Annotated in this window: 58 protein-coding genes, 7 tRNA genes and 1 pseudogene (2 of these 66 running past the window's edge); 38 read left to right on the top strand and 28 right to left on the bottom strand. The window is 50.6% G+C overall.

All coding sequences use genetic code 11. The features are described from left to right. The 4 genes and pseudogenes from G535_RS0109825 to hemA all read right to left on the bottom strand — a co-directional run. Nucleotides 1-132 (bottom strand): annotated as a pseudogene (locus G535_RS0109825) (response regulator); its annotated part reaches 375 nt to the left of the window's first position; the annotation flags it as partial. Beyond that, nucleotides 122-976, bottom strand: coding sequence for a peptide chain release factor N(5)-glutamine methyltransferase (gene prmC / locus G535_RS13415; protein WP_034728005.1), 855 nt, complete (start codon nt 974-976; stop codon nt 122-124). The pseudogene G535_RS0109825 and the gene prmC, both read right to left, overlap by 11 nt. Nucleotides 977-979: 3 nt before the next feature. Next, nucleotides 980-2,068, bottom strand: coding sequence for a peptide chain release factor 1 (gene prfA / locus G535_RS0109815; RefSeq protein WP_026861900.1), 1,089 nt, complete (start codon nt 2,066-2,068; stop codon nt 980-982). A gap of 15 nt (nt 2,069-2,083) precedes the next feature. Further along, on the bottom strand, nt 2,084-3,346 hold the full coding sequence (hemA, locus tag G535_RS0109810) for a glutamyl-tRNA reductase (RefSeq protein WP_026861899.1): 1,263 nt from the start codon (nt 3,344-3,346) through the stop codon (nt 2,084-2,086). Nucleotides 3,347-3,441: 95 nt separating this feature from the next. On the opposite strand from hemA, the gene lolB reads away from it, so the two are divergent. The 6 genes from lolB to ychF all read left to right on the top strand — a co-directional run bounded on the left by lolB (nt 3,442) and on the right by ychF (nt 8,372). Then, nucleotides 3,442-4,074: a lipoprotein insertase outer membrane protein LolB gene (lolB, locus tag G535_RS0109805; RefSeq protein ID WP_026861898.1), complete on the top strand. Its 633-nt coding sequence runs from the start codon at nt 3,442-3,444 to the stop codon at nt 4,072-4,074. Beyond that, nucleotides 4,062-4,931, top strand: coding sequence for a 4-(cytidine 5'-diphospho)-2-C-methyl-D-erythritol kinase (ispE, locus tag G535_RS0109800; protein WP_026861897.1), 870 nt, complete (start codon nt 4,062-4,064; stop codon nt 4,929-4,931). Before lolB ends, ispE begins: the two co-directional genes overlap by 13 nt. Nucleotides 4,932-4,939: 8 nt before the next feature. Beyond that, nucleotides 4,940-5,887 carry a ribose-phosphate pyrophosphokinase gene (locus G535_RS0109795; RefSeq protein WP_026861896.1) on the top strand — a complete coding sequence of 316 codons (948 nt, stop codon included), beginning with the start codon at nt 4,940-4,942 and terminating at the stop codon, nt 5,885-5,887. A gap of 128 nt (nt 5,888-6,015) precedes the next feature. After that, on the top strand, nt 6,016-6,678 hold the full coding sequence (locus G535_RS0109790) for a 50S ribosomal protein L25/general stress protein Ctc (protein ID WP_026861895.1): 663 nt from the start codon (nt 6,016-6,018) through the stop codon (nt 6,676-6,678). Nucleotides 6,679-6,684: 6 nt separating this feature from the next. Further along, nucleotides 6,685-7,278, top strand: a complete 594-nt coding sequence (gene pth / locus G535_RS0109785) for an aminoacyl-tRNA hydrolase (protein WP_026861894.1) — start codon at nt 6,685-6,687, stop codon at nt 7,276-7,278. Between the two features lie 2 nt (nt 7,279-7,280). Beyond that, entirely contained in the window at nt 7,281-8,372 is a 1,092-nt protein-coding gene (ychF, locus tag G535_RS0109780) for a redox-regulated ATPase YchF (protein ID WP_026861893.1), read from the top strand. A 57-nt stretch (nt 8,373-8,429) separates the two neighbouring features. On the opposite strand, the gene G535_RS0109775 is transcribed toward ychF, so the two are convergent. After that, a complete protein-coding gene (locus G535_RS0109775; protein WP_026861892.1) occupies nt 8,430-9,281 on the bottom strand; it encodes a sulfurtransferase in 852 nt (283 codons plus the stop codon). Nucleotides 9,282-9,398: 117 nt separating this feature from the next. Between G535_RS0109775 and G535_RS0109770 the strand changes: the two genes are divergently transcribed. The 7 genes from G535_RS0109770 (at nt 9,399) to G535_RS0109740 (ending at nt 12,194) form a co-directional block, all read left to right on the top strand. Next, nucleotides 9,399-10,847, top strand: a complete 1,449-nt coding sequence (locus G535_RS0109770) for a class II fumarate hydratase (protein WP_338053359.1) — start codon at nt 9,399-9,401, stop codon at nt 10,845-10,847. Nucleotides 10,848-10,856: 9 nt separating this feature from the next. After that, nucleotides 10,857-11,525: an SDR family oxidoreductase gene (locus G535_RS0109765; RefSeq protein WP_026861890.1), complete on the top strand. Its 669-nt coding sequence runs from the start codon at nt 10,857-10,859 to the stop codon at nt 11,523-11,525. 183 nt (nt 11,526-11,708) lie between these two features. After that, nucleotides 11,709-11,785, top strand: a tRNA-Met gene (locus tag G535_RS0109760). A 12-nt stretch (nt 11,786-11,797) separates the two neighbouring features. Further along, nucleotides 11,798-11,882: transfer RNA gene (locus tag G535_RS0109755), tRNA-Leu, on the top strand. A gap of 38 nt (nt 11,883-11,920) precedes the next feature. Next, nucleotides 11,921-11,995: transfer RNA gene (locus G535_RS0109750), tRNA-Gln, on the top strand. A gap of 22 nt (nt 11,996-12,017) precedes the next feature. Then, nucleotides 12,018-12,092 (top strand) — tRNA-Gln (locus G535_RS0109745). Nucleotides 12,093-12,107: 15 nt separating this feature from the next. Then, nucleotides 12,108-12,194, top strand: a tRNA-Leu gene (locus G535_RS0109740). A 59-nt stretch (nt 12,195-12,253) separates the two neighbouring features. Here G535_RS0109740 and G535_RS0109735 read toward each other — a convergent pair. Both G535_RS0109735 and G535_RS13410 read right to left on the bottom strand, forming a co-directional pair. After that, complete coding sequence (locus tag G535_RS0109735) at nt 12,254-12,475, bottom strand: hypothetical protein (RefSeq protein ID WP_126775140.1); 222 nt, start codon at nt 12,473-12,475, stop codon at nt 12,254-12,256. A gap of 10 nt (nt 12,476-12,485) precedes the next feature. Further along, the gene (locus G535_RS13410; protein WP_034728003.1) at nt 12,486-13,619 is read right to left on the bottom strand and encodes an FAD-dependent oxidoreductase; all 1,134 of its coding nucleotides are present in this window, start codon (nt 13,617-13,619) and stop codon (nt 12,486-12,488) included. Nucleotides 13,620-13,764: 145 nt separating this feature from the next. On the opposite strand from G535_RS13410, the gene G535_RS0109725 reads away from it, so the two are divergent. From G535_RS0109725 to G535_RS0109615, 23 genes are all read left to right on the top strand, one after another. Beyond that, entirely contained in the window at nt 13,765-14,649 is an 885-nt protein-coding gene (locus G535_RS0109725) for a DMT family transporter (protein ID WP_026861888.1), read from the top strand. Nucleotides 14,650-14,716: 67 nt separating this feature from the next. Further along, on the top strand, nt 14,717-16,159 hold the full coding sequence (gene miaB / locus G535_RS0109720; protein WP_026861887.1) for a tRNA (N6-isopentenyl adenosine(37)-C2)-methylthiotransferase MiaB: 1,443 nt from the start codon (nt 14,717-14,719) through the stop codon (nt 16,157-16,159). 15 nt (nt 16,160-16,174) lie between these two features. Then, complete coding sequence (locus tag G535_RS0109715; protein WP_026861886.1) at nt 16,175-17,173, top strand: PhoH family protein; 999 nt, start codon at nt 16,175-16,177, stop codon at nt 17,171-17,173. Further along, a complete protein-coding gene (gene ybeY / locus G535_RS0109710; protein ID WP_026861885.1) occupies nt 17,157-17,627 on the top strand; it encodes an rRNA maturation RNase YbeY in 471 nt (156 codons plus the stop codon). The genes G535_RS0109715 and ybeY overlap by 17 nt, the downstream gene beginning before the upstream one ends. An 18-nt stretch (nt 17,628-17,645) precedes the next feature. Beyond that, complete coding sequence (corC, locus tag G535_RS0109705) at nt 17,646-18,527, top strand: CNNM family magnesium/cobalt transport protein CorC (RefSeq protein WP_026861884.1); 882 nt, start codon at nt 17,646-17,648, stop codon at nt 18,525-18,527. A 1-nt stretch (nt 18,528) separates the two neighbouring features. After that, complete coding sequence (lnt, locus tag G535_RS13405; protein WP_034727999.1) at nt 18,529-20,067, top strand: apolipoprotein N-acyltransferase; 1,539 nt, start codon at nt 18,529-18,531, stop codon at nt 20,065-20,067. A gap of 47 nt (nt 20,068-20,114) precedes the next feature. Then, the gene (locus tag G535_RS0109695) at nt 20,115-20,309 is read left to right on the top strand and encodes a hypothetical protein (RefSeq protein WP_026861883.1); all 195 of its coding nucleotides are present in this window, start codon (nt 20,115-20,117) and stop codon (nt 20,307-20,309) included. Between the two features lie 54 nt (nt 20,310-20,363). Next, on the top strand, nt 20,364-22,952 hold the full coding sequence (gene leuS / locus G535_RS0109690) for a leucine--tRNA ligase (protein WP_026861882.1): 2,589 nt from the start codon (nt 20,364-20,366) through the stop codon (nt 22,950-22,952). Between the two features lie 27 nt (nt 22,953-22,979). Beyond that, nucleotides 22,980-23,456 (top strand): LPS-assembly lipoprotein LptE, encoded by a 477-nt coding sequence (locus G535_RS0109685; RefSeq protein ID WP_026861881.1) that lies wholly within the window; start codon nt 22,980-22,982, stop codon nt 23,454-23,456. A gap of 5 nt (nt 23,457-23,461) precedes the next feature. Further along, on the top strand, nt 23,462-24,487 hold the full coding sequence (gene holA / locus G535_RS13400) for a DNA polymerase III subunit delta (protein WP_241970463.1): 1,026 nt from the start codon (nt 23,462-23,464) through the stop codon (nt 24,485-24,487). Then, on the top strand, nt 24,475-25,110 hold the full coding sequence (nadD, locus tag G535_RS0109675; RefSeq protein ID WP_026861880.1) for a nicotinate-nucleotide adenylyltransferase: 636 nt from the start codon (nt 24,475-24,477) through the stop codon (nt 25,108-25,110). Before holA ends, nadD begins: the two co-directional genes overlap by 13 nt. A gap of 93 nt (nt 25,111-25,203) precedes the next feature. Continuing rightward, entirely contained in the window at nt 25,204-25,527 is a 324-nt protein-coding gene (rsfS, locus tag G535_RS0109670; protein WP_026861879.1) for a ribosome silencing factor, read from the top strand. After that, nucleotides 25,527-25,997: a 23S rRNA (pseudouridine(1915)-N(3))-methyltransferase RlmH gene (gene rlmH / locus G535_RS0109665; protein ID WP_026861878.1), complete on the top strand. Its 471-nt coding sequence runs from the start codon at nt 25,527-25,529 to the stop codon at nt 25,995-25,997. The genes rsfS and rlmH overlap by 1 nt, the downstream gene beginning before the upstream one ends. A 2-nt stretch (nt 25,998-25,999) precedes the next feature. Then, the gene (mrdA, locus tag G535_RS0109660; RefSeq protein ID WP_026861877.1) at nt 26,000-27,877 is read left to right on the top strand and encodes a penicillin-binding protein 2; all 1,878 of its coding nucleotides are present in this window, start codon (nt 26,000-26,002) and stop codon (nt 27,875-27,877) included. Further along, nucleotides 27,867-28,973 (top strand): rod shape-determining protein RodA, encoded by a 1,107-nt coding sequence (gene rodA, locus G535_RS0109655; RefSeq protein WP_026861876.1) that lies wholly within the window; start codon nt 27,867-27,869, stop codon nt 28,971-28,973. Before mrdA ends, rodA begins: the two co-directional genes overlap by 11 nt. A gap of 29 nt (nt 28,974-29,002) precedes the next feature. Then, entirely contained in the window at nt 29,003-30,010 is a 1,008-nt protein-coding gene (mltB, locus tag G535_RS0109650; RefSeq protein ID WP_026861875.1) for a lytic murein transglycosylase B, read from the top strand. After that, on the top strand, nt 30,007-30,810 hold the full coding sequence (locus tag G535_RS0109645) for a septal ring lytic transglycosylase RlpA family protein (protein ID WP_026861874.1): 804 nt from the start codon (nt 30,007-30,009) through the stop codon (nt 30,808-30,810). Before mltB ends, G535_RS0109645 begins: the two co-directional genes overlap by 4 nt. Nucleotides 30,811-30,889: 79 nt before the next feature. Next, a complete protein-coding gene (locus G535_RS0109640) occupies nt 30,890-32,056 on the top strand; it encodes a serine hydrolase (protein WP_026861873.1) in 1,167 nt (388 codons plus the stop codon). 13 nt (nt 32,057-32,069) lie between these two features. Further along, nucleotides 32,070-32,918 carry an aminotransferase class IV gene (locus G535_RS0109635; RefSeq protein WP_026861872.1) on the top strand — a complete coding sequence of 283 codons (849 nt, stop codon included), beginning with the start codon at nt 32,070-32,072 and terminating at the stop codon, nt 32,916-32,918. Nucleotides 32,919-32,927: 9 nt separating this feature from the next. Continuing rightward, a complete protein-coding gene (gene ybeD / locus G535_RS0109630; RefSeq protein ID WP_026861871.1) occupies nt 32,928-33,194 on the top strand; it encodes a DUF493 family protein YbeD in 267 nt (88 codons plus the stop codon). Then, on the top strand, nt 33,184-33,849 hold the full coding sequence (lipB, locus tag G535_RS0109625) for a lipoyl(octanoyl) transferase LipB (protein WP_026861870.1): 666 nt from the start codon (nt 33,184-33,186) through the stop codon (nt 33,847-33,849). The genes ybeD and lipB overlap by 11 nt, the downstream gene beginning before the upstream one ends. Then, entirely contained in the window at nt 33,833-34,798 is a 966-nt protein-coding gene (gene lipA / locus G535_RS0109620) for a lipoyl synthase (protein WP_026861869.1), read from the top strand. The genes lipB and lipA overlap by 17 nt, the downstream gene beginning before the upstream one ends. 17 nt (nt 34,799-34,815) lie before the next feature. Further along, entirely contained in the window at nt 34,816-35,208 is a 393-nt protein-coding gene (locus G535_RS0109615; protein ID WP_026861868.1) for an MAPEG family protein, read from the top strand. On the opposite strand, the gene G535_RS13920 is transcribed toward G535_RS0109615, so the two are convergent. From G535_RS13920 to rlmE, 17 genes are all read right to left on the bottom strand, one after another. Continuing rightward, a complete protein-coding gene (locus G535_RS13920; RefSeq protein ID WP_051207122.1) occupies nt 35,161-36,045 on the bottom strand; it encodes a hypothetical protein in 885 nt (294 codons plus the stop codon). The two genes, G535_RS0109615 and G535_RS13920, sit on opposite strands and share 48 nt — an antisense overlap. Further along, nucleotides 35,993-36,886, bottom strand: coding sequence for a lipoprotein NlpI (gene nlpI, locus G535_RS0109605; RefSeq protein ID WP_026861867.1), 894 nt, complete (start codon nt 36,884-36,886; stop codon nt 35,993-35,995). Before nlpI ends, G535_RS13920 begins: the two co-directional genes overlap by 53 nt. A 111-nt stretch (nt 36,887-36,997) precedes the next feature. Continuing rightward, nucleotides 36,998-39,139 (bottom strand): polyribonucleotide nucleotidyltransferase, encoded by a 2,142-nt coding sequence (pnp, locus tag G535_RS0109600; protein ID WP_026861866.1) that lies wholly within the window; start codon nt 39,137-39,139, stop codon nt 36,998-37,000. 150 nt (nt 39,140-39,289) lie between these two features. After that, on the bottom strand, nt 39,290-39,559 hold the full coding sequence (gene rpsO, locus G535_RS0109595; protein ID WP_026861865.1) for a 30S ribosomal protein S15: 270 nt from the start codon (nt 39,557-39,559) through the stop codon (nt 39,290-39,292). Nucleotides 39,560-39,641: 82 nt separating this feature from the next. Next, entirely contained in the window at nt 39,642-40,583 is a 942-nt protein-coding gene (truB, locus tag G535_RS0109590) for a tRNA pseudouridine(55) synthase TruB (protein ID WP_026861864.1), read from the bottom strand. Continuing rightward, a complete protein-coding gene (gene rbfA, locus G535_RS0109585; protein ID WP_026861863.1) occupies nt 40,583-40,984 on the bottom strand; it encodes a 30S ribosome-binding factor RbfA in 402 nt (133 codons plus the stop codon). The genes truB and rbfA overlap by 1 nt, the downstream gene beginning before the upstream one ends. Nucleotides 40,985-40,989: 5 nt before the next feature. After that, nucleotides 40,990-43,662, bottom strand: coding sequence for a translation initiation factor IF-2 (infB, locus tag G535_RS0109580; RefSeq protein ID WP_026861862.1), 2,673 nt, complete (start codon nt 43,660-43,662; stop codon nt 40,990-40,992). Between the two features lie 23 nt (nt 43,663-43,685). Beyond that, the gene (gene nusA, locus G535_RS0109575) at nt 43,686-45,185 is read right to left on the bottom strand and encodes a transcription termination factor NusA (RefSeq protein ID WP_026861861.1); all 1,500 of its coding nucleotides are present in this window, start codon (nt 45,183-45,185) and stop codon (nt 43,686-43,688) included. A gap of 24 nt (nt 45,186-45,209) precedes the next feature. Beyond that, nucleotides 45,210-45,668, bottom strand: coding sequence for a ribosome maturation factor RimP (gene rimP / locus G535_RS0109570; protein ID WP_026861860.1), 459 nt, complete (start codon nt 45,666-45,668; stop codon nt 45,210-45,212). Between the two features lie 156 nt (nt 45,669-45,824). Then, a tRNA-Met gene (locus G535_RS0109565) sits at nt 45,825-45,901 on the bottom strand. 66 nt (nt 45,902-45,967) lie between these two features. Beyond that, nucleotides 45,968-46,052 (bottom strand) — tRNA-Leu (locus G535_RS0109560). Nucleotides 46,053-46,065: 13 nt separating this feature from the next. Further along, nucleotides 46,066-46,392, bottom strand: coding sequence for a preprotein translocase subunit SecG (gene secG, locus G535_RS0109555; protein WP_026861859.1), 327 nt, complete (start codon nt 46,390-46,392; stop codon nt 46,066-46,068). A 2-nt stretch (nt 46,393-46,394) separates the two neighbouring features. Further along, a complete protein-coding gene (gene tpiA, locus G535_RS0109550) occupies nt 46,395-47,171 on the bottom strand; it encodes a triose-phosphate isomerase (protein WP_026861858.1) in 777 nt (258 codons plus the stop codon). A 106-nt stretch (nt 47,172-47,277) separates the two neighbouring features. Beyond that, the gene (gene glmM / locus G535_RS0109545) at nt 47,278-48,618 is read right to left on the bottom strand and encodes a phosphoglucosamine mutase (protein ID WP_026861857.1); all 1,341 of its coding nucleotides are present in this window, start codon (nt 48,616-48,618) and stop codon (nt 47,278-47,280) included. Beyond that, nucleotides 48,615-49,427 (bottom strand): dihydropteroate synthase, encoded by an 813-nt coding sequence (gene folP / locus G535_RS0109540; RefSeq protein WP_026861856.1) that lies wholly within the window; start codon nt 49,425-49,427, stop codon nt 48,615-48,617. Before folP ends, glmM begins: the two co-directional genes overlap by 4 nt. A gap of 42 nt (nt 49,428-49,469) precedes the next feature. Further along, a complete protein-coding gene (gene ftsH / locus G535_RS0109535) occupies nt 49,470-51,389 on the bottom strand; it encodes an ATP-dependent zinc metalloprotease FtsH (protein WP_026861855.1) in 1,920 nt (639 codons plus the stop codon). A 43-nt stretch (nt 51,390-51,432) separates the two neighbouring features. Then, entirely contained in the window at nt 51,433-52,059 is a 627-nt protein-coding gene (gene rlmE / locus G535_RS0109530; RefSeq protein ID WP_026861854.1) for a 23S rRNA (uridine(2552)-2'-O)-methyltransferase RlmE, read from the bottom strand. 80 nt (nt 52,060-52,139) lie between these two features. Between rlmE and yhbY the strand changes: the two genes are divergently transcribed. Continuing rightward, a complete protein-coding gene (gene yhbY / locus G535_RS0109525; protein WP_034727992.1) occupies nt 52,140-52,448 on the top strand; it encodes a ribosome assembly RNA-binding protein YhbY in 309 nt (102 codons plus the stop codon). On the opposite strand, the gene G535_RS0109520 is transcribed toward yhbY, so the two are convergent. Next, nucleotides 52,445-52,981: a helix-turn-helix domain-containing protein gene (locus G535_RS0109520; protein WP_026861852.1), complete on the bottom strand. Its 537-nt coding sequence runs from the start codon at nt 52,979-52,981 to the stop codon at nt 52,445-52,447. The genes yhbY and G535_RS0109520 overlap by 4 nt on opposite strands. Nucleotides 52,982-53,089: 108 nt before the next feature. Between G535_RS0109520 and G535_RS0109515 the strand changes: the two genes are divergently transcribed. Then, nucleotides 53,090-53,359: a helix-turn-helix domain-containing protein gene (locus G535_RS0109515; RefSeq protein ID WP_026861851.1), complete on the top strand. Its 270-nt coding sequence runs from the start codon at nt 53,090-53,092 to the stop codon at nt 53,357-53,359. A 21-nt stretch (nt 53,360-53,380) separates the two neighbouring features. On the opposite strand, the gene greA is transcribed toward G535_RS0109515, so the two are convergent. The 3 genes in view from greA to carA are tightly spaced (at most 28 nt apart) and all read right to left on the bottom strand, a layout consistent with a single transcriptional unit that may run on beyond the window. After that, entirely contained in the window at nt 53,381-53,857 is a 477-nt protein-coding gene (greA, locus tag G535_RS0109510) for a transcription elongation factor GreA (protein ID WP_026861850.1), read from the bottom strand. Continuing rightward, the gene (gene carB / locus G535_RS0109505) at nt 53,854-57,078 is read right to left on the bottom strand and encodes a carbamoyl-phosphate synthase large subunit (RefSeq protein ID WP_026861849.1); all 3,225 of its coding nucleotides are present in this window, start codon (nt 57,076-57,078) and stop codon (nt 53,854-53,856) included. Before carB ends, greA begins: the two co-directional genes overlap by 4 nt. Nucleotides 57,079-57,106: 28 nt before the next feature. Next, nucleotides 57,107-57,234 carry the end of a glutamine-hydrolyzing carbamoyl-phosphate synthase small subunit gene (carA, locus tag G535_RS0109500; RefSeq protein ID WP_084616837.1) on the bottom strand. It continues 1,063 nt past the right edge of the window, so the window shows 128 of its 1,191 coding nt (coding positions 1,064-1,191); its start codon lies off the right edge, out of view; the stop codon is at nt 57,107-57,109.

Here is a 57,234-nt window from a genome sequence, read left to right as displayed (position 1 = left end):
TGCCAAGCGGGTGACGGCGTGCACTTCTTTCTCGTCATCAACAATCAGCACTTTCCACTTTTCTTGGCTACTGTTGTCATCGTCTTTCACTGGTTCAGGTTGTTCATTCGCAAATAAAAAGTCATTCGACATCTGTCCGTTCCTTTTCTGCGGTTAACCAACGTCCGTAGGTGATGCGCTCGACACCGCCCAAGTCTGCCTTGCTGGCAACATCGTGATAACCAGCCTCACGTAAACGTGCACGACACCCCTGCGCTTGCTGCCAGCCGTGTTCGAGCACTAACCAGCCACCCGCATTTAGGTAGGCCGGCGCTTGCTTGATAATCTGTTCTAAATCGGCGAACCCCTCGGCCGCCGCAACCAGTGCCGAATGCGGCTCAAACCGCACATCACCTTGCAGCAGATGCGGATCATCCGCCGCGATATACGGCGGGTTACTGACAATCATGGAAAACGCTTGTCCCGCCAACGCACTGAACCAGTCACTTTGCCTTACATCGACCTGCAACCGCAAGTGTTTTGCATTTTCTGTGGCAAGTGCCACCGCAGCCGCTGATTTGTCCACCGCGGTGAGCTGCCACTGCGGTCGCTCACTTTTGAGCGCCAACGCAATGGCGCCCGTGCCAGTGCCTAAATCTAAAACCTGTTCATCCAGTTGCCCTAACTCAAGCGCAGTTTCGACCAAAGTTTCTGTATCTGGACGCGGAATCAAGGTGCTGTTATTGACCTTCAACGGCAGTGACCAAAATTCACGTTCGGCCAATAGGTGAGCGACGGGAACGCCTTGTTGGCGTTGCGCCAGCAAGGCTTGAAATTGGGCATAGCAACGCGCGTCAAGCTCTCGCTCAGGCCAGGTCAAAAGGTAGGTACGGGGCTTTTGCAGTACGTGCGCCAGCAGTACTTCAGCATCAAGCCGCGGTGTTTCACTCGCGGCTAAGGTTTGCTGTGCGTGTTGGAGCGCCAGCCCGATTTGCATCACTTAATCCTGCTCAGCGAGCGTCGCTAATTGGTCCGCTTGATACTCTTGCAACATGACATCGAGAATGAGATCCAAGTCGCCATTGAGAACTTCATCAAGCCGGTACAAGGTCAAGTTGATCCGATGATCACTCACTCGGCCTTGCGGATAGTTGTAGGTGCGGATACGTTCCGAACGGTCACCACTACCGACCAAACTGCGGCGGGTTGACTGCTCTTCTTGACGTCGCTTGTCATCGGCTTGCTGCTGCAAGCGCGCTTGCAACACCGACATCGCTTTGGCACGGTTCTTGTGTTGCGAGCGCTCGTCCTGACACTCCACCACAATACCTGACGGGAGGTGAACGATACGAATCGCTGAATCGGTTCGGTTCACGTGCTGACCACCGGCACCAGAGGCACGGAAGGTATCGACGCGTAAGTCGGCAGGATTAATCTCGATAGCTTCGGCTTCAGGCACTTCCGGAAGTACGGCAACCGTACAGGCTGAGGTATGCACACGGCCTTGCGATTCGGTTTCAGGCACGCGCTGCACGCGATGACCGCCCGACTCAAACTTCATCCGCCCGTAAGCACCGTCACCTGACATGTGCGCGATCACTTCTTTATAACCACCATGCTCGCCTTCGTTGGCGTTCACGATACTGATTTTCCAGCCGTTTTGCTCAGCGTAACGGCTATACATACGGAATAAATCACCAGCAAAAATGGCCGCTTCATCACCGCCTGCACCGGCACGGATCTCGAGGTAACACGGATGGTCATCGTTCGGATCCCGAGGCAAAAGTAAAATCTGTAATTGTTGTTCGAGCTCTTCTTGCCGCTGTTTCGCTTCGTTCAGCTCCATTTGCCCCATTTCACGCATCTCAGCGTCGTCTTCGGCCAACATTTCTTCTGCCGCTTGGGCATCTTCTAAGGTTTGTTGATAGGCACGAAAACACGTCACCAGCTCTTCTAACTGTGAATACTCGCGTGATAACGCACGAAAACGGTCTTGGTCCGCAATAATGCCAGCGTCACTTAACAAGTGCTGGACTTCTTCATAACGCTCTAAAAGAGCTTCAAGTTTGCGGGTAATCGACGGGTTCATCATGAATGAGATGCCTTAATCATTATCATTATAAAATTGCTGGAACACGGCCAAAGTTTGATAATCTCCAGCGGCGCCAGCATCACGCATCAACCGGGTTGGCGCGTGTAAAAATTGTTTGGTCAGGCGTTGCGTTAATTCGGCAAGCACGTCGTCCGCAGGTTTTCCCGCAGCAAGATGATTGCGCGCCCGTTGCAACTGTTCTTGGGCAAGCTGCTCCGTCTGTTGACGGAACTCGCGTAATAAATGCAGGTGGTCAAGGCCACGCAGCCACGTCATGAAGTGCTCTGTTTGCTCAACAATCATTGCTTTGGCTTGCTGCGCAGCTTCTTCACGGTTACGCATATTCTCTTGAATAATGCCTTGCAAATCATCCACGCTGTACAGATACGCATCATTGAGTTCATCGACCTGCGGCTCAATATCGCGCGGCACGGCCAAGTCAATCAGCAACATGGGCTTGCGCTTGCGCTGCTTGAGCGCGCTTTCCACGATGCCTTTACCAATAATCGGCAAGGTACTCGCGGTCGACGAAATGACAATATCAGCTTGCGGCAACAATTCAGGTAACTCACCTAAGGTGTGCCCGTAACCGTTAAATTTCTCGGCAACAGTTTGCGCACGCATCAAGGTACGGTTGGCCACATGGAGTTTGTTCACGCCGATATCTGTCAAGTGCTGCGCCACCAATTCCGCGGTGTCCCCCGCCCCCACTAACAAGACCGAAGCTTGTTGCAAGTCAGCGAAGATATGGCGCGCTAGGTTCACCGCCGCAAAAGCAACGGATACCGCATTCTCGCCCACAGCAGTTTCACTACGTACGCGCTTGGCGATATGGAACGTTTGCTGAAACAAGCGCTCTAAAATGCTGCCGACACTGGCTTGGTTTTTGGCAAATTGGTAGGCCTGTTTCACCTGCCCAAGAATTTGCGGCTCGCCTAAAATCAGCGAATCAAGACCACTGGCAACCTGCATTAAATGATCAATTGCTTTAGCGTCGGTGTGGCAGTAACTGTGTGTTTGCAAGGCGGTTGCAGAAACCCCGTGGTAGCCTGCTAACCACCCTAGCAGTAAGTCGCTAGAAGGCGCAGTGCCGGTATCCGCGGTACAGTATATTTCGGTCCGATTACAGGTCGACACGATGACAGCTTCACGCACCCCCGTCTGCTCACGCAGCGCTGGTAGAGCCTGATGAAGTTGTTCTGGCGAGAACGCAATTTGTTCGCGCAAGTCTACTGACGCGGTTTTATGGTTAACACCGAGTGCAAAAATAGTCATAATGAGATATCGCGAGCCTCTGGCACTGCAAAACGCCGCTAATTGTACGTCAAAGGCCTTATGATGAAAAGCACACCGACACGCTGGATGAAGTCATGAAAGTACGCTTTTTACTGCTCTTTGCAGTTTTTCTTAGTGGTTGCGCCACCGCACCACCCCCAGTCAGCGAAGACGCTGTCGCGCCTGCGGCCATTGCCCGCCATCAACAACATCTTGCGCAACTCGAGCAGTGGCAATTGCAAGCACACATCGCCCTGTTCAATTTGACCAATGATGAGCGTGACGCCGTGTACCTCGAGTGGCGCCAACGTCCGCAACAGATGCAGTTACGCTTTTACCACCCACTCAAAGGTACCCTCGCGCGGCTGGAACAAACCCCATTAGGGGCGACCTATTATGATGAAGATGACCAAGCCTATTACGGTAGTGATGCCGAGCAATTGGTGCATCGACTGTTTGGCTACCAGCTGCCGTTGGACTTATTACAACAAGTGGTCATTGGCCAACAACCTAAGCTTGTCAGCGCGCCAAGTTATCGTAATTTCAGCACTAGCAATGGTGATTTAGCGCCATTAGCCAGCTATCACACGAAAGCCAGCGAGCAACAATGGCACGTCCAACTCAATGCTTATGAAGTGGTGAATAGCAAGGTCTACCTGCCTACGGCAATTGCACTTGAAAGTGCCCTTTGGCGAATTAAAATGCGAGTCCGAAAATGGCAACTTTAGTCCTTCCAGCTCCGGCGAAACTTAATTTATTTTTGCACATTACCGGCCGCCGCGAGAACGGCTATCACGACCTGCAAACCGTGTTTCAGTTTCTCGACCTTCATGATGTGTTGAGTTTTACACGAACGGATAACCCTAACATCGAATTGCTTTGTTCGGCCCCCGAACTTGCCAACGACGATAACTTGGTCGTGCGGGCCGCGCGCCTGTTGCAACAGCATAGCTCAGTCACGCAGGGCGCCCGCATTGTCCTTGAGAAACGTTTACCGTACGGCGGTGGACTGGGCGGCGGCTCATCCGATGCAGCCACCACGTTACTTGCATTGAATCACTTGTGGCAAGTGCACCTTTCCATCGAAATACTGATGCAGCTCGGTGCTCAGCTTGGCGCTGACGTGCCAATATTTATTTTCGGCCATGCTGCATTCGCCGAGGGCATTGGTGAAAAACTTACCGCGATCGATCCCCCCCAACCATGGTATCTGGTGGTGGACCCAGGGGTGCACATCAGTACCGCAAAATTGTTTAATCATCCGCAACTTGAACGCCAGTGCGAACCTATTGCGAGTAGCGATTGGCAACTCCACAACACCTACAATGTATTCGAGCCACTGGTCCGCGAAGCCTATCCGGAAGTTGCCAACGCCTACAACTGGTTGGTAGAATACGCGCCAATTCGACTCACGGGTACCGGAGCTTGCCTCTTCGGTGCATTTGAAAGTCAAGAAGAGGCGCGTGCTGTACTTGCAAGGATGCCATCACGATGGAACGGATTTGTTGCTCGTGGCCTAAATGAATCTCCGGTCTGCCAGCTACTGCGGCAGGCTTCAACTGACAACCTGACCAAACAAGACTGAGGTTTAGTGTGCCTGACATGAAGCTCTTTGCTGGCAACGCCACGCCAGAACTCGCCCAGAAGATTGCTGACCGACTTTATATTAAGCTCGGTGATGCTGAAGTAGGCCGTTTTAGTGACGGCGAGATCAGTGTCATGATCAATGAAAATGTACGTGGTTCTGACGTTTTCATCATTCAATCGACCTGTGCACCGACCAACGATAACTTAATGGAGTTAATCGTAATGGTTGATGCCCTCCGCCGTGCATCTGCCGGCCGTATCACCGCAGTAATGCCGTACTTCGGCTACGCCCGTCAAGACCGTCGCGTGCGCTCAGCACGGGTACCAATTACAGCGAAAGTTGTCGCCGACTTCTTATCAAGTGTTGGTGTTGATCGTGTGTTGACCGTTGACTTGCACGCAGAACAGATTCAAGGTTTCTTCGACGTTCCTGTCGACAACGTATTCGGTAGCCCTGTCTTGCTTGAGCATTTGCGTACCCAAGACTTCCACAACCCAGTGGTGGTTTCACCTGATATCGGTGGTGTCGTACGTGCCCGTGCGGTGGCGAAACTTTTGAACGACGTTGACCTAGCGATTATTGATAAGCGCCGTCCACGTGCGAACGAGTCACAAGTCATGCACATTATCGGTGACGTTAGCGACCGTGACTGCATCATTGTCGATGACATGATCGACACCGGTGGCACCCTTTGCAAAGCTGCCGATGCGCTAAAAGCCAATGGCGCGCGTCGCGTGTTTGCTTATGCCACTCACCCAGTATTCTCAGGCAATGCTGTTGCCAACATTCGCGAATCCAACATCGATCAATTGGTGGTTACTGATAGCATTCCTTTGCAGCCAGAAATGAAGGCGTTGGATAAAGTGCATCAATTGACGCTAAGTGGCATGCTCTCTGAAGCATTACGCCGCGTTAGCAACGAAGAATCGATCTCGGCGATGTTCGAGTATTGATTGCTATTCAGGGGTGCGGGTGGTACTATTCCGCGCCCTTAAAAATGGCCTAGGTCATTTTCTGAAGGAAGTGTCGGATATTTGGTCGCGAATATCCGGCTTATTTTATTTAACGGAGACACATTCTTATGTCGACTATTGATTTTACGATTCAAGCAGAACTGCGTAAAGATACAGGGAAAGGTGCGAGCCGCCGCCTGCGTCACGCAGACAAAGTGCCAGCTATCCTTTACGGCGCGAACAAAGAGCCAGTAGCGTTAACGCTTGACCATAACAAAGTTAACAACATGGCTGACCACGAAGCTTTCTATTCGCACATTTTGACTATCGTTGTTGATGGTGAAAAGCACGAAGCGATCTTGAAAGACGTTCAACGTCACCCGTTCAAGCCTAAATTGACTCACCTTGACTTCCAACGCGTTGAAAAAGGTCAGAAGTTACACACACACGTGCCTGTACACTTCTTGAACGAAGCAACTGCGAAAGGCGTTAAAGATGAAGGCGGCGTCATTGTTCACCACGTGAATGATTTAGAAATCAACTGCTTGCCAAAAGACTTGCCAGAATTCGTGGAAGTTGACGTGGCAAACTTGACCTTAGGTCAAACCCTTCACTTGAGCGACCTTCAATTGCCTAAAGGCGTTGAGTTGGTTGAGCTTGCGAAAGGTGAAGATCACGACCAAGCAGTCGTTTCAATCACTGCGCCGCGCGTTGAGAAAGAAGAAACTGACGAAGAAGTTTCTCCAGAAGTACCAACCGCAAAAGACGAAGCTGAAGACAAAGACGCATAAGCCGTCATGTCGACAATTCGTTTAATCGTGGGCCTGGGTAATCCAGGCCCCGAATACAGTCAAACTCGCCATAATGCAGGCTTCTGGTTGGTTGAAGAATTCGCCCGCCGGCATGCCCTCAGCTTGCAGCCCGAAACAAAATTCTACGGTCACACGGCTCGCCTACAAAAAGGTGCGCTTGACGTGCGTTTGCTCGAACCCATGACCTTTATGAATAAAAGCGGGAAAGCTGTTGCTGCACTTGCTAACTTCTTTAAAATCGCCCCAGATGAAATTTTAGTTGCCTACGATGAGCTCGACTTGCCGCCGGGTGTCGCTAAATTTAAAACCGGTGGTGGTAGCGGTGGACATAACGGCATTAAAGATATGATTGCTTGCCTTGGCAGTTCTGACTTTCACCGTTTACGTATTGGTATCGGTCATCCAGGTCACAAAAGTAAAGTGACTGGCTATGTGCTTGGCAAAGCGCCAGCACAAGAACAGCACTGGATGGATGATACCATTGCGCAAGCATGCAATAGCATTGAGCTATTGCTCACCCAAGATATGCGAGCAGCGCAACAGCAGCTGCATAGTTTTAAAGCACAAAGAGAGAACTAAAGATGGGATTCAAATGTGGTATCGTCGGTTTACCTAACGTCGGCAAATCAACGTTGTTTAACGCCTTGACGAAAGCAGGCATCGAAGCAGCTAACTTCCCGTTCTGTACCATTGAACCCAACACTGGCGTGGTGGCCGTTCCTGATCCACGCTTGGACCAATTGGCTGAAATCGTCAATCCGCAACGCGTGATCCCAACGACGATGGAGTTCGTCGATATTGCCGGTCTCGTGAAAGGCGCGTCAAAAGGCGAAGGTCTTGGTAACCAGTTCCTTGCTAACATTCGTGAAACGGATGCCATTGGTCATGTGGTACGTTGCTTTGAAAACGACAACATCGTGCACGTTGCCGGTAAAGTTGATCCGCTTGCGGATATCGAAGTCATCAACACTGAACTTGCCCTTGCTGACCTAGATAGCGTCGAAAAATCCATTACTCGTTTAGGTAAAAAAGCCAAAGGTGGTGACAAGCAGGCGGTGGCTGAAATTGCCGTACTTGAAAAGCTGTTGCCAGCCTTAGAAAACGGTGACATGGCGCGCTCAGTTGAGTTAAGCAAAGATGACCGAGCGACCATTCGCTCCTACAACTTGTTGACCTTGAAGCCAACCATGTACATTGCCAACGTTAATGACGACGGTTTCGAGAACAACCCTTACCTTGATAAAGTGCGTGAAATCGCCGCCAAAGAATGCGCTATCGTGGTACCTGTCTGTGCTGAAATCGAAGCAGAAATTGCTGAACTCGACGACGATGAAAAAACTGAGTTCATGGCTGACCTTGGTATTGAAGAGCCAGGTTTGAACCGCGTGATTCGTGGTGGTTATCAGTTATTAAACTTACAAACCTACTTCACCGCAGGTCAAAAAGAAGTGCGTGCATGGACCATTCCTGTAGGTGCAACAGCACCTCAAGCCGCCGGTAAAATTCACACCGACTTCGAAAAAGGCTTCATCCGCGCGGTCGTCGTTGGTTTTGACGACTACATCACCTACAAAGGTGAACAAGGTGCGAAAGAAAACGGTAAGCGCCGCGAAGAAGGTAAAGACTATATCGTGCAAGACGGTGACGTGATTTTATTCCGTTTCAACGTGTAAACACGCGCTAGCTACGACCCCAAAGGCCTACCCATGTGTAGGCCTTTTTTATGGCCGCTAGACGCCGGTTTGACAGGGTAAATCACTCCGCCCGCCCCACTCTGACCAAGACCCATCATACACCTGTACCTGCGCATACCCTGCAAGTTGCGCTGCTACAGCAAGCACACAAGCGGTAATGCCAGAACCACACGTCATTAGCAAACGCACATCGGTGTTGGTGCGCCCGAGTAACTGCTGAAACTGATCACGCAATGCTGTCGCAGAGCGAAACCGATGCCCTTCTAATACCTCAGCGAAAGGCAAGTTACAGGCGCCCGGCATATGTCCAGCGCGCATGCCTGCTCGTGGTTCAGCTTTAGTGCCAGCAAAACGCTCAGCAGAACGTGCATCAATAATCACTGGCTCAGCCTGTGACAACGCTGCGTACACCTGTTGCCACGTCGCGACCTTGTCAGCCTGCCAATGCGCCGTCACGTCCCCTGTTTGACCAGCTTCGGCGTAGTGTTCCAGCGTGGGTCGCCCCTCAGCAAGCCATTGCGGCAAGCCACCATCAAGAATACTCACACGCGGCAAGCCCATAGCTTGCAATAAAAACCAAGCGCGTGGTGCCGAATAAATCCCTTGATTGTCGTACACCACCAAATGATCCTCTTGCTGCACTCCCAGTTGACGTAACCAAGTGGTCACTTGCGATGCTGGAGGTAAACTATTCGGCAAGGCCGCGGTGTTATCGGTCAATTGCGTTTCCAAGGCTAAATCGTAAGCACCGGGAATAACCATCGGGTTGGCATAGGTTAGAGGTTCACGTCCCACCACTTTCGCCATACTGGCATCAACGACCTTCACGCGAGGGTCATCAAGATGTTCTGCCAACCACTGCGTTGTTACACAAATCGGCTCTGCCACTGTTGCGCTCCTTTCGTTGTTACACTCAAAAGTTATCAAAACACCAATAAATGTTCGGCTTTCTATTTGAAACTCAAGACATCAAGCCCCATGCTAACACTAACATCAGGAAATTTTATGCAGCTATTGCTGCTGAGCAAGCTACGCGATTCACTAGAGGATGTCACTATGGCAGACCGTTACCGTATCGAAAAAGACAGCATGGGTGAGATGCAAGTGCCTGAAACAGCACTGTGGCGTGCGCAAACCGAACGCGCACGGCAAAATTTTCAAATCAGTTCCCTGCGTCTTCCTATTCCAACTTTACAAGCGATAGCCCACATTAAGGCTGCCGCCGCAGCAGCCAATCAGCAACTTGGCTATCTCGACGCTGACATCGCCGCGGCCGTCATTAAGGTGGCGAAAGACATTGCTCGCAAGCCGGACCCAACCCAGTTTCCACTCGACGTGTTCCAAACCGGCTCAGGTACCAGTACCAACATGAACATGAACGAGGTGATCGCGGAAACCGTATGCCGCGACCAGGGCCGTGAAATTCATGCCAATGACCATGTGAACTGTAGTCAAAGCAGCAATGATGTTATCCCCAGTAGCATTCAAATCAGTGCCGTACTGGAACTTGAACGCCACTGGCTGCCAGCAATACGTCATTTACTTAAGGTCATTGATGAAAAAGCCAAAACCTTGGAACAGGTCACCAAAACCGGCCGCACTCATCTTATGGATGCCATGCCCATCACTATGGCGCAAGAGCTTCAAGCTTGGAGAGCGCAATTAACGCATTGTGAGCATGCCGTATGTGATGTAATGCAACGTTTACGTGCCCTACCTCAGGGCGGCACGGCAGTCGGTACCGGCGTCAACGCGCCAACAGGCTTCCGTGAAGCCTTTTGTGAAGCTCTTAGCCAGCACACCGGCAGTCACTTTTTCCCGGCCGAGAATGCCTTTGCCGGCATCGCCGGGCAAGAACTCAGCTTGCAACTCGCAGGTGCCCTCAATAGTTGCGGTGCCGTGCTTTTGAAAATCAGTAATGATCTCCGCTGGATGAACAGTGGCCCGTTAGCAGGCTTGGGTGAAATCACCCTCAAGGCACTACAACCGGGTAGCAGCATCATGCCGGGCAAAGTAAACCCAGTCATTCCTGAGGCTGTTGCCATGGTTGCTGCGCACGTTGCCGGGAGCTATCAAAGCATCGCCACGGCCGCCCAGCAAGGCAACTTCCAACTAAATGTGATGCTGCCATTAGTGGCGTATCATTTGAATGAAAGTATCGCCATCAGTGCACAAGCCATGTATGCGCTCGCTGACCAAGCCATTGCCGATTTCACTGTCAATCACGCCAACCTTGAACAGGCCTTGGCACGCAACCCAATTCTGGTGACGGCTTTAAACTCCGTTATCGGTTACAACAAAGCTGCCGAAATCGCCAAACGCGCCTATCAGGAACAACGGCCAGTGCTTGATGTCGCATTAGAAATGACGGATTTGAGCCGTGCGCAACTTGAGATATTACTTGACCCGAAACAACTGACGCACGGGGGTATTCCCGGTGCAGAGCAAGCATAGGAGTATTGAATGAGCACACCACATGTTGTGATTACCGGCGCCAATCGCGGGATTGGCCTAGCCCTCGCCCAGCAATACCACACAGCAGGAGCCCGCGTCACGGCGGTTTGTCGTCACCCTTCTGAGGCACTGGAACAGCTTGGCATCGCCATCATCGATGGGATTGATGTTACCGCGCCTGAGGCGTTAACACTGCTTGCCGAGCGTCTAAAAGGTGAATCCATCGACATTTTAATCAACAACGCAGGCCTGCTTGAGGGCGACAACTTCGAGAGTTTCGCCAGCGACAGCATTGAACGCCAATTTCGCGTCAATGCCATTGCGCCGTTGAATGTTTGTCGTACCCTGCGCGATAACTTAAATGAAGGCAGCAAAATCGCGCTCATCACCTCACGCATGGGATCGATGGCGGACAATGGTTCCGGTGGCCAGTACGGCTATCGTATGAGCAAAGCCGCACTCAATGCTGCCGGCGTCTCACTTGCACGCGATTTAGCTCCGGCAGGAATTGCCGTGGCGCTATTGCATCCAGGCTATGTACAAACTGATATGGTCAATCATCGGGGTGACATTAGCGCTGACGAAGCTGCCTCGCGATTAGTACAGCGTATTGCAGAATTAAATCTTGCCAATAGCGGTAGCTTCCGTCACAGTAATGGCGAGTCGTTACCTTGGTAGGCTCCACTTTGGTCAAAAGGGTAAAAAAGGCCAAGATGCGCTGATTAAATAACCAAACTATCGTTTTTTTAATCAATCGCACCCTTGAACGCGTTTTTTTGCGAAAAAGAGGTTGACGCTTGAGTCACTGATTTGCATAATACGCGCCGCACTCACCGAGCGCAGTTTTAAAAAATTTGGTATGGCTACGTAGCTCAGCTGGTTAGAGCACAGCACTCATAATGCTGGGGTCGCAAGTTCGAATCTCGCCGTAGCCACCATCCAAATTCTGGGCGGACGTGGTGGAATTGGTAGACACGCTGGATTTAGGTTCCAGTGCCTCACGGCGTGAGAGTTCAAGTCTCTCCGTCCGCACCAACTTCGCATCGATGAGCGCAAGTTTTTAAGACCTTAGTTGGGGTATAGCCAAGCGGTAAGGCAGCGGGTTTTGATCCCGCCATTCCCAGGTTCAAATCCTGGTACCCCAGCCAACTTAAAAACTGTTCCGAGAGTTGGGGTATAGCCAAGCGGTAAGGCAGCGGGTTTTGATCCCGCCATTCCCAGGTTCAAATCCTGGTACCCCAGCCACTCTCCCTGCTTGTTGCGGGGGTGGCGGAATTGGTAGACGCGCTAGCTTCAGGTGCTAGTGAGCTAACGCTCGTGGGGGTTCAAGTCCCCCCCTCCGCACCATCTCTCAATGGTGACCGCAACAAATGCAAACAAACCGCCTTTCGGCGGTTTTTTTATATCTAATAATCTTTACTCGGGTCTTGCTTCACGCGCTCACGCTCGGCCTCATAGGCACCATGTGACTCCTCCGTTTTTCGTACACAATCAAACCGTTGTTCTTTAGTCGGTAGCTTTTTGCATTGCTCCGTCCGATAACGCGACGAATAGTCATAAATAAACTTCGACGAGCAGCCGGACAACCCAATCACCGTTATCATGCTGACAAGTAACATCCTTTTCATTGTACTTCTCCTATTCCCACCCCATCGCCGCGCGAACAATGTGCCGCTTCAGGGGTTTTACTAAAGACACGGCGGCCAAGCCGCTAGCCACCGCAAAACGTGGTATCAGATGTGGACTACGAAAGCCGATATGGATCGCATCCATCGCCCGCATCATGCGCTGATTCACCCGCATTTGTTGTTGCTCATAGTGCGCTAAAGCTTGCGCCATCGGTTGTGTACGCAACGCTTGCAGCAACACTTGCACATCGACAAAACCCAAGTTGACGCCTTGCCCCGCCAGCGGATGAATACCATGGGCGGCATCACCAAGCAGCACTACACCACGCTCGTCATAGTAACGCAAGGCGCGCTGACGGCGCAGTGGAAAGCTGGCAAAGTTCTGCAGTTTAAAAGGACCAATATGCGGCGTAAAAGTTTCTTTCAGCGCAGCTTTCACTTGGCTCTCGTCTTTCCCGCGCCAGTCCTGTTCAGCACGGTAATCGATCAAGCAAGCTAAGTTTTCTTGCAATGGCAGCAGCGCATAAGGTCCCTCGGGTCGAAAAATTTCCCACGTTTGCGCCGCAATGGATTGTTTAACCTCTGCTACCGCAAGTAAACAGCGCATGCCATAGTCCCAACCGCGCACACCAATGCCAGCCGCTTTGGCGACCACAGAGTTGACGCCATCAGCACCTAACAACAGGTCGTAGTGAATAGGCTCACCACCTTTTACGTCAATGGTCTTGTTTTTAATATCGAACTGATGAATGTCGCATGCCGCGCGACAGGTCACTTGCGGCTGTGATGCTAAATACTCCCAACATGCGCGCACTAGCGCATTATTCTCAACCATCACGCCGAGCTGCGGCTCATTTACCTCGGCCGCGGTAAAATCAAGTTGCTGACGATCACAGGTGGTGACACTTAAGGCGTCATAAGGAAGGTAGCGTGACGGCGCAACCAATGACCACACGCCAAGTTGCTGCAACCAATTGACATTACGTTGGTGTACCGAGGAGATCCGTAAATCCCACAACGCACTAGGTGCTGCCGCGAGCGGCGAAGGACCGCGTTCCAACAACGTTACCTGCCAACCAAGTTGCTGGGCGGCAACGGCTGCAGCCGCACCAACCAAGCCACCACCAACGATTGCTACATGCATAGCGCCTTCCTTTTCTAAACATCTTGACGGCATGATAAGAAATACCGCGATAAGAATACAGTGATTCACATCAACTATCGGCAAGTTTATCGGTGAATCGTGCTACCATAGCGCCCTCTTTGTGGTACCACCGATAAAGGCGGTTATGGATACTCCTCAACGCACCGTTGTGCTGGCCTCTGTATTAGTGTTGACCGCTGAGCTTTGTTTTGCCGGCGTCAGTGCTATCGTAAAACATCTCAGCACTGACGTGCCTTCGGAACAGTTGGTCTTCTTTCGTAATTTAATGGCCTTTATCGTGCTTTTACCCTGGCTCTGGCGTAAAGGCCCTGATGCCTTTAAAACCAAAGCATGGCGCTTTCACCTGACGCGCGGCATTGCAGGTCTTGCAGCAATGTATTTGTTCTTCTACGCCATCGCTAATTTACCCTTAGCGCAAGCCACCTTAGTGTTGCTGTTATCGCCTTTTATTATTCCGGTCATTGGTCGGGTATGGTTGGCAGAGCGCGTTCTCCCGCAAACCTGGTTAGCCATCGCCACCGGCTTTATTGGTGTATTTATCTTCTTGAACCCGCTCGGCACTGCGCTGTCACCGGTGGTACTGGTCGCTTTTGTCGCTGCCTTTTTTGCGGCTTTTACGAAAACATTAATTCGACAAATGTCGGCCACCGAATCTTCCAGTAAAATTGTCTTTTATTTTTCTGCGCTTTCCACCCTTCTATCAGGAATTCCCCTGCTCTGGCTTGGTCAATCGATTGCTTTGGATCACCTTTTTGCCATCGTTGCCATGGGCTTGCTGGCGGTGGCTGGGCAACTTGGCATGACCAAAGCCTTTGCGCTGGCTCCTGCCGCACGCGTTGGGGTATTCACCTATAGTTCAGTGATCTTTGCTGCGCTGATGGGGTATATCTTCTGGGACGAGGCCATTACCTGGTACATGTTGTTGGGCGCCAGCATTATTACTCTGGCAGGTTACCTTGCCATTCGCACACGGCGCAAAGCAGAAAGCACGGGCAAAGTTGGCAGTTAATGTCAGAACAGGCTAAAATAGCGGCCCTTAATTACCATACACCAACGCAAGTGAGCGTAACGAATTTATGAGCAAGAAGTTATATATCAAAACGTGGGGCTGCCAGATGAACGAGTACGACTCTGCGAAGATGGCAGATCTACTACAGGCAACGCACGGCTATGAAGTTGCAGCCGAACCCGAAGACGCGGATTTGATCCTGCTCAACACCTGTTCGATCCGTGAAAAAGCGCAGGAAAAAGTGTTCCATCAGTTGGGCCGTTGGAAAACACTGAAAGACAAGAATCCTGACCTTGTGATTGGTGTCGGTGGCTGCGTTGCGTCGCAAGAAGGCGATCACATTCGTAGCCGCGCGCCTTATGTAGACATTGTTTTCGGTCCACAAACCTTGCACCGTCTGCCAGAAATGGTGAAACAGGTTCAGACTGAACACACTCCGATGGTCGATATTTCGTTCCCAGAGATTGAAAAATTTGACCGCTTGCCCGATCCAAAGGCCGAAGGCCCAACGGCTTTCGTATCGATCATGGAAGGCTGTAGTAAGTACTGTACCTTCTGCGTGGTGCCTTATACCCGTGGTGAAGAAGTGAGCCGTCCCGTCGATGATGTGCTCTATGAAATTGCCCAATTAGCAGAGCAAGGCGTGCGTGAAGTGAACCTTTTAGGTCAAAACGTCAACGCTTTTCGTGGTGAACATTTTGACGGTTCCGTCTGTCGTTTCTCAGAATTGCTGCATTTAATCGCGGCAATTGACGGCATTGATCGTATTCGTTACACCACCTCGCACCCGGTTGAGTTTACCGACGATATTATTGAAGCTTATGCCACCATTCCAGAGCTAGTGAATCACTTGCACTTACCGGTACAAAGTGGCTCTGACCGCGTACTAACGTTAATGAAGCGTGGTCACACTGCCCTTGAGTACAAGTCGCAAATTCGCAAACTTAAACGCATTCGTCCTGAGATTGCCATGTCGTCTGACTTTATTATTGGCTTTCCAGGTGAAACCGACGCAGATTTTGAAGCGACCATGGATCTTATCCAGGCGGTCGACTTCGACCTTAGTTTTAGCTTTATCTACAGTGCGCGCCCAGGAACGCCTGCGGCAGACCTGCCTGATGATGTCAGTGAAGAAGCCAAGAAACAACGCCTGCACCTGTTACAGCAACGCTTGAACCAACAGGCGCACAACCATGCGCGCCGTATGCTAGGTACCGAGCAACGTATTTTGGTCACTGGACCATCGAAAAAGAATCCGATGGAACTTAGTGGCCGTACCGAAAATAACCGTGTGGTGAACTTTGAAGGCACGCCAAACATGATCGGTAAATTTGTGGATGTCACCATTACCGACGTGTTTGCCAACTCATTACGAGGTGATGTGATCCGCGTTGAAGATGAGATGGGACTACGTGTTGACACAGCACCGCAAGACATTCTCTCGCGTCAGGCACGCACGCAGCCCGACGAGCTCGGTGTCGCCAGTTATGTGCCGCCGCAACAGTCGTAACCACAAGAGGTTCTTTTGAGTCCGAAAGTTACTACCCTTGATCTTGAGCTGACGCCGGCAGATAGCCGGCGTTTGGCCGAACTCTGCGGCCCGTTTGATGAAAACCTTAAACATATTGAACGCCGCTTAGGTATTGAGATCACCTATCGCAACGAAGCATTCCGCCTGATTGGCCAGCCACACACCGTGGAAGCAGCGGCGACCATGCTGCGCGAGCTTTATGTTGAGACCGCAACCGTGAAAGGTAAAGCAGGCACTGTGGAGCCCCAGCAAGTACATCTGGCGATTCAGCAAGCCAACATACTTGAGCAAGGCCACGGTGACCCGGCGGCAGAGAAAATGACCCATATCAAAACCAAACGGGGCATGATCAAACCGCGTAATCACAATCAAGCTGAATACGTGCGCGCTATTTTAAGTCACGACGTCAATTTCGGCGTTGGCCCAGCTGGTACAGGGAAAACTTATCTCGCCGTAGCTTGTGCTGTTGACGCCCTTGAGCGACAAGAAATTCGCCGCATTCTGCTGACCCGCCCTGCCGTTGAAGCAGGCGAGAAGCTTGGCTTCTTACCCGGTGATCTCGCCCAGAAAGTCGATCCTTATTTGCGTCCGTTATATGACGCCTTATTTGAGATGCTCGGCTTTGAGCGAGTGGAGAAACTGATTGAGCGCAACGTTATTGAAGTCGCACCGCTCGCCTATATGCGCGGCCGCACGTTAAATGATGCCTTCATCATTTTGGACGAAAGCCAAAACACCACCTGCGAACAAATGAAAATGTTCCTGACGCGCATTGGTTTTAATTCACGTGCGGTGATTACCGGAGATATCACGCAAGTGGATTTACCGCGTGGGCAAAAGTCAGGCTTGCGGCATGTCATTGAAGTGCTGAGCGAAGTCCCCGATATTAGTTTCACCTTTTTCCAAGCTGGCGACGTTGTTCGTCACCCTGTTGTACAACGTATTGTGCAAGCCTACGAAGACTTTGAGAGCTCTCATGACGCTAACCGTTGATCTGCAGATTGCTTCAGAAGCGTCTGATCTACCTGCGCAAAGTGCGATTGAGCAATGGGTTACTGCAGCACTTGCTGGACACCAGTGGCAAGACGGACCGGTAGAACTGACCGTACGAATTGTTGATGCCGACGAAGGTCGTGAACTCAACGCTGCCTATCGGCAACGGGATTACGCCACCAATGTGTTGTCTTTCCCATTCTCCGCCCCCATCCCGATGCCAGTCACCTTACTTGGCGATTTGGTGGTGTGTGCGCCAGTTGTCGCCTCTGAGGCCAAAGAGCAACAGAAACCGCTGCAGGCACACTGGGCGCATATGATTGTACACGGAACCTTGCATTTGCTAGGTTATGACCATATAGAGACGGATGAGGCAGAACATATGGAAAGCCTCGAAACGTCTATTTTAACCAGCTTAGGGTATGCTGACCCTTATGCTGAAGTTGGTAACTAAACGGAGCAATGCCAGCTAATGAGCGATGACCATCCCCACTCTACCAACGGTTCTGCGCGTAAATCGTGGGCAACCAAATTGTTGCAGCTATTTACCGGAGAACCGAACAGCCGCGAAGAGTTAGTAGACCTGATTCAAGACGCTGAAGAACGCGACTTGATTGATAACGACACCAAGGAAATGATCGAAGGTGTGCTTGATGTCGCCGAACTGAAAGTCCGTGACATTATGGTGCCTCGTTCGCAAATGGTGACCATTGATATCAACCAAGGCGTTGATGAGTTTTTACCTATCGTGATTGATGCGCAGCACAGTCGCTACCCGGTGATCAGCGAAAATAAAGATCATGTCGAAGGTATTTTGCTCGCCAAAGACCTGCTGGCGTACGGCTTCGGCATGACCGAAGACAACTTCTTACTCAGCAAGGTTATCCGCCCGGCGGTGATCGTGCCGGAAGGTAAGCGGGTTGACGTACTCCTTAAAGAGTTCCGCTCACAACGCTACCATATGGCGATTGTGGTCGATGAATACGGTGGCGTCTCTGGCCTTGTGACCATTGAAGATATTCTCGAAGAGATTGTCGGCGATATCGAAGATGAAACCGATCATAATGATGATGTGAAAGCCGACATTCGCCGCATCAATAAGTCGCGCTACTCAGTGAAAGCACTCACCACCATCGAAGACTTTAACGATTACTTCGGCACCCATTTTGGTGACGAGGAATATGACACTATTGGTGGTATGGTTGCCCACGGCTTTGGTCACTTACCAAAATCTGGTGAAGAGCTTTCAATTCAAGGCATTCACTTTAAGGTCACTAGCGCCGACAAACGCCGTATCCAGCAGTTACAAGTAAGTTTACCTGAGCCTCAGGTCGACTCCGACACGGAAAATTAGTATGGCTCGACTCAAACGGCGCTGGCAAGCAGCGCTCTCTCGCTTAGGCAGCGTAGCACTAGGTGCGCTGCTGGTGTTTAGCTACGCACCGTTTGAGCAAGCCTGGCTGCCCTTTATTGTTTTTCCTTTATTGGTGTTCTTACTGCACACCAAGAACCCAGATAATGCCTGGCGCTTAGGGTATTACTTTGGCTTTGGCTGGTTCGCTGCGGGCCTAAGTTGGATTTACGTCAGCATCGATAGCTTCGGCGGCTTGCATCCCATCGCTTCCGTCGCGATTCTTTTGGTGCTATTCAGCTACCTCAGTTTATTTCCGGCCTTCGCGCTGTGGTTGTGGCGCTGGCTGAGTGTGCGCATCCACCCGGCTGGGTATTGGAGTTTACCACTGACATGGCTGATTGCTGAGTCAGTACGCGGCTGGTTCTTGACAGGTTTTCCATGGTTGGAGCTTGGCTACACGCAAACCGATACTTGGTTAGCAAGCTACGCCACCTGGTTTGGTGGTGCGGGCATCAGCAGTATTCTTCTGTTACTGGCATTATTGGTTGTTCGCTTCGTGCAACAGCGCCACTGGCGTTACCCGGCAGTCGCCTTCGGTGCCTTAGTGTTACCCTTAGTTCTGACGCAGCTCAACCAAGTGTCACGTACCGGCGAAAGTCTAAAAGTTGGCCTTGTGCAAGGAAACATCCCACAGTCGATCAAGTGGAACCCTGATCAACACTGGCCTAACCTGAAAACCTATTTAGAGCTGACCCGTCAATTGTACAACGACCATGACGTGATCATCTGGCCAGAGTCGGCGGTAACCATGCCAGAGCCCTATACAGATGACATCTTGGCCATTCTGCACGATGAGATGTCAGAAACGTCAACAGCACTGATGACCGGCATTGTCGATATCCAAGACGAAGCCTATTACAACAGCGTGATTACCCTTGGCCAAGACGGTACAGGGCATGTTGATGAGCCTTATCAACACGGCCATAGCAATCGCTTCAAGAAGCATCAACTGTTGCCCATTGGGGAATTCGTCCCGTTTGAATCTTTATTGCGCCCCTTGGCGCCATTATTTAACTTACCCATGTCGTCCTTTAGTCGCGGCGAGTACGTCCAACAACCGCTGCGCGCACAAGGCCGTGAATTTAATACGGCAATTTGTTATGAAATTGCCTTTCCAAACCAAGTGCAAGCCAATTTCACTGATACTACCAACTTCTTGCTAACGGTCAGTAATGACACTTGGTTTGGCCGCTCACATGGCCCTGCGCAGCATATGCAAATTGCGCGGATGCGCGCCATCGAGCTGGCACGCCCCTTGATTCGCTCAACCAATAGCGGCATTACCGCCATCACCGATGAGCGGGGGCGCTGGTTAGCTCGGGCGCCTCAATTTGTCGCCACCACCATCTCGGCCGAAGTACCTATTGTGCAAGGGTTAACGCCCTACACATTACTTGGCGTTTGGGGCAGTTGGCTTTTAGCTGGATTGATTCTTATCGGTGGCGCATTTCCCGTGGTCATTCGCCGCCAAAATAAGTAAACTATCCCCTACTCTTTTTGTGTAATTACTAACAGTTGGAATAAACCATGGAAAATATCTTTGCAGCTATTCTTTTTGCGTTGCTCACTGCAGCAGGCACACTAGGTGTATCAAGTATTGGCATGTTCCTTTTTCATCGCAACCCAAACGACCGTGATGAAGAGCAACGTGAGCGTTTCGAGTACGGCTTCTTTGGTCTCGCAGGCCTCGTAGTTATGCTGTTGATGTGGTACGCACTGTAAGTTTACGTGTTTCTTTTCGTCGTCGATTAAATGGATTCTCAGATGTCAAAGTTCATGCAGGATAATTACGATCCAGCGCAAATTGAAAGCGCCGTCCAGCAACGTTGGGAACAGGACCAAGTGTTCCAAGTTACTGAGCAGCCGGGGCAAGAAAAATTCTACTGCCTGTCAATGTTCCCTTACCCAAGTGGTAAGCTGCACATGGGACACGTTCGCAACTACACCCTTGGTGACGTGGTCGCACGCTACCAGCGGATGCAAGGTAAGAACGTACTCCAACCTATGGGCTGGGACGCGTTCGGTCTCCCTGCTGAAAACGCTGCCATTCAGAACCAAACAGCGCCAGCAAAATGGACTTACCAAAATATCGACTACATGCGCACCCAGCTCAAATCCCTTGGTTTTGGCTACGACTGGTCGCGTGAATTGGCAACCTGCCAACCAGAATACTATCGCTGGGAGCAGTGGTTCTTCACTAAGCTCTACGAAAAAGGCTTAGTGTATAAGAAAAACGCGACCGTAAACTGGGACCCTATCGATCAAACGGTACTTGCCAACGAACAAGTTATTGATGGTCGCGGCTGGCGTTCAGGCGCCAAGGTAGAACAAAAAGAAATTCCTCAATGGTTTATCAAAATCACCGATTACGCTGACGAATTGTTAGCCGACCTTGACCAACTCGACGGTTGGCCTGAGCAGGTGAAAACCATGCAGCGCAATTGGATTGGTCGCTCAGAAGGGGTTGAGATCGACTTCACTGTGATCGATCACGACGACCCGCTGACCGTTTATACCACCCGCCCTGACACCCTATTCGGCGTGACCTACATGGGCGTTGCCGCGCAACACCCATTAGCGCAAGAAGCAGCAGCGAAAAATCCTGAACTTGCCGCCTTCATTGAAAGCATCAAAGCAACCAAAATGGCTGAAGCCGAGTTGGCGACTATTGAGAAGAAAGGTATGGCGACTGGCTTTTATGCCAAACACCCTCTTACCGGTGAAGCCATTCCAATTTGGGTCGCGAACTTTGTCTTGATGGATTACGGCTCCGGCGCCGTCATGGCAGTTCCAGCCCACGACCAACGCGACTGGGAATTTGCGACGGCTTATCAGCTACCGATTGTGCCAGTGATTGCACCTGCTGAAGGCGAGCATGACATTAACGTCGCTGCGATTACTGAGAAAGGCACCACCATTAATTCAGGTCAATTCACTGGACTAAGCAGTGATGATGCCTTCAACGCAATTGCAGATGCACTTGCCGAGCAAGGTATTGGCCGCCGCCAGGTAAACTACCGTTTACGTGATTGGGGCGTGTCGCGCCAGCGCTACTGGGGCGCACCTATCCCGATGCTTAACCTTGAAGATGGTAGCTCAGTACCAGTGCCTGAAGACCAACTACCGGTACGTTTGCCAGAAGATGTGGTGATGGATGGTACTCAGTCGCCAATCAAGGCTGACCCTGAGTGGCGTAAAACCACCTATAACGGTATGCCAGCAGAGCATGAAACCGATACTTTCGACACCTTTATGGAGTCGTCGTGGTACTACGCACGCTACTGTAGCGCGAACTTCGAAGACGGCATGCTCAATCCAGAACAAGCCAACTACTGGTTGCCTGTTGACCAGTACATCGGTGGTATCGAGCACGCTATTTTGCACCTGCTCTATTCACGTTTCTTCCATAAGTTATTGCGCGACACCGGTCTGGTCGATTCCGACGAACCCTTCAAGCGTTTGTTGACGCAAGGTATGGTCTTGGCAGATTGTTATTACCGTGAAGCAGCTGACGGCAAAATCACTTGGTACTCACCGCTTGACGTTGAGATCGTTGAGCGTGACAGCAAAGGCCGTATCGTTAAAGCGATCTTAACCACTGACGGTGAAGAAGTGAGCTACGGCGGTATGACCAAAATGTCGAAATCGAAAAATAACGGTATCGACCCGCAAGTCATGATTGATAAATACGGTGCTGACACCGTACGCTTGTTCATGATGTTTGCCGCGCCACCAGAAGCCACGCTGGAGTGGTCAGACTCTGGGGTTGAAGGTGCGCAACGCTTCCTCCGTCGTGTTTGGCGTTTGGTTGCCGATTATCAAGCGCAGGCAGACGCTGAACATAACGATGACTTTAGCCAATTGAACAGTGGCCAAGAAGACTTGCGTCGTGAAGTGCACCGTACCATCGAAAAAGTCAGCGATGATATGGGCCGTCGTCAACACTTCAATACCGCCATTGCGGCCATCATGGAGTTGTTGAACAAGCTGCAAAAAGCTTCGCTTGAGACCGCAGTTGACCGCGCCATTATGCGCGAAGCGCTTGATGCTATTACCCTTATGCTCGCGCCAGTTACACCGCACTTAAGTGAGGTGTTATGGCAAGCACTTGGCCATGACGACGACATTACTTTTGCGAAGTGGCCAGAAGTAGACCCGAATGCGTTGGTTGCCAGCAGTATTCTGGTGGTGGTCCAGGTTAACGGTAAGGTGCGTGGTAAAATCACCGTTGCTGCCGATGCGGATCAAGACAGCGTGTTGGCGATTGCAGCAGCGGACGAGAACGTGCAGCGCTTTATTGCTGACAAAACCATTCGTAAGCAAATTTACGTGCCAGGCAAATTGGTCAACATCGTTGCCAATTAAGCAGAGCTGTTGCGTTAAGGAGGCGCCATGCGACAACTGATTATCGGACTTTGTCTCTTATCATTAACAGCGTGTGGCTTCCAGTTGCGGGGTGACTATCAGTTGCCCCCAAGCTTACAACAAGTGGTCATCAGCGCACCGCAGTTCAGTGAGTTTGCTGAGCATGCGAAACAACGTTTTGAGCTGGCCGGCGCTGAAGTACTGTCTTCAGGAACAGGTCTTACCCAGCTTGAAATTCTTAACGATGATTTATCGCGGCGTACGTTAAGTCTCTCGGCCAGTGGCCAAGTGGCTGAGTATGAGCTGATTTACCACGTCAGTTATATCCTCATTCAAGCTTCAGGCGAGCGTCGTCCGATGCAACTCGAAGTCTTCCGTGATTACCAAGACGATCCAAACTTTGCCTTAGCAAAAACACGCGAACGCGAAGTGCTGGTCGCCGAAATGCGGGAGCAAGCCGCGCAGCGCTTGGTTCGTCAGGTCATTGCGACTCTCGGTGAATAGCCGTGATGCAACTCTCAGAGTTACCTACCCACCTACAACAACATGGCTTACCAGCCGTGTTGAGTATTTTTGGTGACACGCCCTTATTGCTGGACGATGCCCTGCAAATGGTCCGTCATCAAGCGCAACAACAAGGCATTGATGAACGCCTGCGACTGATTCAAGACAAGCAATTCGACTGGAGTCAGCTACAACAGCAAGCGGCCAATTTCGGCTTATTTTCAAGCGTGAAGCTGATTGAGTTGGAGTTGCCGGAAGGCAAGCCGGGCCGTGAAGGTAGTGATGCCCTAAAAAGCTATTGCGCAGATCTTCCCGACGACCAAGTGCTGGTGATTACCGGGCCTAAACTCAAACAAGAACAACTTAAAGGTAAATGGTTCCAACTGCTGCAGCAAGCCGGTCCGGTGATCCACGCGAACAGCCCTGAGCGTCGCCAGTTACCTGCCTTTATTATTGCTCGCGGCCAACGACATCAATTGACCCTCACCCCAGACGCAGCGCAGCTACTTGCGGACTGGTTTGAAGGGAATTTGCTGGCACTCGATCAAGAGTTACAAAAGTTGGCGTTGATGGCATTACCACAACCGATTTCACCCGATGTCATCATGTCAGCAGCGCAAGATCAAAGCCGCTTTAGTGTATTTGCCTTACAAGATGCCATAGTGAGCGGCGATTTGACCGGTGCGCTAAAAAGGTTACAACGGCTGCTCGAAGAGGAAACTGAAGTTGCGATCCTGAACTGGATGTTACAGCGCGAGGTGCAGAAGCTTGAGCGCCTGTTACAAGGCAACTTACGACCGCAAGACTACAAGAGTTTGGGTATTTGGCGGCAACAAGAAAGTAGTTACCAACAGTTTGCCAAACGAATTGGCGCAGCCAATCTTGCCCAACTCAACCAACTTTTAGTGCGCATGGAATATGCCTTCAAGCGTGACTCAGGTGAGCAACTCGCAACCCTGTACAGCCATGCCATCGTGCTACTTTGCGCCCCGCAACGCGCTCCTCAACTGACGTCATCATGCTTCGTGTAGTCTTTGGTGGTACCTTTGATCCCATCCATAAGGGGCATGTCCAAACCTCGCTAGCAGCCTTTGCCGAGCTCGGCGCTGAGATTATGCATGTCATGCCAAGCGCACTGCCGCCGCATCGTGACTACCCAGGCGCCACCGCCGAACAACGCTTAGCCATGGTCGATCTGGCCTATAGTGAGGTTACACAGGTGATTGCCGAAGACTGGGAACTACGCCGTGAAGGCCACTCCTATAGCCTACTTACGCTGCAAGAAATGCGTGAAACCTGGCCCAACGATAGTTTAGTTTTTTTACTTGGCAACGACGCCTTTGCCAACCTCGACAGTTGGTTTGGTTGGCAACAACTGCTGGACTACGCACACCTTGCGGTCATGCGTCGCCCCGCACAAACGACGCCCTGGACTGCGGCCGTACAAGGGTTGGTTGAAGCGCGGCAAACCACAGCGCTAACGGAACTGCATCAGCAGCGCAGTGGTGCAATCTATTTACTTGATACCCCCGATATCGCGATTTCCGCTACGGCCCTACGAGCAGCTTTGGCTACCGGACAATCATGGCGTGAGTGGGTGGCCCCTAAGGTGGCCGATTACATTGAAAAACACCATCTCTATGGCCAGTTATAACACTGCTTTTCGCCCATAATCATGCTACACTTCGCCGCTGTGTGGGCGCTTAGATGTCTACTCAAAGATGATGACTAATGGAGAATACTTCCTTTGCAAGCTGAACAATTACGCGACTTTGTGGTCGACAAACTAGAAGATTTAAAAGGTCGTGACATCAAAGTACTTGATGTGCACGAGCAAACTGATATCGCTGAATTTATGGTGATCTGTTCGGGGAGCTCTAAAACGCATGTGAAGAGCCTCGCCAACCATGTTGCCACCGAGGCGAAACATCACGGCATTCCACCGATTGGTGTCGAAGGTGACGAAGGCTCAGAATGGGTGTTGGTCGATTTAGGTGATGTGGTCGTCCACGTGATGCAAGAATCGATTCGCGACTTTTACGAACTTGAGAAACTCTGGGGACCGCGTTAATGCGCATCAAGCTGATTGCCGTTGGCCAAAAAATGCCCGACTGGGTCAGCACTGGATATGAAACCTTTGCCAAACGCTTGCCAGCAGACTGTCAGCTTGAGCTGATTGAGATCCCTGCTGGTAAACGTGGCAAAAATGCGGACATTGCGCGACTCACGAAACAAGAGGGTGAAGCCATGTTAGCGGCCGTCGGTAAAGGCAACCGCATCGTTACCCTTGAAGTTGAAGGTCGACCATGGACCACACCCAAACTTGCGCAGCGCTTGAGCGCTTGGCAAATGGATGGCCGTGACGTCAGTCTTTTGGTCGGCGGGCCTGAAGGTTTAGCCCCTGAGTGTTGTGCCGTGGCCGATGAGCGTTGGAGCTTATCTGCACTAACATTACCACACCCCTTGGTACGCGTGATTTTAGCTGAAGCGCTGTACCGAGCTTGGAGTGTTAACGCTAACCACCCTTACCATCGCGAATAAGTATGAAGAAACGCCGTAACAGGATCCGTGATCCTCACTTCGAGAATGCCTTATTTGGTCGCCGAGTGGTGGTCGCCCTGGTTATCGTTGTAGCGGTTTTTTTAGTCTTACTTGCCAATATGTATCAACTGCAAGTCAAGCAGTTTCAAACCTTTCAAACTCGTTCAAACGATAACCGTATCAAAGTAGTGCCGCTAGCGCCTAATCGCGGCTTGATCTACGATCGGAAAGGCCGCCTTCTTGCCGAAAACCGTCCGGTACTGAGTCTTGAGCTGGTTCCTGAACGCGTCGAAGATCTCGAGCAAACCATTGCCGAACTCACCGAACTGCTCGATATCAGTCCCGAAGCCCTTGAGCAGTTTGAACGCAACCGTCGCCGTGAACGGCGCTTCGAGCATGTCATTTTGCTCGACCAACTGAGCGAGCAGCAAGCGGCTACCTTTGCTGCCCGCCAGCATGAATTCCCAGGGGTTAATCTCGAAGCCCGACTCGTCCGGCACTACCCCTACGGAGATACCCTCACCCATGCGCTTGGCTATGTCGCCAAGATCAATCAACGTGATGCCGACCGTTTAAAAGAACAAGACTTAAGCGCAAACTATGCGGCAACACGAACCATCGGTAAGTTGGGGGTTGAAGGCTATTACGAAGAGCAATTGCACGGCACCGTGGGCTATCAGCAGGTCGAAGTAGATATTCATGGGCGCAATTTACGTACGCTCGAGATAGAACCTCCCATCCCAGGCCAAGATCTTGTTTTAGAAGTCGATATCGACTTACAACTCGAAGCCCAACGTATTCTCGGTGAGCAACGTGGCACTATTATCGTGATGCGCCCTGACGATGGCGCGTTATTGGCAATGGTGAGTCAGCCAAGTTACGACCCAAACTGGTTTGCGCAAGGCATTTCCGTGAAACAGTATCGTAGTTTGCTCGACTCACCGCACTCGCCACTACTGAATCGTGCAACACAAGGGGGTTACCCGCCGGCGTCGACCATCAAACCACAGATGGCCATCGTTGGCTTAGAAGAAGGTATCATCACCCCTGAAACCAAAATTTGGGACCCAGGTTGGTTTCAGATCAAGGGCGTCAATCACCGCTATCGTGATTGGTTGTCCTGGGGCCATGGCTGGGTCAACGTGAGCGATGCTATCATCGAAAGTTGCGATACCTTTTATTATGACCTCGCGCTCAAGCTCGGCATTGATACCATTTCTGAACATATGACCGAGTATGGTTTCGGTGAATTCACCGGTGTCGATATTGGTGAAGAATCTGCCGCAGTCATGCCAAGCCGCGGGTGGAAACGCGCGCGTTTCAATCAGCCTTGGTATGCCGGCGAGACCGTCTCCATTGGTATCGGGCAAAGTTACTGGACGGTAACCCCGATGCAGTTAGCGGTCGCCACCGCCATTATGGTCAACCGGGGTACCCATCCCGTTCCACGCTTTTTGAAAGCGATTCGCGATGCCGAAGTCGAACTGCCAGCGGTGGTTGAACAACGCGAGCCCGTGCAACTCAATAACCCGCAAAACTGGGAAATTGCCCTAAAGGCGATGGAAGATGTGGTGAGTGGTGTCAAAGGGACAGCGCGACGCGCATTTCGCAATACCAGCTACACATCTGGGGGCAAGACCGGTACCGCGCAAGTACGTAGTATTGGTCAAGATGAAGAGTACGATGCTGAGAAGATTGCCGAGCGTTATCGCGACAACGCGATGTATGTCGGTTATGCGCCAGCAGATAACCCAGAAATTGTGATTGTGATCACTGCTGAGAACGTTATCGGTGGTGGCAGCAGCATCGCTGCACCGATGGCGCGTGAGCTCCTCGATTATTACTTTGCCGCAAAGGAAGAGAACGACGATGCCCGCTGACACTCAATCTGATTCGTGGTTGCGCCGCATTCATTTGGATGCGCCTTTGTTACTCGCTCTCATTGCCATTTCGGTGGTAAGCCTGGTGACCGTGTATTCCGCCAGTGGCGAAAGCATGGCCATGATGGAGCGCCAAGCGATACGCGTGGGCGCGGCCTTCGCTGCCATGTTTATTATTGCGCAAATTCCACTGGAAACCATCCGCCGCTGGTCGCTACCGATATTTTCGGTAGGGATTGTCTTGCTACTCGCGGTCCTCTTGGTGGGCGAGTCGAGCAAAGGTGCGCAGCGCTGGTTGAATATTGGTGTCGCCACCATTCAGCCGTCAGAAATCATGAAACTCGCGGTACCTATGACCATTGCTTGGTTTATCGCCGAGCAAGGTCTTCCGCCGTCGATGGGGCGTCTTGCTGGAGCCTTTGTGCTGTTGCTGATCCCCGTGTTAATGATTGCCAAGCAACCCGACTTAGGCACCTCCTTACTGATTGCCAGCTCTGGTATTTTCGTGCTGTTCTTGGCTGGCATGTCGTGGAAACTGATTGGCTTTTTTGCCGTCGCCATCGGCTCGTTTACGCCGATTTTATGGATCTTTTTGATGCATGATTATCAACGACAACGCGTACTTACCTTCCTCAACCCTGAGCGTGACCCACTCGGTGCGGGGTACCAGATCATCCAATCCAAGATTGCGATTGGTTCGGGCGGCATTGAGGGCAAAGGTTGGTTACATGGCACCCAATCACAGCTGGAGTTTCTTCCTGAACGACACACCGACTTTATTTTTTCGGTGTTCAGTGAAGAGTTTGGCTTGGTCGGTGTCATCGGCCTGTTTCTGTTGTACGGATTTATCATTTTCCGCGGCATGATCATTGCCCTGCGCGCGCAACGGGTGTACCAAAAGCTCCTTGCTGGTAGCCTCACCCTGACCTTTTTTGTTTATGTTATGGTTAACGTCGGTATGGTCTCCGGCCTGCTCCCAGTGGTCGGCGTTCCGCTACCACTTATCTCGTACGGTGGTACCTCAATGGTGACATTGTTTGCAGGCTTTGGTTTACTGATGGGAATTGCAACCAACCGCCGCCTTGTCCACGCATAAGGCGCAATCGCAAAAAAGGATAGTGCGTTATGAAATGTATCGGTGCATCTCTGGCGTTAGCGCTGCTCTGTAGCAGCATGACCGCCCCAGCTTTGGCCAACACAGAAACCGCCGCGCTCAGCGCAGAGCAAACCGCCTTTATTGACGCTTTAGTCGAGCAACATCAACTCGACCGCACGCGCCTTCAGCAGTTGCTAAAAAGTGCTAAGGTCAATCAAGAGGTGCTCGAAGCAATTCAACGCCCTTGGGAGGCTAAGCCTTGGCACCAATATCACCCTATTTTCTTAACCGAAAAGCGGCTTGCTGCTGGCGTGGCATTTTGGCAAGAACATGAAGCGACGCTTGCCCGCGCTGAAGCGGAGTTTGGTGTGCCGGCGGAAGTGATTGTCGCCATTATTGGCGTCGAAACCTTTTACGGCACCTATCTTGGCAAGCACAATGTCCTCGACACGCTCTACACCTTGGGCTTCCACTACCCACCGCGAGCCACGTTTTTCCGCAAAGAGCTTGGTGAGTTTTTCCGTTTAACAGAAGAAGAAGGCCTACCGGCGACGGAACTGCAAGGTTCGTACGCTGGTGCAATGGGGTATGGTCAATTTATTTCATCATCGTATCGCCATTACGCCATCGACTTTGACAACGATGGGGTGCGTGACTTACTCACTAACCCAATTGATGCCATTGGCAGTGTCGCCAACTACTTTGCCAAGCACCGCTGGCAAGCCGGAGCTCCGGTTGCGGTGCAACTCAGTGCCACTGAAGCGAACGCGGCGCTCGCGAGTGAGGGCTTAAAATTGAACAGCACGGTAGCTGAACTCACGAAGCAAGGTCTGCAAGTACCGGCCAACGTGAGCCTAACGCCGGAGAGCAAAGCGAAAGTATTCGCCTTTGAGCTCGAGCAAGGTCATGACTATTGGCTTGGTTTGCAGAATTTTTACGTCATCACCCGTTACAATCACAGCCCACTTTATGCGATGGTTGTGCACCAATTTAGTCAGCAACTTGCGCGCACCAAACAAGGAACTTCTTCGCAATGATCCGTCTCGCTTCGTTGTTGCTTCTTATCCTTTTTTTAGGTGGCTGCAGTAGTAGCAGCCCCACTTCAAGTGGCCGCTATAGCCAAGAACACGACAGCATTCCAACGCGATTACCAAATGCTGATGAGTTGATTGAACCTATTCCTCGGAGTGAGCCTCCGAGCCCACAAGGCAATCGCACCTACTCACTGTTTGGCAAAACCTACGCCATCATTCCTGATGCGCGCGGTCACGTCGAAGAAGGCTACGCCTCATGGTATGGCGAAAAATTCCATGGTCACCTCACCTCCAACGGCGAAACCTATGATATGTACGCCATGAGCGCCGCGCATAAGACCTTGCCATTGCCAACCTATGTGCGTGTCACGAATCTCGCCAACAATCGCGCCGTGGTCGTTCGCGTCAATGACCGCGGTCCGTTTCATGGCAACCGCGTGCTCGACTTATCCTATGTTGCGGCGTACAAACTTGGCATGTTGCAAAAAGGTACCGCCAAAGTGCGCATAGAAGCCTTGCACCCTGACGCGAGTAATCAACAGTTGGCGGTAACAGCGCCACTTGCGGCGACCGAAGAAGCGCAGTTTTACATCCAAGTTGTGGCTGGCAGTAATGCAGATCGCCTCAATAGCGAAGCGGAAAAACTCGCGCAAACCTATGCGGTACCTGCAACTACCCAGACAAAAAGTGGTCTATATGCAGTGATGCTCGGGCCTTTTGCCGTCATGCAAACAGAAAAGTTACTGGAACAGCTTCGCGCCGATGGTTATCACGACGTTTTTCGGGTGCCGGTCACCCCATAAACGCTGCCATTGTGAAAGAGCTATGCTACCATTTCAGTCCGCTTGAATTTAAATGTAGAAAACGTAGAGACAATCAACCATGCAATCTGTAGTTAAACAGTTCACACGCACTGTCGCGGTGCTTGCCGGAGTGGTCACCTTGACCGCCAATGCCTCATCTATCATTCCACCAGCGCCACAAATTAACGCCAAGGGGTATATCCTGATGGATTACACCACGGGTTACGTGATCGCTGAAGGAAACGCCGACGAACAACTTGCCCCTGCAAGTTTAACCAAAATGATGACCAGTTATATTATCGGTCGTGAAATGAATGACGGCCGGATCACCCCGAATGACATGGTTACCGTCAGTGAGAACGCATGGGCAAAGAACTTCCCTGATTCATCGAAGATGTTTATTGAAGTGGGTAAACAAATCAGCGTCGCCGATTTGAACCGCGGCATCATCATTTCATCAGGAAACGATGCTTGTGTGGCGATGGCAGAACATATTGCTGGTAGTGAAAGTGCCTTTGCTGATCTGATGAACAACTACGCGGCTGAGCTAGGCATGACCAACTCTCACTTCCGCAACAGCCACGGCTTGCATGAAGACGACCAGTATACTTCGCCACGCGACATGGCGTTGTTAGGTAAAGCGCTGATCCGTGATGTACCGGACGAATACGCTATCTACAGCGAGAAAGAATTTACGTTTAACTCAATCAAGCAATACAACCGTAACTCACTGTTGTGGGATGCGAGCATGAATGTCGATGGGATTAAAACCGGTCACACCAGTGAAGCTGGCTATAGCTTAGTGTCATCAGCTGTTGAAGGCGATACCCGTTTCATCGCAGTCATCATGGGCGCAAGTAACGAACAAGCGCGAAAAGTTGAAAGCAAAAAGTTACTGAACTACGGCTTCCGTTATTACGAAACAGTACCTGCTTACAGTGCCGGTGACAAGTTTGTCGACCAACGCGTTTGGGGTGGTGAGCAAGATACCGTAGCGCTGGGCATTGCCCAAGACGCAGTGATCACACTACCACGCGGTCAACGTGAAAATCTGACCGCCAATATTGAACTTAATCAAGCACTCGAAGCACCTATTGCTAAAGGTGTTGAAGTAGGTACGGTGCGCATTCAATTGGAAGGTGAAACCATCGTTAGCTACCCATTGGTTACACTCAATGAAGTAGCTGAAGGCGGCATGTTCAAACAACTTACCGATTGGGTGATGCGTAAATTCGAAAGCGAATAATAGAGGGTAAGCCATGAGCGGTTTAGTCTATTTAAATGGCGACTGGATCGCCCCTGAAGCTGCTAAAGTCTCGGTCTTTGACCGAGGCTTTTTGTTTGCGGAAGGCATTTATGAAGTTGTTCCTGTTTACCACCGTCGGCCGTTTCTCGCCGAGCATCATCTTGCGCGACTCACGCGCTCCCTTGAAGCGATCGGCATCGAAGCGCCCGGCCAAGCATTTTGGTTGGCCTTAGTCGATGACCTCATCGCCAACAACCCAAGCATTGAAAGTGGCTTAGTTTATTTTCAGGTCACCCGTGGTGCCGAAAGCAAGCGCAATCACCTGCCACAAGGTCCAATGACACCAACCATCTTCGCCACCTTCACGCCAATGCAGTTGCACTGGGATACGCCAGCACCGGCTAAAGTGACGCTTTGTGACGATATTCGTTGGCTCCGCTGTGACATTAAGAGCGTCAGCCTGCTCGGCAACCAACTCCTCAAGCAAGAAGCTCAGCGTCGTGGTGCTATCGAGCCTCTGTTACATCGCGATGGGCGCATTACCGAAGGCGCGTCGAGTAATTATTTCGCCGTAAAACAAGGTGAAATCTACACAGCGCCAGCAGACCACTTGATTTTGGCAGGGATCACCCGCATGTGGGTGATTGAGCTCGCACAACGACTGGGCCTCAAAGTCAACGAGCAGCCCTTCCATGTCGCCGAACTTGGCGAACTGGACGAGCTGTTCTTAACTAGCTCGAGTCGCGAAGTGCAACCGATCGGTCAAATTGATGATATAATAGTGGCCGATGGTCGCTGTGGTAAGGTCACACAACAATTGATTGACGCCTTCCACGCTAGTAAACGCGAGCATATTGCTTAGGAGTTAAACATGCAAAAAACCCGTTTTGATGAACTGGTCGAATTTCCTTGTCACTTCACCTTCAAGGTGATGGGCGTGGCTAAGCCAGAACTTCCAGACGCGGTCGTCGCGGTCGCTCAAGCGCACGCGCCGGGCGATTATAGCCCGTCAGTCAAGCCAAGCAGTAAAGGCACCTATCATTCGGTTTCGATTCAAATCCGAGTGGAGAGTCAACAGCATATTGAAACCCTTTACCGCGCGTTAGCTGATCTCGAAGACGTCCGTTATGTCCTCTAAATTAATTGTGCGTCAATTAGGCCGACAGGCGTACGAGCCTGTCTGGCAAGCCATGCAACAATTTACCGATACGCGTGATGCCAACACCGCCGATGAGCTGTGGGTACTTGAACACGATCCGGTATTTACGCAAGGCCAGGCGGGTAAAGCTGAGCATATTCTTGCCCCAGGCGATATTCCCATTGTGAAAGTCGACCGTGGTGGTCAAGTCACCTATCACGGGCCAGGCCAATTGGTGGTCTACTTCTTGCTCGACCTCCGCCGACACAAGCTTGGCGTGCGTCAACTCGTCAATACCATTGAAGACACTATTGTCAGCCTCATGGCTGAGTATGGTGTCAGTGCTGCGGCGCGTCCAGATGCGCCCGGTGTTTACATTGATGGCGCGAAACTATGCTCCTTAGGATTACGCATTCGCCGTGGTTGCTCGTTCCATGGCCTCGCGCTTAATGTTGCGATGGATCTGGAGCCTTTCCTGCGGATTAACCCTTGTGGTTACGCCGGTATGCAAATGATCCAAACGACCGATTTAGGTGGCCCTCCCTCAGTCGCAGAGGCGGCGCAACGTGTTACCGCTATTTTTGCAGAGCGATTGGGTTACCAAGACATTCACGAACACACAGGATTTGACACGACTTATGTCCAAGCCAGTTAAAATTGAACCCGGTGTTAAATTACGCGACGCCGATAAAATGGCACTCATTCCGGTCAAAATCGTGCCGACCGAACGCGAACAAATGTTACGTAAACCCGAATGGTTGAAGGTCAAACTCCCCTCTTCGACCCAGCGGATTGATGAAATTAAACAAGCCATGCGCAAGCACGGTTTGCACTCGGTCTGTGAAGAAGCCTCTTGTCCAAACCTGGCTGAGTGCTTCAATCACGGTACCGCAACCTTCATGATCCTTGGGGCCATTTGTACCCGTCGTTGTCCGTTCTGTGACGTTGCTCATGGCCGCCCACTGGCGCCAGACCCGGAAGAAGCGGTAAAACTTGGCGCCACGATTCGTGACATGAAAGTGAAGTACGTGGTGGTAACCTCGGTAGACCGTGACGACTTGCGTGACGGCGGTGCTCAGCATTTTGCCGATTGTATTCGTGAAATCCGTGCGCAGAGCCCTGGCATCCAAGTTGAAGTCTTGGTTCCTGATTTCCGTGGCCGGATGGAGGTCGCACTGGACATCCTAACGGATGAAGCACCGGACGTGTTTAACCATAACTTGGAAACTGTGCCGCGCATGTATAAGGCCGCACGCCCAGGCGCTAACTACCAGTGGTCGCTTGATCTGCTTAAACGCTATAAAGAAGAACGTCCAGATGTGCGGACGAAATCAGGCCTCATGGTTGGTCTCGGTGAAGAAAATGACGAAATCCTTGAAGTGATGCGTGACCTGCGCGCCCACAACGTGGATATGCTGACCATTGGTCAATACTTACAGCCAAGTCGCCACCACTTGCCGGTCACCCGTTATGTCACCCCGGATGAGTTTGAAATGTTCCGCATTGAGGGCGAAAAGATGGGCTTTACCCACATCGCCAGTGGTCCTTTGGTACGTTCTTCATACCACGCTGACTTACAAGCGGCAGGTAAAGAAGTTAAGTAATCGACAAGGAGTTGCTGATGAGTCTATTGATTTGGTGTTTATTAATTGCAGGCCTGTTGCCCATTGCGGCAAAAGCGCCCGTCGTTTATTTCCAAAATCGTGATAACGGTTACGATAACCGTCATCCGCGCGCTCAGCAGCAACGCCTTACCGGTGCCGGCGCCCGTGCCGTTGCCGGTCATTACAATGCCTATGAAGCTTTTCCGTTATTTGCAGCAGCAGTATTAGTCGTCATTGCAACGGAGCAAGTAACGCTCCTAAATCAGTGGCTTGCGGTAAGTTTCATTGGGCTACGAATCGTCTTCCATACCTTGTACTTACTGAATTGGGACAAATTGCGTAGCCTGATTTGGTTTCTCGCGCTACTTTGCCCGATCATTATGATTGCGCAAACCGCCAGCGTTCTCTAATAGCTTCAGGTAGGCTTTCGGCCAGATAGTGACGTCATGGTATTCCATCGCTGTCATACGCGCTACAGGCTTCCAACTGTAGCGTCCTGGCACCTCATCACAGGTACGACTCGCAAATAAGCCAACCGCTGTCGCCTCTGTTGAGCCTAAGCGCCACCGCTCAGCACCAATGCTTTGCCCCAGAAGTTGCCAATCGCTCACTTGGTCCCGCCAAGGCAAGCGCTGCCAAAGTGCTTGTAACTCGGCGCTGCTCATTTCCAACACAGCGGTCGTCACCACGTTTAACGACGGGTGCCGATAACGTCCGTGACAAAAGGGTTGCGCCAGCTCAGCACTCATCCGATATTCATCCGCAAATCCTAACCAATGCCCCACTTCATGGGCAAATGCTGCAACAGACGTTGCGGTAGGCAGGACAATTTGCTGCGCCGACGCACTGCCAATCAACGCGTCGGTAAAAATTAGCTGACGCTGATGCAGTTCTCGCGGCAACACCGGCGGCTGGCAACGCTGACGACCACGTTCTCCTTGCGTAGTGCAGGCCAACGCGGTGGCATCATGGTAATAACGCAGTGAAAAACAGGGAACATAGGCGTGCAGCGGGTGTGCTTGCCACTTGCTTAACACCTCCAGCACTTGTGCGCGCTGTGGCAGCTGCTGCGGTAGCCACACCTGTACAGCTGCGTCGTTGCTGCACGTACTGACCTGTCCCCTTGGTGCGAACCAAGGCAACTCAGCCTGTGCAGGTTGCAACAGTGCAATGCTGAACAGAGCGGCACAGCCGCTAGTTTTGCTGATTCGCTTGCTGCTGGCTCCAATCCATTTCAAACCCGGCATAGCGATGCTCCAAAAACAAATGCACATTGGTGGCCATTGCGAGTCTAAAATAAACCGCTGCAGACTCCCACTCGCCCTTCAGCTGCTTCGCCTTGCCCAAATAAAAATAGGCTTCACACATACGTTCAGCCAGCGTTTCATCTTCAGCCAAGGCCGCCGTCGCGTAATTGCTTAGAAATTCCTGCTCGGTCATGGCACCAACATAAAGATCGGCGATGCCCCACGCCCACGCATCACTTTGCTGTGTTAAACGTGCCGTCGCCAAGGCTTGTTTGGCCTGCTTCGGGTTTACCTCAACCTGAACCAAATAGCGCCAAATGGCCCGATAAGGATCATTGGGGTCGTTCTGGTAAAAGATCTCTAAATCATCAAGCGCGAGGTCAAAGCGCTGATCATAATAGGCTGCCACACCTCGATTAAGATGGGCGTATGGATGGCCCGGCTCAAGCTCTAACGCAGCATCTAGCACTTCATAGGCATAATCGTACTGACCTGCTTGCGTGTAATGAATGCCTAAATAGTTGTAGGCATCGGCCAGTCGCGGTTGATAATCCAAAGCGTGATTGAAGTCGATACGCGCCAATACGTCGAGCCCTAAAGCGTCATGTAAACTACCGCGACGATAGAGAATTTGCCCCATCGCTTCGGCATTCAATTGGTCGCGATCGTTGGCGAGGATTTCATTCAGTTTGGCCAGCTCAAGTTGAAACCGACTGTCGGCCACTTGTGGGGTAGCCACCACCAAATTATTTAACACTGGCTCATTCGCACCTGGCGTAGTGCTACAGCCGAGCAGTAGCGCACCACTAGAGAGGAGCGTCGCCACTTGACGAAGATTCATACCACTTCCTTAACGCGTTCTTGTGGCTTCCATCATAGCGCACCTTACGACAAAAAAGAAAAGGGGCCGAAGCCCCTTTGCAAACAAAATTGTAAAGATTCGCGTCGGCGCTTATTCAGCGTCGCTTTGCTCTTCTGTCGCAGTGTCAGCGGCTTGTTCAGTTTCAGCTGGCTTCTCAGCAGCTTCTTTCATGCTCAAGCGCACACGGCCTTGACGGTCGATTTCAAGTACTTTCACCGGCACACTATCGCCAACTTTCAAGTACTCATTCACGTCGTTCACACGCTCTTCAGCGATTTGTGAAATGTGAACCAAACCATCTTTGCCTGGTAGGATTGTTACGAACGCACCGAAGTCAACGATACGTGCAACTTTACCTTGGTAGATACGGCCAACTTCAACATCAGCAGTCAACTCTTCAATACGGCTAATTGCAGCTTCAGCTGACGCTTGGTCAGTTGCAGCGATACGTACCGTACCATCGTCGTTGATTTCGATATTGGTGTTGGTGCTTTCCGTCAACTCACGAATTACCGCACCACCTTTACCGATCACGTCACGGATCTTGTCCGGGTTGATCTTCATGGTGTGGTAACGAGGTGCGAAGTCAGACAGCTCTTGACGCGCGCCAGAAATCGCTTCGTCCATCACGGTTAAGATATGCAAACGGGCAGCTTTCGCTTGCTCAAGTGCAGCTTCCATGATTTCACGGGTGATACCGTCAATCTTGATATCCATCTGTAGCGCGGTAACGCCATCTTTGCTACCCGCAACTTTAAAGTCCATGTCACCTAAGTGATCTTCATCACCAAGGATGTCCGAAAGTACAACATAGTTGTCGCCTTCTTTAACGAGACCCATTGCGATACCCGCAACCGAAGCTTTAATTGGCACACCAGCGTCCATCAATGCGAGTGACGTACCACATACAGATGCCATTGAGCTTGAGCCGTTTGATTCAGTGATTTCAGAAACCACACGTACGGTGTACGGGAATTCTTCTTGGCTTGGCATAACAGCTTGAACACCACGCTTCGCCAAACGACCGTGACCGATTTCACGACGCTTCGGTGAGCCAACCATACCGGTTTCACCCACACAGTATGGAGGGAAGTTATAGTGCAACATGAAGCGGTTATTACTTGAACCGATCAGGTCATCAATCATTTGCGCGTCACGTTCTGTACCTAGTGTCGCGGCAACCAATGCCTGTGTTTCACCACGGGTGAAGACGGCTGAACCGTGAACACGTGGCAACAAACCGGTAGCGATGTGCAATGGGCGCACCATATCTGGGTCACGACCATCAATACGCTTCTCACCAGCAATAATGCGGCTACGTACGATGTCACTCTCTAGCTCGTGGAACAGGTCGCCAATTTCTTTGGCATCAAGTTCTTCGTTTTCAGCGGTCAGCTTAGTGATGACTTCATCACGCAATTTGCCAACTTGCTCATAACGCGCAGTTTTTTCAGTAATACGGTACGCATCGCCAAGACCTGCTTCAGCAAGTGCTTTAATTTGGTCTTTCAGCGCAACATTTTTCTCTGGCGCTTGCCAGTCCCACTTCGGCTTGCCTGCTTCAGCAGCGAAGGCATTGATGTTTTCGATCACAGTTTGCATTTGCTCATGACCGTAAACTACCGCACCTAACATGGCATCTTCAGACAGCAATTGCGCTTCAGATTCAACCATCAATACCGCTTTATCAGTACCTGCAACCACCAAATCAAGCTTTGATTCAGCCAATTCGTCAGTGGTCGGGTTCAACACGTATTCATCGTTGATCACACCAACACGTGCAGCACCAATCGGGCCTGCAAACGGCACACCAGCGATGGTCAGTGCAGCAGAAGCACCAATCAAAGCAACGATGTCAGGGTTTACTTGTGGGTTCACAGAAACCACGGTCGCGATCACTTGGACTTCGTTTTTGAAGCCTTCTGGGAACAGTGGGCGGATCGGACGGTCGATCAAACGTGAGGTTAAGGTTTCGTTCTCAGATGGACGACCTTCACGTTTGAAAAAGCCACCAGGGATTTTACCAGCTGCGTAGGTACGCTCTTGATAGTTCACGGTAAGCGGGAAGAAATCTTGACCTTCTTTTGCTTCTTTTTTTGCCACGACAGTTACCAAAACTGCCGTATCATCCATACTTGCTAATACTGCGCCAGATGCCTGACGGGCCATCGCGCCCGTTTCCAATGTCACGGTATGGCGACCGTATTCAAACTGTTTAGTAATTGGATTCACGTTTATTTTCCTTCACTTTCTTCTTTTAAATTCAACATGCTATTTGCTATTTGTTGTGCGTTATCAATTCGCTTTAATAGCGCAGAACGAATAGCCAATAGCGATTTACAAGTAAAAAAGGGGCCAGTCGGCCCCTTTTTCGAACAGTGCTTAGCGACGCAAACCTAGTCGCTCAATCAAGCTAGCATAACGCTGCTGATTTTTACGCTTTAGGTAGTCCAACAATTTACGACGTTGGCTAACCATGCGCAACAGACCACGACGTGAGTGGTGATCTTTAGCGTGTTCTTTAAAGTGGCTTTGCAGTTCGTTAATGTTCGCAGTTAACAAAGCTACTTGAACTTCTGGAGAACCAGTGTCGTTTTCGCCTTGGCCGTATTCTTTAACGATTTCAGCTTTTTGTGCCGCAGTTAGTGACATAACATACTCCTAATTGTGAAAAATATCAGTGCCGATCACTAATTCAGCACCGATGAGATCGCCCCGTATTATACGGATTCACCTAGCGATTAGCAACGCAAAGGACACGCTTTGGCATAATTTTATCATCGCGCCAATAGCCAAGCCCCAGCAGTATCGATTCGCCTGCTGCACGTACCCGTACCACTTCAGTTTCAGGCCGCGCGTCACCAACCACCACACGTGCTGGGTTACCGGCACTAAAGCGGGCCGCATCCGCCGCTGCGATTTCGACCTCTGGAATTTGCCGGATCACCGCATCACAAGGTAACAACAACGCATCCAGTGCCGCATAGTCATCCTGTTCCGGATCACATTGTTCAGCTAAAGTAGCGAGTTCGTCCAGCGTCACCATGTCACCTTCAACACCTTCGATCCAGGTACGACGCAACGCTGCTACGTGTGCACCACAGCCTAAATATTGGCCCATATCGTCAATCAACGTACGAATATAGGTGCCTTTACTGCAGGTGACTTCAAGCGTTAGGGTGGTCTCTGTAAACCCAAGCAAAACAATCGAGTGAATCGTGATGGTACGTGACTTACGCGGAACCTCTATGCCTTGTCGCGCATAGTAGTACAACGGTCGACCTTCATATTTCAGCGCTGAATACATTGACGGTGACTGCTCTTGCGCACCTGTAAAAGCGGCAATCGCTGCGTCGATTTTCGCTGGCGTCAATGCCACATCGGCGGTGGCCACCACCTCGCCTTCTGCATCACTGGTGGTCGTCCGAACCCCCAATTGCGCCGTCACCTGATAGGTTTTATCGGCCTCTAAAGCAAAGTGTGAAAGTTTGGTAGCTTCGCCAAAACAGAGGGGTAAAACACCTGTTGCGAGCGGATCAAGTGCGCCAGTATGACCACCTTTTCGAGCATTAAAAAAACGCCGCACCTTTTGCAGTGCGGCGTTTGAGGTTAACTCGAGAGGCTTATCTAAGACAATCACACCGCTAATATCGCGGCCCGATTTACGTCGTCCCATTAATCGTCTCCCTGCTCGTCCTTATCGTGTTGGCTAGAACGTTGTTGGTCTTTCGCAATAGCTTCGTCGACCAGACGTGACATGCGAATACCTTCATTCAACGAGCCGTCATGGACAAAACGCAGTTCAGGCATAATGCGTGCACGCACACGTTTTCCCAATAACGAGCGAATAAATCCCGCGGCGTCGTTCAAGACTTTTAAGCCTTGCTTACGCTGCTCTGCGTCATCTTGCAAAAAGGTCACGAAAACTTTGGCGTAGGCCAAGTCGCGCGACACTTCAACGGCAGAAACAGTCACCATTGAGACCCGAGGGTCTTTGATTTCGCGTTGCAGTATCAGCGCGATTTCACGCTGATACTGTTGTCCTACACGATCGGTACGGCTGTAATCTTTTGCCATAAACCTTATAGACTCCGCTCAACTTGTACGGTTTCGAAGACCTCAATTTGGTCACCCACACGCACGTCGTTGTAGTTTTTCACGCCGATACCACATTCCATACCGTTGCGAACTTCTTGTACATCGTCTTTGAAGCGACGCAATGACTCAAGTTCACCTTCGTAAATCACTACGTTGTCACGTAGTACACGAATTGGTGCAGAACGCTTCACCACACCTTCGGTGACCATACAACCCGCGATGGCACCAAGTTTCGGTGATTTAAATACGTCACGTACTTCAGCCAAGCCAATGATTTGCTGCTTGAATTCAGGTGCAAGCATACCGCCCATCGCCTGTTTAACTTCATCAATCAAATCATAGATAACGCTGTAGTAACGTAAATCAACGCTTTCTTGTTCAATGACTTTCTTCGCTGAAGCATCCGCTCGAACGTTAAAGCCAACCACGATCGCATTTGAAGCATTCGCCAACGAGGCGTCTGTCTCGGTGATACCACCGACACCGCTACCAATAATGTTGACTTTCACTTCGTCGGTTGACAACTTCATCAACGACTCCGCAATCGCTTCCAAAGAACCTTGAACGTCTGATTTCAGAACGATGTTAAGTTCTTTTACGTCGCCTTCTTGCATGTTGGCAAACATGTTTTCCAGCTTCGCTTTCTGCTGCTTCGCAAGTTTCACTTCGCGGTATTTACCTTGACGGTAGTTAGCAACTTCACGCGCTTTACGCTCGTCTTTTACAACAGTCGCTTCATCACCAGCTTGCGGCACACCTGAAAGGCCTAGAATCTCCACCGGAATCGATGGGCCAGCTTCTTTCACGTCGCGGCCTAACTCGTCACGCATGGCACGAATACGGCCATATTCAAGACCACACAAAACGATGTCGCCCTGACGTAAGGTACCTTCTTGCACCAAAATCGATGCGACAGGACCACGGCCTTTGTCCAAGCGTGACTCAATCACGATACCGTGGGCCATACCCGCGGCAACAGCTTGTAAATCGAGAACCTCAGCTTGCAGCAGTACGGCTTCAAGTAATGAATCAATACCTTGACCTGTGTGCGCAGATACTGGCACAAACTGTACATCGCCGCCCCAATCTTCAGGGATAACGTCACGTTGCGCCAACTCGTTCTTCACGCGATCAGGATCCGCTTCCGGCTTATCCATTTTGTTGATCGCAACCACAATAGGTACACCCGCAGCTTTCGCGTGCTGGATGGCTTCGATGGTTTGTGGCATGACGCCATCATCCGAAGCAACCACCAAGATAACGATATCTGTCGCACCGGCACCACGTGCACGCATTGAGGTAAAGGCTGCGTGACCTGGAGTATCCAAGAAGGTAATCATGCCGTGACCAGTTTCAACGTGGTATGCACCAATGTGCTGGGTAATACCACCGGCCTCGCCAGAAGCAACCTTAGCTTTACGGATGTAATCCAACAATGACGTTTTACCGTGGTCAACGTGACCCATCACTGTAACGACTGGCGCACGCGGCTCTTTCGCCAAGGCTTCACCTTCGTTACGTTCCGCTAAAACTTCTTGCTCAAGTGCGTTGTCGCTAACCAATACGCACTTGTGACCCATCTCTTCAACCACGAGTGACGCGGTTTCTTGGTCAAGTACTTGGTTGATGGTGACCATCTCGCCCATTTTCATCATGGTTTTGATCACTTCACTTGCTTTCACCGCCATGCGGTTGGCAAGTTCACCAACAGTAATGGTTTCGCCGATTTTGATTTCACGTTCAACCGGAGATGCTGGCTTGGTAAAGGCTTGTTGGAGCGTTGAACGCTTCGAGCCCTTACGACGCTTCTCACGACGTGGTGTTTCATCACGCTCGTCATCTTTACTGCGACGCTTCTGCTTACGACGGTTACGACGTTCTTCATCAACGTCTTGCTCGTCTTCAGCTTGCTGCGCGTATTGCGAGGTGGTGAAGTGTACATCTTCTTTTTCGGCTTCTTTGCGCTTGGCTTCTTCTTCTTGCCAACGCGCTTCGTTTTCTTCTGCTAAGCGACGCGCTTCTTCAGCTTGGCGAGCTGCTTCTTCTTCTGCTTTTTTACGCGCTTCTTCTTCTTGCGCTTTACGCAGACGATCCGCTTCCGCTTTAGCTTCATCAGCTTTCTGACGCTCTTCAGGCGTCATCGCGGCACGCTTTTCAGCGTCAGCTTTCGCCTTCGCTTTCTCTTTTTCTTTGCGTGCAGCTTCTTGTTGCGCTTTTTCTTCAGCAGCTTTTTGTTCAGCCTTCGCTTTGGCTTCCGCCGCTGCTTTCGCCTCTTCTTCCTGACGTTTGGCTTCTGCTGCTAAACGTTCTTGCTCCGCTTTTTCTTGCTCAGCTTTTTGCTGCTCTTCAAGGGCAGAACGTTTCACATACGTACGCTTTTTACGTACTTCAACTTGCACAGATTTGTTACGACCAGCACTGCCACCACCGATGCTCAACGTACTTTTTTCTTTCCGTTGTAAGGTCATCTTGCTTGGCTCTTGCGGACCTTTACCGCCGTGCTGCTTATTTAAGTGAGCAAGCAGTGCTTGTTTTTCGTCTTCGGTAACGGTATCGCCAGCTGACTTCTTCATGCCAGCCTCGGCAAATTGCGTCACCAAACGATCAACTGTCGTACCTACATCATTAGCTAGTTTATCCAGCGTTACTTCTTCCATAGTCTGTCGTACCCCCGTTGATCTTATTCTTCACCACCGAACCAGCAAATATTACGCGCTTGCATAATCAATTCGCCTGCTCGTTGCTCACTTAATTCTTCGATTTCAGCAAGGTCATCAACACCTTGCTCGGCTAAGTCTTCCAAGGTCACAATGCCTTTGCTCGCCAATACATACGCCAAATGACGATCCAAGCCTTCAAGGCCTAATAAGGTTTCGTCTGGCTCTGCACTTTCCAATGATTCCTCATCGGCCAACGCTTTGGTTGTTAGTACCGCACGTGCACGATTGCGCAACTCTTCAACGATGTCTTCGTCCATACCTTCGATAGCAAGGAGTTCATCCATAGGTACGTACGCGATTTCTTCCAAGGTTGAGAAGCCTTCGTCAACCAACACGCCAGCAAAGTCGGCGTCGATATCCAAGTGTTTGGTAAACAAGTCCAACAAACGCTGTGATTCTGCTTCGTTCTTCTCGTTGAACTCATCGACCGACATGACATTCAACTGCCAACCGGTCAATTGACTCGCCAAACGCACGTTTTGGCCAGCTTTACCAATTGCCTGAGCGAGGTTGCCCTCTTCCACAGCGATGTCCATGGTATGCGCGTCTTCGTCAACAACGATTGAGGCAACTTCAGCAGGAGCCATCGCGTTGATGACAAACTGGGCTGGGTTATCATCCCACAAGACGATATCCACACGTTCGCCACCAAGCTCACCTGAAACGGCTTGCACACGTGCGCCACGCATACCCACACACGCACCAACTGGGTCGATACGACGATCGTTACTCTTCACTGCGATTTTAGCGCGTGAACCAGGGTCGCGTGCTGCGCCACGAATTTCGATCATCTCTTCGCCAATCTCTGGCACTTCGATGCGGAACAACTCAATCAAAAAGTCAGGATTGGTGCGGCTCATAAATAACTGTGCACCACGCGCTTCTGGACGTACGTCATACAGAAGACCACGCACGCGGTCGCCGACACGAACAGATTCACGTGGCAACATTTCTTCACGATAAATCATCGCTTCGGCGTTGTTGCCTAAATCCAATAACACGTGCTCACGGTTCGCACGTTTTACCGTACCGCTAATCAACTCACCGACTTGATCTTTATATTCGTCGACCACTTTCGCACGTTCAGCTTCACGTACTTTCTGTACGATCACCTGTTTCGCGGTTTGCGTCGTAATACGGTCAAATTCAATCGACTCAATTTGTTCTTCAACGTAGTCGCCTGCTTGCATGCTCTCGTCTTCATACTGAGCCGCTGCTAAGCTGATTTCACGATAAGGATGCTCAAGCGGTTGCTCACTATCATCAACCACGAGCCAACGACGGAAGGTATCGAAGTCACCGGTGGTACGGTCAATACTGACACGTACGTCGATGTCACCTTCGTACTTCTTCTTCGTCGCGTGCGCCAACGCAGACTCGAGAGCTTCAAAAATTTTGTCTTTCGACACGTCTTTTTCGTTCGAAACAGCTTCTGCTACTAATAAAATTTCTTTTGCCATTATCTTGCCTCGCCTGCGCAATCCTTAGTTAAACTGAGGGACTAAATGAGCTTTTTTGACGGCAGAATAGCTGACCTTCATTGGCTCGCCATCTACTTCAAATTCGACTTGAGTGCCATCAACTGCCTTGATAACACCTTTAAATTTACGTTTATTTTGCTGCGCCACGGTTAATTCAACCGCCGCAGTTTCGCCCAGGTAATCTTGCATTTGCGCCGCGCTGAAAAACGGACGTTCCATTCCTGGGGAAGAGACTTCCAAGTAGTACTCAGTGTTGATTGGATCTTCAACATCTAACAATGCACTTACTTGATGGCTCACGTCAGCACAATCATCGACGCTGATACCATTGGCGTGATCAATATACACGCGCAAGGTCGAATGCTTACCTGCGCGAACAAACTCAACGCCCCATAGCTCAAACCCTAAAGCCGATACCGCCGGCTCGAGAAGCGTCACTAAACGTTCTTCAATACGTGCCAAATTCTTGAACTCCTGAAACAAAAAAAGGGCGTAAACGCCCAGTGTTATGACTGCTAATGATGAGTTGTTGTGTTAACTCACTACCGCAGCAGAGGTCACATAGTAAAAAGCCCCGAACTGCTGCGGGGCTTTTAGAACACTGGACCCTTTGTTAAATGGTTGCGGGGGCAGGATTTGAACCTACGACCTTCGGGTTATGAGCCCGACGAGCTACCAGACTGCTCCACCCCGCGTCCGAAAACGTGTCCGTATTATAAGGATTTCCCGAAGGAAACGCAACCGTTAACCGGTTGCAAATTTGGTGCGGATGGCGGGACTTGAACCCGCACGCCCGAAGGCACTACCCCCTCAAGATAGCGTGTCTACCAATTCCACCACATCCGCGAAAGACACTTGCTTAGTTTGACTCTGGCACGTCACCTTGTGGTGCCGGAATTTCTTCAGTTACAGGCGCTGGAGCATCGATTACTTCGAACTCACTTTTCACTTCGCTGCCGCCTGAAGATAAGTTACCTAAAATCAAACTCAACACAAAAAAGATAATTGCAATGATGGCAGTCGTACGGGTAAGGAAGTTACCAGAACCACCTGAACCAAATACGGTGTTTGACCCGCCAGCACCGAATGATGCTCCCATATCGGCACCTTTACCCTGTTGAATCATGATAAACCCGATCAACACGATGGCAACGATAAGATACGCAATCAGTAAAAATTCGTACATAGTTAGCCTCTTTGCGCTTGTGCTGCGCGACAAATCTCTAGAAACGCTTGCGCTTCTAAGCTTGCGCCGCCAATCAAGCCGCCGTCTATATCTGCTTCGGCGAACAGTGTAGCGGCGTTATCCGCTTTCACACTACCACCGTACAGTAATGGTATTTGTTGGGCTGCCGCGCCAAAGCGCTGAACCAACCACTGTCGGATAAAAGCATGCACTTCTTGTGCTTGGGCTGGTGTTGCTGTTTTACCAGTACCAATCGCCCAAACCGGTTCGTAAGCGACGACCACTTGCGCGATTTGCGCTGCACTTACGTTTTGCAATGCTTCTTCGAGCTGCTGCTGGACCACTTCAATGGTACGCCCCGCGTCACGCTCTTGCTCATGCTCTCCAACACAAAGCACCAGCTTAAAAAGATGTTCTTGGTAGCTTAATACCGCGTCGACTTTCGCCTGCACGCGTTGTCCACTGTCACCATAAAACTGACGACGTTCTGAGTGGCCAATCAGGGCATAATCTGCACCGGCTTCATGCAATAACGCTAAGCTATGCTCACCAGTGTGTGCACCTGACGCATGTTCATTTAAGTCTTGTGCACCTAAATGAATAGCATCATAAAACACTTCCTGCTGCCACGCCGGTAATAAAACCGCCGGTGGGCAAACCACCACAGCCACCTCGGTTAGGTCGGCTTGTGATTCACGAAGCACTTTTGCAAGTTGCTGGACAAGCTGGCGATTGCCATTCATTTTCCAGTTTGCGATCACTAAAGGTGATGGTTGCATAACAGAGCCTCTCGGTTTGAAGTTGCTACCTCAAGAGCGGCGAGATATTACATAACCTGCCGCCAACTTACAAGTACTGAATTCAATAATTCGTAGAGACTGCTTATTAATTCGCCGCCGCGTCAACTTGGTCGGCGATTTGTTGCGCAAGGGCCTGAACTTGCTCGGAGTTTCGCCCTTCAACCATCACCCGAATCAAAGGTTCAGTACCTGATTTACGTAGCAACACGCGGCCGTCATCACCCAAGGTTTGCTCAACCTCCGCCACTGCTGCTTGAACCTGTGCGTTGTTGAGTGGATCTGAACCCGCTTTAAAACGCACATTCACCAGCGCTTGCGGGAACTTTTCAAAGTCGCCCAGCAACTCCGTCAATGATGCTTGTTCACGTAACATGGCAGTAAGAACTTGCAAACCGGCAATCATACCGTCACCGGTGCTATGGAACTGACGCGTAATAATGTGACCGGAATTTTCGCCGCCAATCAACCAATCACGCTTGGCTAGCTCTTCCATCACATAGCGATCGCCAACGTTGGCGCGCACAAATGGAATATGATGATCAGCAAAATATTTTTCGAGGGCGAAGTTGGACATCAGGGTGCCAACAATACCGCCTTGCAGCATGCCGTCTTGCTGCGCTGCACGCGCCAGAATGTAAATAATGTCGTCGCCGTCGACCACGCGTCCTTCGGCAGTCACCAACATCACGCGGTCACCGTCGCCATCAAGCGCGAAACCGAGGTCTGCTTGATGCTCAACGACAGCAGCTTGTAATGCTTTCAAATCCGTTGCACCACAACCTTGGTTGATATTAATACCATTTGGCGAGGTGCCAATTTCTATCACAGTACCGCCGAGCTCACGCAACACATCAGGGGCAATGTGGTAGGTTGCACCGTGAGCACAATCGACGACGATGGTTAAGCCGGCCAGAGACAACTCGGTCGGGAACACACTTTTACAAAACTCGATATAACGCCCTGGCGCGTCGTCGATACGACTCGCACGTCCCATTTGCTCTGACGGCACACAGACTAACGGCTCATCTAACAATGCTTCAATTTCACGTTCCACTGCATCGGGGAGTTTACTGCCTGAGTCAGAGAAGAACTTGATCCCGTTATCATGGTAAGGATTGTGCGATGCACTAATCACAATGCCCGCTGCAGCGCGAAAATTGCGGGTCAAATAAGCAATTGCTGGGGTAGGCATGGGGCCCAGGAACTCAACGCTTACACCAGCTGAAAGCAACCCAGCTTCGAGTGCAGATTCAAGCATATAGCCAGATAACCGGGTGTCTTTACCCATCAACACCCGTTGATTGCCTGAGCGCGATAACACTGTACCAGCTGCCCAACCAAGTTTTACTGCAAAATCTGGTGTGATCGGAAAATCACCGACCCGTCCACGCACACCATCGGTACCAAAATACTTTCGTTGACTCACGTCCAATCCCCCGCCAACGTTGCCGCAACAACGTTCATGGCATCTACTGTTTGCTTGACATCATGCACGCGTAAAATGCGAGCACCTTTCATCGCTGCAATGGTTGCAGCTGCAATACTTGCCGCCAACCGCTCTTCCACGGGACGACCTGTGACCTGGCCTAACATCGACTTCCGCGACATGCCAATCAAAAGCGGCTGCTCAAGGCGATGTAATTGTTCAAGACGCTGCAATAATTGATAATTATGCGTGACCGATTTGCCAAAACCAAAACCCGGATCAAGATAAATCCTTTCACGGGCAATTCCTGCTGAGGTACAAATAGCCATTCGTTCAGCAAGGAAATCGCTGACGTCCTCCACCACCTCGCTGTAATGCGGTTGATGTTGCATGGTGCGCGGTTCACCTTGCATGTGCATGAGGCAAATATCGGTCGAGTACTGGGCCAAAAGCGCCACTGCACCTTCGTCTTGCAACGCTTTAATATCATTAATCATACGAACGTTGAATGGCAAAACCTCCTGCATTACAGAAGTTTTGCATGTATCGACGGAAATTAAGACATCAACGCGCGTACTTAGTTTTTCGACCAAAGGTACCACCCGATCCAACTCCTCTTGCAGCGATACCGCTGCAGCACCAGGTCGGGTTGATTCGCCACCGATATCAACATAACGGGCACCATCGGCAACCATTTGCTCGGCTTGCCGTAATGCTTGATCGATGTGACGGAACCGGCCGCCATCAGAAAAGGAGTCTGGGGTTACGTTCAAGATCCCCATCACTTCAGGTACAACCACTGTTGTCATGCATTGCTCCGTAAAAAAAAGCCCCGGTCGGGGCTTTTTGATTTAGCTCGCTGGGGCATCCCCAGGTTTACCTGTGAGAGGTTTCTCGTCCGTACTCGCGGCGGCACCTCCTGAGGTATTGTCGTTTTGGTCCGGTTTGCGCCAATCACGTGGCTCACGTACATCACGACGATTCATCAGGTCATCAATTTGGTCGGCATCAATGGTTTCATACTTCATTAATGCATCTTTCATCGTGTGCAGAATATCTACGTTTTCTTCCAAGATACGCTGCGCACGATCGTAGTTACGATCAATAAACAGCTTCACTTCTTGGTCAATGGCACGGGCAGTTTCATCAGACATATGTTTATGCTGGGTCACTGAACGACCTAAGAATACTTCATTCTCATCTTCTGCGTACAACAAAGGTCCCATTTTCTCGGACAAGCCCCATTGCGTGACCATTTTACGAGCGATTTCAGTTGCACGCTCAATGTCGTTTGAGGCTCCAGTGGTGACTTTGTCATTACCGTAAATCAGTGCTTCGGCAATACGACCACCGAACAGGCTTGAAATCATGCTTTCCAAATGCTGTTTGGAGTGACTCACACGATCCTGCTCTGGAAGGTACATGGTGACACCTAAGGCGCGACCGCGTGGAATAATTGACACCTTATAAACAGGATCATGCTCTGGAACCAAGCGCCCAACAATCGCGTGCCCGGCTTCATGATAGGCCGTCATCGCTTTTTCATCATCGGTCATCACCATGGAGCGACGTTCTGCACCCATCATGATCTTGTCTTTGGCCTTATCGAACTCTTCCATGGCCACCACACGTTTGTTGCCACGGGCAGCAAACAACGCAGCTTCGTTAACTAAGTTCGCTAGGTCTGCGCCTGAAAAACCAGGGGTACCACGGGCGATCACTGATGCATCAACATCGTCACCTAATGGCACTTTACGCATATGTACTTTCAAAATTTGTTCACGGCCACGCACATCTGGCAAGCCGACCATGACTTGACGGTCAAAACGACCAGGGCGCAGTAACGCTGGGTCAAGCACGTCAGGACGGTTCGTTGCAGCAATGACGATAATACCTTCATTACCTTCAAAACCATCCATCTCAACCAACATTTGGTTCAAGGTTTGCTCACGCTCATCATGACCGCCACCTAAACCAGCACCACGCTGGCGACCTACGGCGTCGATTTCATCAATGAAAATGATGCAAGGCGCTGACTTCTTCGCTTGTTCAAACATGTCGCGCACACGCGATGCACCCACACCGACAAACATTTCGACGAAATCTGAACCCGAGATAGAGAAAAACGGTACTTTCGCCTCACCCGCAATCGCTTTGGCCAGCAAGGTTTTACCGGTACCAGGAGGACCTACCATCAATACGCCTTTTGGAATTTTACCGCCAAGACGCTGGAATTTCGTTGGGTCACGTAAGTAATCAACCAACTCGGTCACTTCTTCTTTGGCTTCATCACAACCGGCAACATCAGCAAAGGTAGTCTTGATTTGGTCTTCACCCATCAAGCGTGCTTTACTCTTGCCGAAGGTCATCGCACCGCGACCACCACCGCCTTGCATCTGACGCATGAAGAAAATCCATACCCCGATCAGTAACAACATCGGGAACCACGAAATAAAAATCGAGGTTAAAATGCTTGGCTTCTCCGGCAATTTACCTTGCACTTCAACTTTGTTTTCGAGCAAGTCATTCAGGAGATCAGGATCGCTCACTGGAATCACTGTGGTAAACGTATCCCCAGTGCGTGATTGTGCTGAAATTTGACGGCCGTCAATCTCGACTTTGCGCACGCCGCCGTTACGGACTTGTGACACAAATTGGTCATAAGAGACCGTCGAGCCAGAACCGGCCCCTGGGCTGAAACTATTGAACACTGTCATTAGCACAACAGCGATCACCAGCCATAAGATTAAATTTTTTGCCATATCGCTCAAAGCTGACTACCTCATTAACTTGCGTTGCTCGCGCAACAGCCTACTACAATTTATACCCTGTCGCTACCAGATAGACTTCACGTGAACGCGCACGTGAAGAATCAGGCTTGCGGGTACGTACCGTCGTAAACGCTGCTCGCACGTCTTTTAGAAACTCTTCAAAACCTTGACCATGGAAGACTTTGACCACAAAACTACCGTTGGGCTTCAAGACCTGGTGACACATATCTAAGGCCAGCTCCACCAAATACATCGCGCGCGGTTGGTCAACGTTATCATTGCCACTCATGTTGGGCGCCATATCAGACATAACTACATCTACGTTCTTGCCACCGATTCGGGTCAGTAACGCATCAAGCACGCCTTCATCGCGAAAATCGCCTTCCAAAAAGTCCACCCCAGCAATAGGGTCCATTGGCAGAATATCACAAGCGATAACCTGGCAATTGCCTTGTAAGGTGTCGACCACATACTGTGACCAACCGCCCGGTGCAGCGCCAAGGTCGACCACCGTCATACCTTGCCGTAACAGACGATCCTTTTGCTGGATTTCCTCAATTTTAAATACCGCACGAGAACGTAACCCTTTCTTCTGGGCCTTCTGTACGTAGTGATCACTAAAGTGTTCTTGCAGCCATCGTGTGCTGCTTGCAGAGCGTTTTTTACCCATTGCCTCAATACCAAACTGGCTTATCCTACCCAGATGGCGGTAGAATAGCGGAAATTCAAGTGTTAGTGGGATATTATTACATGGCTGAAGGGTTAACTTTAAGTAATAAACAGAAGCAGCATCTAAAAAGTTTGGCGCATTCGCTCAAACCAGTGGTGTTGCTTGGCGCGAATGGACTGACTGAAGGCGTGATGGCAGAGATCGAATTGGCTCTTAATCACCACGAACTGATCAAGGTCAAAGTGCCAGATGAAGACCGTGAATTGCGTGAACAGGTGTATGCGACCATTGTTGACTACACGCAAGCCTATCGTGTGCAAGTTGTCGGCAAAATTATTACGCTGTACAAACCTAGCCCTGAAGGCAAGATTCAACTACCACGCCGCTAATTTAGCGGCGTTTCTTTTTGTTTTCCGGCCTTCCCCAATACCATTGCCAATTTTCTTAGGGCAAAGTCAACATTCACATGGTCCGCGCGCGCAGCTAAATACACTTCAACCAGTAAAGCTTCATTCTCCGGTGTCTCCGGCACTTGGTACTGCGCCATAAACGGCCGCACTTCCGCTGCCGCAGTTAACACCTCGGTATGCTGCTTTTCACCTTGATAGGCGGCGTTCTCGCTCTCGCTAAGATACAACTGTGAAGGCCGCGGATAATCTAAATGCCGATCGGGTGCAAAAAACCAATCCAACGAAATACCACACCGTATGAGTCCTTGCACGAGATGATCATAGGTCACTGTGCCCCGCTTTCGCCAATTTCCATAGGTGGATGTGGGAATCCCCAACTTGCGCATCAATGCAGCGACCGATTGGTCGCCATAGTAGCGACGCAAGCGTGTGACGACCTCGTCCATGGTTAGCATTTCTACGTTGCTTTTCGACTGACGGTGTGTACTATTTAAATTATCGTCATTTGACATTATTTTACCTTAAATTGTGTCTTTTGACTTCACTTTTAATTCAATTGAACTCACAGTGGACTCATACACAGTTCACATAGAGCGACATTCAACCACAGCCGAGCAATAATGGATAGTGTAAAGATAAAAACTGAGTTGGCGTTGCGCGGATTTGATTTCTCAATGCTGGCAAAAGCCCTTGGGAAAAGCCCGTCCTTGATCTCCAAAGTTGCCGCCCGTAAGGCGCGGTCACGGGCCGTTGCAGAAGCTATCGCAAAAGCGCTAGGTCGCTCCGTAACAGAGGTTTTTCCGGATGTTGAGCAATATCAGACCCCGCTGCGTACACAAGGGGACCGGAAACAAAAAGAGCGCGAACTGGTCGCGCTCTTAAACAAGTAAAGTGGTAAATAAGGATGAGTGTTAGAGGTACTCGACACTCACCACTTCGTATTCAACTTCACCATTAGGTGTATTCACCTGTGCCACATCATCGATTTGCTTACCGATAAGTGCACGTGAGATCGGTGAATTGACTGAAATCATATGTTGTTTAATATCAGCTTCATCATCGCCAACAATCCGATAGGTCACTTCTTTGTCGGTCACAGTGTTGTACAAAGTGACCGTTGCACCAAAAATAACTTTACCGTTATTTGGCACTTTAGTGACATCGATAATTTGTGCGTTCGATAACTTCGCTTCAATTTCCTGAATCCGGCCTTCACAGAATCCCTGCTGCTCACGAGCTGCGTGATACTCGGCGTTTTCTTTTAAATCACCGTGTTCACGTGCGTCCGCGATCGCCTGAATAATGCGTGGACGATCTTCAGATTTTAACCGTTGCAATTCCTCCCGCAGCATCTCAGCGCCGCGGGTTGTCATTGGAATTTGACTCATGCTGATTGAACCCTTTTATGTAACGACTGCAGTGAGTTTACCCGCGCCCGATCATCTGCAGTATTTGCTTTCACTGTGGCAAAGGCTGCATTTAAGGTGGTGGTGTAAATCACTTTATTCAAGAGGGCCTCACGACGAATGTAGACAGAGTCTTCAATCGCTTGACGACCTTCAACTGTATTGATGATGTAACTGTACTCACCATTCTTGATGGCATCAACAATATTAGGTCGGCCTTCTTGTAACTTGTTCACAACTGAACAGGTTAAGCCTTCGTCGTTCAAGAGCTTGGCAGTACCACTGGTTGCTTCGAGTGAGAAGCCAAGCGCAATTAAACCGCGTGCGAGGTCAAACAGACGCTCTTTGTCGCTATCACGCACCGACAATAACGCTTTACCCGCTTTCGCTAAGGCTTCACCAGCACCCAAGTTGGCTTTGGCATAAGCTTCTTCAAAGCTCTCACCAACTCCCATGACTTCACCGGTAGAGCGCATTTCTGGGCCACGGATCGGGTCAACACCTTGGAATTTCGCAAACGGAATGACCACTTCTTTCACCGAGTAATACGGTGGGATCACTTCTTCCGTGTAACCTTGCTGCTGCAATGACTGGCCAACCATGACACGCGCGGCAATTTTCGCTAAAGGTACGCCTGTTGCTTTAGAGACGAAAGGAACAGTACGTGCCGCACGCGGGTTCACTTCGATCAAATAGACTTCGTTGTCCTTGACCGCAAACTGCGCGTTCATCAAGCCATGTACGTTCAGCTCAAACGCCAATTTACGCATTTGCTCACGTAACTGGTCTTGAATGCTCTCGCTCAGTGAATACGGCGGTAATGAACAGGCCGAGTCACCTGAGTGAACCCCAGCTTGCTCGATATGCTGCATGATGCCGCCAATCAAGATATCTTGACCATCACAAATCGCATCAACATCTACTTCAATGGCATTATCGAGGAAGCGATCCAACAGCACAGGTGCTGAGTTGGAAACTTTTACCGCGTCGGTCAGATAGCGATGCAAATCGCTCTCGTCGTAGACAATCTCCATCGCGCGACCACCCAAGACATAACTTGGGCGAACGACCAACGGGTAGCCAATACGCTCAGCTTCACGCAGCGCTTCGTCAACTTTCGTCACGGTGGCGTTTTCAGGTTGTTTTAAACCAAGACGTTGTACCGCGCTTTGGAAGCGCTCACGGTCTTCTGCGCGGTCGATGGCGTCTGGCGAGGTACCAATCACAGGTACACCGTTGGCTTCAAGTTCACGCGCAAGTTTCAATGGTGTTTGACCACCGTACTGCACGATCACGCCTTTTGGCTGTTCAACTCGCACAACTTCCAACACGTCCTCTAAGGTAATCGGTTCGAAGTACAAACGGTCGGACGTATCGTAGTCGGTGGAAACCGTTTCTGGGTTACAGTTCACCATAATGGTCTCGTAACCATCTTCACGTAGCGCGAGGGCTGCGTGAACACAGCAGTAGTCAAACTCAATACCTTGACCGATACGGTTCGGACCACCACCAATTACCATGATTTTATCGCGGTCAGATGGTGCAGCTTCACACTCTTCATCGTAGGTGGAGTACATGTAAGCAGTATCTGACGCAAACTCAGCAGCACAGGTATCGACACGCTTATACACTGGCACCACATTCAACTCATGACGGCGACGGCGAATTTCCGCTTCAGCCACATCAAGAATGTCGGCAATACGCGCATCGGCGAAACCTTTACGCTTGAGCAAGCGCAATACGCGCTCGTCCAAACCTGCCATTCCGAGCTTTTGGATTTCCGCTTCAAGCAAGACAATTTCTTCGATTTGGATCAAGTACCACTCATCGATATGCGTCAGCTCAAACACTTCACGTACGGTCATACCTAAACGGAACGCATCAGCGATATAGAAAATCCGCTCAGCACCTGGTTCTTTCAGCTCGCGTACCACTTTGCCACGCGCTTCAGGGTCTGCTGGGTCAACCATAGGATCAAAACCGGTTGCACCAATTTCCAATCCACGTAAGGCTTTTTGTAACGACTCTTGCTGGTTACGGCCAATCGCCATCACCTCACCGACAGACTTCATCTGCGTGGTCAAACGGTCGTTACAACCGGCAAATTTTTCAAAGTTAAAACGTGGGATCTTGGTAACAACGTAGTCAAGCGCAGGCTCAAATGATGCTGGTGTAACGCCACCAGTAATTTCGTTCTCGAGCTCATCTAAGGTGTAACCTACAGCCAATTTAGCTGCGACCTTAGCGATTGGGAAACCTGTTGCTTTCGATGCCAAAGCAGATGAACGCGACACCCGTGGGTTCATTTCGATGATGACCATACGGCCCGTGTCAGGGTCGATACCAAACTGCACGTTCGAACCACCGGTTTCAACACCAATCTCACGCAAGACCGCCATCGCAGCATCACGCATCAACTGGTATTCTTTGTCCGTTAAGGTTTGCGCCGGCGCCACAGTAATCGAGTCCCCCGTGTGGATCCCCATGGCATCAAAGTTTTCGATGGCACAGACGATAATGCAGTTGTCCGCTTTGTCGCGCACCACTTCCATTTCGTATTCTTTCCAGCCAATCAATGATTCATCAATCAACAGCTCTTTGGTTGGCGACAAATCAAGACCGCGGCGACAAATTTCTTCAAACTCTTCGCGGTTATAGGCGATACCACCACCACTGCCGCCCATAGTGAACGATGGACGGATGATACATGGGAAGCCTAGACGCTCTTGAATCTCGAACGCTTCATCAAGGCTATGCGCGACTTCTGCGTTTGGTGTTTGTAAACCAATCGCTTTCATCGCTTTGTCAAAACGATCACGGTCTTCCGCTTTATCGATAGCGTCAGCGTTGGCGCCAATCATTTCAACATTGAATTTCTCAAGTACCCCATGACGGTCAAGGTCAAGGGCACAGTTCAAGGCCGTTTGCCCACCCATGGTTGGCAATAAGGCATCGGGGCGTTCTACTTCAATAATCTTAGCTACGACTTCCCAGTGAATCGGCTCAATGTAGGTCACATCGGCCATTTCAGGGTCAGTCATGATGGTGGCTGGGTTTGAGTTCACCAAAATAACTTTGTAGCCTTCTTCGCGTAAGGCTTTACATGCTTGGGCACCAGAGTAATCAAACTCACAGGCTTGGCCAATCACAATTGGGCCAGCGCCAAGAATGAGGATGCTTTTTATGTCGGTACGTTTTGGCATAAGTCGGGTCGTCCTCCGTTGGCAACGCTTAAGCGCGCTGGCTCATTAATTCAATAAAGTGGTCAAATAAAGGTGCTGCATCTTGTGGGCCTGGGCTGGCTTCTGGATGTCCTTGGAAGCTAAAGGCCGGTACGTCGGTACGATGAATGCCTTGTA

This window comes from Pseudidiomarina sediminum DSM 21906, from assembly GCF_000423165.1.
GTDB classification, from domain to species: domain Bacteria; phylum Pseudomonadota; class Gammaproteobacteria; order Enterobacterales; family Alteromonadaceae; genus Pseudidiomarina; species Pseudidiomarina sediminum.
This window is presented reverse-complemented; position numbering and strand designations above follow the sequence as displayed.

What these genes read in the sequence shown, in the direction of transcription:
- carB (WP_026861849.1), bottom strand. Translation starts at nt 57,078, where the DNA reads ATGCCAAAACGTACCGACATAAAAAGCATCCTCATTCTTGGCGCTGGC.
- infB (WP_026861862.1), bottom strand. Translation starts at nt 43,662, where the DNA reads ATGGAAGAAGTAACGCTGGATAAACTAGCTAATGATGTAGGTACGACA.
- nusA (WP_026861861.1), bottom strand. Translation starts at nt 45,185, where the DNA reads ATGGCAAAAGAAATTTTATTAGTAGCAGAAGCTGTTTCGAACGAAAAA.
- mrdA (WP_026861877.1), top strand. Translation starts at nt 26,000, where the DNA reads ATGAAGAAACGCCGTAACAGGATCCGTGATCCTCACTTCGAGAATGCC.
- G535_RS0109765 (WP_026861890.1), top strand. Translation starts at nt 10,857, where the DNA reads ATGAGCACACCACATGTTGTGATTACCGGCGCCAATCGCGGGATTGGC.
- rbfA (WP_026861863.1), bottom strand. Translation starts at nt 40,984, where the DNA reads ATGGCAAAAGATTACAGCCGTACCGATCGTGTAGGACAACAGTATCAG.
- lolB (WP_026861898.1), top strand. Translation starts at nt 3,442, where the DNA reads ATGAAAGTACGCTTTTTACTGCTCTTTGCAGTTTTTCTTAGTGGTTGC.
- ybeY (WP_026861885.1), top strand. Translation starts at nt 17,157, where the DNA reads ATGACGCTAACCGTTGATCTGCAGATTGCTTCAGAAGCGTCTGATCTA.
- G535_RS0109520 (WP_026861852.1), bottom strand. Translation starts at nt 52,981, where the DNA reads ATGTCAAATGACGATAATTTAAATAGTACACACCGTCAGTCGAAAAGC.
- prfA (WP_026861900.1), bottom strand. Translation starts at nt 2,068, where the DNA reads ATGAACCCGTCGATTACCCGCAAACTTGAAGCTCTTTTAGAGCGTTAT.
- prmC (WP_034728005.1), bottom strand. Translation starts at nt 976, where the DNA reads ATGCAAATCGGGCTGGCGCTCCAACACGCACAGCAAACCTTAGCCGCG.
- hemA (WP_026861899.1), bottom strand. Translation starts at nt 3,346, where the DNA reads ATGACTATTTTTGCACTCGGTGTTAACCATAAAACCGCGTCAGTAGAC.
- G535_RS0109770 (WP_338053359.1), top strand. Translation starts at nt 9,399, where the DNA reads ATGCAGCTATTGCTGCTGAGCAAGCTACGCGATTCACTAGAGGATGTC.
- corC (WP_026861884.1), top strand. Translation starts at nt 17,646, where the DNA reads ATGAGCGATGACCATCCCCACTCTACCAACGGTTCTGCGCGTAAATCG.
- lnt (WP_034727999.1), top strand. Translation starts at nt 18,529, where the DNA reads ATGGCTCGACTCAAACGGCGCTGGCAAGCAGCGCTCTCTCGCTTAGGC.
- ispE (WP_026861897.1), top strand. Translation starts at nt 4,062, where the DNA reads ATGGCAACTTTAGTCCTTCCAGCTCCGGCGAAACTTAATTTATTTTTG.
- miaB (WP_026861887.1), top strand. Translation starts at nt 14,717, where the DNA reads ATGAGCAAGAAGTTATATATCAAAACGTGGGGCTGCCAGATGAACGAG.
- tpiA (WP_026861858.1), bottom strand. Translation starts at nt 47,171, where the DNA reads ATGCAACCATCACCTTTAGTGATCGCAAACTGGAAAATGAATGGCAAT.
- lipA (WP_026861869.1), top strand. Translation starts at nt 33,833, where the DNA reads ATGTCCAAGCCAGTTAAAATTGAACCCGGTGTTAAATTACGCGACGCC.
- G535_RS0109640 (WP_026861873.1), top strand. Translation starts at nt 30,890, where the DNA reads ATGCAATCTGTAGTTAAACAGTTCACACGCACTGTCGCGGTGCTTGCC.
- G535_RS0109645 (WP_026861874.1), top strand. Translation starts at nt 30,007, where the DNA reads ATGATCCGTCTCGCTTCGTTGTTGCTTCTTATCCTTTTTTTAGGTGGC.
- G535_RS0109725 (WP_026861888.1), top strand. Translation starts at nt 13,765, where the DNA reads ATGGATACTCCTCAACGCACCGTTGTGCTGGCCTCTGTATTAGTGTTG.
- G535_RS0109685 (WP_026861881.1), top strand. Translation starts at nt 22,980, where the DNA reads ATGCGACAACTGATTATCGGACTTTGTCTCTTATCATTAACAGCGTGT.
- holA (WP_241970463.1), top strand. Translation starts at nt 23,462, where the DNA reads ATGCAACTCTCAGAGTTACCTACCCACCTACAACAACATGGCTTACCA.
- rlmH (WP_026861878.1), top strand. Translation starts at nt 25,527, where the DNA reads ATGCGCATCAAGCTGATTGCCGTTGGCCAAAAAATGCCCGACTGGGTC.
- nadD (WP_026861880.1), top strand. Translation starts at nt 24,475, where the DNA reads ATGCTTCGTGTAGTCTTTGGTGGTACCTTTGATCCCATCCATAAGGGG.
- ybeD (WP_026861871.1), top strand. Translation starts at nt 32,928, where the DNA reads ATGCAAAAAACCCGTTTTGATGAACTGGTCGAATTTCCTTGTCACTTC.
- rodA (WP_026861876.1), top strand. Translation starts at nt 27,867, where the DNA reads ATGCCCGCTGACACTCAATCTGATTCGTGGTTGCGCCGCATTCATTTG.
- greA (WP_026861850.1), bottom strand. Translation starts at nt 53,857, where the DNA reads ATGAGTCAAATTCCAATGACAACCCGCGGCGCTGAGATGCTGCGGGAG.
- lipB (WP_026861870.1), top strand. Translation starts at nt 33,184, where the DNA reads ATGTCCTCTAAATTAATTGTGCGTCAATTAGGCCGACAGGCGTACGAG.
- yhbY (WP_034727992.1), top strand. Translation starts at nt 52,140, where the DNA reads ATGGCTGAAGGGTTAACTTTAAGTAATAAACAGAAGCAGCATCTAAAA.
- G535_RS0109615 (WP_026861868.1), top strand. Translation starts at nt 34,816, where the DNA reads ATGAGTCTATTGATTTGGTGTTTATTAATTGCAGGCCTGTTGCCCATT.
- nlpI (WP_026861867.1), bottom strand. Translation starts at nt 36,886, where the DNA reads ATGAATCTTCGTCAAGTGGCGACGCTCCTCTCTAGTGGTGCGCTACTG.
- truB (WP_026861864.1), bottom strand. Translation starts at nt 40,583, where the DNA reads ATGGGACGACGTAAATCGGGCCGCGATATTAGCGGTGTGATTGTCTTA.
- folP (WP_026861856.1), bottom strand. Translation starts at nt 49,427, where the DNA reads ATGACAACAGTGGTTGTACCTGAAGTGATGGGGATCTTGAACGTAACC.
- G535_RS0109695 (WP_026861883.1), top strand. Translation starts at nt 20,115, where the DNA reads ATGGAAAATATCTTTGCAGCTATTCTTTTTGCGTTGCTCACTGCAGCA.
- pth (WP_026861894.1), top strand. Translation starts at nt 6,685, where the DNA reads ATGTCGACAATTCGTTTAATCGTGGGCCTGGGTAATCCAGGCCCCGAA.
- rlmE (WP_026861854.1), bottom strand. Translation starts at nt 52,059, where the DNA reads ATGGGTAAAAAACGCTCTGCAAGCAGCACACGATGGCTGCAAGAACAC.
- secG (WP_026861859.1), bottom strand. Translation starts at nt 46,392, where the DNA reads ATGTACGAATTTTTACTGATTGCGTATCTTATCGTTGCCATCGTGTTG.
- mltB (WP_026861875.1), top strand. Translation starts at nt 29,003, where the DNA reads ATGAAATGTATCGGTGCATCTCTGGCGTTAGCGCTGCTCTGTAGCAGC.
- G535_RS0109790 (WP_026861895.1), top strand. Translation starts at nt 6,016, where the DNA reads ATGTCGACTATTGATTTTACGATTCAAGCAGAACTGCGTAAAGATACA.
- G535_RS13920 (WP_051207122.1), bottom strand. Translation starts at nt 36,045, where the DNA reads ATGCCGGGTTTGAAATGGATTGGAGCCAGCAGCAAGCGAATCAGCAAA.
- leuS (WP_026861882.1), top strand. Translation starts at nt 20,364, where the DNA reads ATGCAGGATAATTACGATCCAGCGCAAATTGAAAGCGCCGTCCAGCAA.
- ychF (WP_026861893.1), top strand. Translation starts at nt 7,281, where the DNA reads ATGGGATTCAAATGTGGTATCGTCGGTTTACCTAACGTCGGCAAATCA.
- G535_RS0109635 (WP_026861872.1), top strand. Translation starts at nt 32,070, where the DNA reads ATGAGCGGTTTAGTCTATTTAAATGGCGACTGGATCGCCCCTGAAGCT.
- rpsO (WP_026861865.1), bottom strand. Translation starts at nt 39,559, where the DNA reads ATGTCACTAACTGCGGCACAAAAAGCTGAAATCGTTAAAGAATACGGC.
- G535_RS0109735 (WP_126775140.1), bottom strand. Translation starts at nt 12,475, where the DNA reads ATGAAAAGGATGTTACTTGTCAGCATGATAACGGTGATTGGGTTGTCC.
- G535_RS13410 (WP_034728003.1), bottom strand. Translation starts at nt 13,619, where the DNA reads ATGCATGTAGCAATCGTTGGTGGTGGCTTGGTTGGTGCGGCTGCAGCC.
- G535_RS0109515 (WP_026861851.1), top strand. Translation starts at nt 53,090, where the DNA reads ATGGATAGTGTAAAGATAAAAACTGAGTTGGCGTTGCGCGGATTTGAT.